This window comes from Algoriphagus sp. AGSA1 (genome assembly GCF_021390545.1).
In the GTDB taxonomy this organism is placed as follows: Bacteria; Bacteroidota; Bacteroidia; order Cytophagales; family Cyclobacteriaceae; genus Algoriphagus.
This window is the reverse complement of sequence record NZ_JAJUWR010000007.1, coordinates 170,623-211,486: the sequence shown is the minus strand read 5'-3', so window position 1 is coordinate 211,486 and position 40,864 is coordinate 170,623. Positions and strand designations below refer to the sequence as shown.

Sequence of the window (40,864 nt, the reverse complement as noted above, 5' to 3'; positions counted from 1 at the left end):
TGGGAGAATCCCGATTCCTATAAAATTAAACGGTATTCAAAAAAATAGAGGCCGAAATCAGGAAATCGGCCTCTATTGAATAAAAAAGGCTGTCTTCAATTATCAAACATCAATATGAGACAGCCTCTTTTTTTGCCAAAATTTCCCAATCAAAACGATCCGAGGGGGATACAGGGAATCAAGTTGTATCCAAACGAATGAATTACAAAACTCTTTGGGTTTGAGTACCCCTATTGTCCAAATGGGCGAAGAGGTCTGGCTCTTGTAAGTGTAGGCATTATTCAATTTTTTCAGGGAGAATAGTTCAGTTTTGTTTTTAAAACCGTATTTTAAATCTCTTAATTTTTTTGGAAATGAGATTTTCTGACTTCCCTTTTTTGCGCTATGTGGCATTTGTTTTAACAGGGATCCTTTTGGGGGAATATTCCTGGTGCCCGGGCTTGATTACACTTGCTATGGTTCTCGGTGTTGTCTGGCTGGGATATGTGATAGCCGTGTCAGTTCAAACGAAAAGTAAAACAACCTTTCAGGCAAGTCCTTTGGCATATTTGGCATTGGTCATCTTAGGTGCTCTTATTGTCCAAAATAAAAAGGTTCTTTCCGAGTTCAATCCAGACCTCGCCCATGCTGATGCCTATCTTGGAGAAGTCACGATGTTTGATCAGCAAAAGCCTAATTCCTTTGAAAATTTATTGGAAGTCAAATCCATAAAGATCAAAGGGACATGGAAGGACGCACAAGGGAAAATCCTGGTGTACCACCAAAGTGACAGATCCTTAAAGCCTGGTGAAATTCTTTATTCCAAAGGCAAACCTGAACAAATAGCAACTCCCAAAAATCCTTATGAATTTGATTATAAGCAGTACTTGTCCAGACAGGGGATTTATTATCGTCAGTTTTTGGGAAAAGATTTTCAGCTAATTGACTCTGTAAGAAACCCCAGGGCGGAATATTTTTTGACACACTTACGCCATAAGATTGGGGAAATGCTGAAGTCGAGGATTCCCGATCCGAATTCCGCCCAAATTGCCTTGGCTTTACTGTTAGGTCAAAAAAAAGAACTTGACCCCACGATTAGGGATGCTTATGCCCAGGCGGGAGTGATGCATGTATTGGCAGTCTCAGGCTTACATGTAGGGATCATCTATGCGCTTTTTGTCTTCGTTCTGAAGCCGATGAGAATGAAAAAGGAAAAGGCGAGGCTGTATCTCAGCGCCGTCATTGTGGTGATCTGGTTGTATGCTTTTCTCACAGGGCTTTCACCTTCTGTAGTCAGGGCTGCCACTATGTTTTCATTGCTAACGTTGGGTCAGATGAGGGAGCGTCCACCGGCTATTTATAATGTGCTTGCTTTCTCGGCCATCTTGATGATTACGGTCAATCCTGATGTGGTTTTTGAAGTAGGGTTTCAATTATCATATTTGGCGGTTTTCGGGATAGTCTTGATCCAGCCCTTGATTCTGGATTTATGGCTGCCGCAGTACAAGGTTTTGGAATATTTCTGGCAATTGATTTCAGTAAGTATAGCGGCCCAGTTGGCCACTTTTCCATTGTCGGTATATTATTTCCACGTGTTCCCTACCTACTTTTTATTGGGAAACGTCTTGATCATACCGCTGGCGTTTTTGATCATGAAGGTTGGGGTTCCCCTGATGGTTTTTGGATGGGTACCTATTGTTGGAGACGTGTTGGGTTATATTTTACATGCTATGATTTGGTTGCAGATTCGAATAGCAGATAGCATTCGATTCATTCCAGGAGGAAAACTGGAGCGGCTTACGATGGACTTTATTGAGATGCTCTTCGTTTGGGGCATACTGTTGGTGCTGGCTGCATGGCAATTCGGCCAGCGGAAGAAACTGGTCTGGCTTGCCTTATTTCTGACTTTTGTTTTGGTGGGATTTAACCTTTATGAAGAGTTTAGGTCCCCTGCTAGGGAGCTGATAGTCTATCAAGGGAAAAAGACCCAGTTGTTTGATTTTTATTCGGGCGGAATCGTAAGGTCATGGAATAGCGGCCTTGAGACTGGTGAAATAAGCTATTCAGTTGACCCAAATCGAGTGAAGAGTCACTGGCCACAGATTCCAGTTACGCTGAAGGCTTTTCAAAGTGATTCATCGAAGGTTGAGTTTGTAGAAGCTGATTTTAGTTTGCTGTCACTTGAGAATAGGCTAATTTGTGACTTGCCTCCGAAATCAATATACTACTGGTATGAAAACTCTTGGGAGAGTCTGCCAGTTTCCACTTCTTTGCGCTTAGATTCTTTGGCCTACAGAATTGTTTTTTGAGATTGGTTTTGCAAACACTGCTATAGAAGCTAACTTGATCCTAAACCCAAACCAGAAAGCAAATGAGCGCTGTACTAACTGAAATCAATGATAGGATAGGGTATATCACCTTGAACAGGCCTGAAAAGCGTAATGCGCTCAGTCCTGAGTTGATAGCAGGGCTTCAAAGGTCATTCGAAGGGATGAATGAGAATGATGAGGTGAAAATCATTGTGCTTAGAGCAAATGGCAAAGCTTTTTGTGCGGGTGCGGATTTGACATATCTACAACAGCTTCAGAATTTCTCTTACGGGGAAAACCTTGATGATAGCCGTAGGCTTATGTCTTTGTTCAATCTGATTTATTCCATGCCCAAAGTAGTAATAGCGCAGATTCAGGGACACGCTTTGGCAGGAGGTTGCGGCTTGGCAACTGTTTGTGATTTTGCTTTTGCGGTGCCGGATGCGCTTTTTGGATACACAGAGGTAAGGATTGGTTTTGTGCCGGCGCTGGTCTCCGTCTTTTTGCAGGAGCAAATCGGAGCGGCCAAAACACAGGAATTATTACTTTCGGGTGAGTTTATTTCAGCATCCAAAGCAGCTGAATTAGGCTTAATCACCGGAGTGGAGCCAGAAGAATTTTTGGAAAAATACGTCCGTGAATTTGCCGCGAAATTAATAAATCAAAATTCAGGCTTTTCCATGGGGAAAACGAAAACACTTTTGCGAGAGCTAAACCAGGAAAATAGGAAGAAAGCACTGCAGTTGGCTGCTGAGGTCAATGCAAGCGCAAGGGCTCATGATGACTGCAAAAAAGGGATTGCTTCATTCTTAAATAAAACTTCGCCAGATTGGTAAATGTTGACTAGAGCTACTGAAATCCTCCATCAAGTATTTGGATATGCGGATTTTCGCCCTGTCCAGAAAGAGATCATAGAAGCTGTGCTGGCCGGAAAGGATACACTGGCGCTGTTGCCTACAGGTGGAGGTAAGTCGCTCTGCTATCAGATTCCGGCGTTGACACAGGATGGGCTTTGCCTGGTGGTGAGCCCGCTGATCGCACTTATGAAAGATCAGGTTGATTCTCTTAGAGCCAAAGGAGTCAAGGCGGCGGCGATATACTCAGGTATGAGCTATAGGGAAATCGACCGCACCTTGGATAACTGCATTTACGGAGACTATAAATTCCTGTACGTTTCTCCAGAGCGTCTCAAAGCGGAGCTTTTTATTGAGCGGTTTCGACAGATGAAAGTTAATCTGATAGCAGTGGATGAAGCGCATTGTATCTCTCAATGGGGGTATGACTTCCGTCCACCCTATTTGGAGATTGCTTTGATAAGGCCATTTCATCCCAATATCCCTGTGCTTGCACTGACAGCTTCAGCTACTCCCCAAGTATGTGCAGATATCAAAGAGCGGCTAGAAATGAAAGAAACCGCTGAATTTCAGCAAAGTTTTGCCAGGAAAAATCTAAGCTTCAGTGTGCGGCTTGTGGAGAATAAACTCGAGAAGGGCCTAGAGGTACTCAGAAGAATAGACGGCTCTGCAATCTGGTACGTGAGAAATAGACAGGGAACACATCAAATAGCTAAAGCACTGTCCCAGCTTGGTGTTTCGGCTGCTGCCTACCACGCAGGATTGTCTATGCATGAACGGACTCAGAAGCAAGAGGCTTGGATGAAAAACGAAGTGCGTGTGATGGTGAGTACAAATGCCTTCGGGATGGGGATAGATAAACCGGACGTGCGTATGGTGATTCATAATGAACCTCCTGAAAACATCGAAAATTACTATCAGGAGGCCGGACGAGCAGGAAGGGATGGAGTAAAGTCCTATGGCGTACTTTTGGCTAACCGACAGGATTTCGAGACGGTGTTGAAACGTGCTGAACTCATCTATCCTCCTCTTGAATTTGTAAGGCGGGTCTATCAGTGTCTTGCAAATTATTTCCGTATCGCTGTAGGAAGTAATATGTTAAGCAGCTTTGATTTTGAGTGGAGTGATTTCGCCAACACCTATGAGTTGGGAGTATTGGAAACCTTTTATGCGCTTAAGCTACTGGAAGAAGAGGGCTTCATAGGATTGAGTGAGAGCTATTATTCTCCTTCTAAAATTCATTTTACGGTAGATCCTACACGCTTGTACGAGATCCAGATCGCTTATGCTAAACTTGATCCCGTGGTGAAAGTCGTCATGAGGACATATGGGGGGAACGTGTTCTCTGAATACATCAAAATTCAGGAAGGAAAACTATCCAGGTCTCTTAACATTAGTGAAAAGGAATTAATAAAAGCACTCAAACAGCTAGAACAGCTGGAAGTAATGGTCTATGATCAGCGCAAGGATAAGCCGCAGATTACTTTTCTTACTCCACGATACGATGCCGGTAAATTGCCCCTCAACTTTAAGAGAATAGAGTTGCGCCGAGCGCTGACCCTAGAAAAGGCAAAGGACATGGTCGCATACGGAAGCCAAGAAAAGCTCTGCCGTACCCAGTTTATCCAGGAGTATTTTGGCGAGAATACAGATGATGAGTGTGGGGTCTGTGATGTATGTATAGCCAATAGGAGGGCAAAGCATCCGGACAAGGCTGAAAATAGGATCAGAAGCAAGATCCTTGAAACATTAGGAAGTAGTGGAGAGTTAACAGAGCAGGAGCTGTTTGAGCGGATCCGCCTTCCATTAGCTGAAAAATACCTTCGTATATTACGTATTTTGCGAGATCAGGGATATATTACGCTTCTCGCTTCCGGCAGCTATGCACTTGTGACCAATGAATGATTTTCTAGACAATTTATTTAATAAGGTGTTCAGGACATCGGAAAAAAAACCGATGATCCATAAAGAGAATATCGTTTATAAGGACCAACAAATGGCAGAGGCTGCTGAATGGATAAATTCAAGAGAAGGACAGGCTATTATTGCTCAATTGTCCAGATCTTATCATTTCAAGACAGTCCAAATTGAAGAGCGTCCCCAGATTCATGTTTTAAACTCAAAATATGCCAGAGGATTTGCTGTTTCGTACGATGAACCTCTGGATGAGCAAACATTTTCACTTCTTTTCTTGGCATTGGCCCAGCGAGTCCTAGCTTTGGGATATAGAAAGGTGAGTTTGGACAGAAAGATGGAAGAAATCAATGAGCAGGTAAAAATTACCGACAAGTTTTATTTCAAACCACCTCTTACAAATCTTAAGGAGAAGGAATTGATCCCCCAGCTGTTTGGGAGGATCACAATCGAAAAGATAACCGTAAATAACCAGCCCAATTACCTCAAGGTATTAGCGACGTTTTACTCGGATAGGCTATACCATGATCCAGAACCTTTTGATCAATTTCTTGATCATTTATTTGAAGTAACCAATGATGGACAGAGTTAACTTAAGAGCGCAATTAGGAAGATACCGTACCCCTTACGAAGAAGAATCAGGTTTTATACAGGATTTTTTAGAGTTAACAGATGATCCACTTGCCTATGGGCGAGAGCGATTAGAAGGGCATTTTACGGCTTCTTCCTGGATAGTCAACCGTAAGCGAACACATACTTTGCTTACCCTTCATCGTAAGCTTGGGAGGTGGTTGCAGCTTGGGGGGCATGCGGATGGTAATGAGGATTTACTGGAAGTTGCCATGCAAGAAGCACAGGAAGAAAGCGGATTGAAAAGTTTGGCATTTGTGGATCAGGCTATTTTCGATTTGGATAAGCATATTATTCCCGAACGGTCGCATGTTCCTGAGCATTTTCATTTTGATGTGCGTTATCTTTTGGAGGCTGATCTGGAAGAGCCACTGATCAAAAGTGACGAAAGTATCTCTCTGGCATGGGTGGCGTTTGATTCTGTTCAGGATGTGATCGGCTATAACCCTTCCATTTTGAGGATGCTGGAGAAAACCAGTAAATCAGAAATCATTCTTTGATGTTGACTTTTGATCCGGCTGAGTTAACACAGGAAATCCCATTCTCACTTCCTATTCAGGTGAGGTTTTCTGATATAGACGGATATCTGCATGTGAATAATGGGGTTTACTTCAATTATTTTGAACACGCCAGGGCCGTCTATCTTGATCAGGTCTGTAATTGGGATGTGATGGAAACAGGATGTGTGGTAGGAAGAATAGAAATAGATTATTTACGTCCTATATACCTGGAAAATCAGATAGAAGCATTGGTTCGCTGCACGAGAGTAGGGAATACTTCCTTTGACCTTGAGCAATTTTTAGTAGGGGAGGCCAAAAACGGAGAGCAGGCCATTTTTGCCAGGTGCAAATGCATCATGGTGACAGTGGACATGAATACCATGAAAACTATTCCTGTTCCGGAAATCTATAGGACGAAACTTCAGCCAATGTCCTGATCAAAGGATCCCATTGCTTATCTTTACGCAAAATTTAAGCCGTGAAAAAACTTTGGATACTTACCCTGCTACTGGCGGGACTGATGGGCTGTAGCCCTAGTGAAGATGAATTGTTTCAGGAGGGGATCAATCAAATGAATGCCCAGAACTGGAAGGGAGCAATCACCCTTTTTGACCGAGCTCTGGAGATCAATCCCCAAAATGCCCCAGCATTAAATGCCAAAGGCGCAGCACTGTTTCAACAGGAAAAATTTGAAGAGACTGTCCCTGTATTTTCAGCTGCCATCGAAGCGGATTCTGCAAATTATAAAGCTTGGTTTAACCGTGGGAACGCACATTTAAAACTGGAGAACTTCAAAGATGCTGTGTCTGATTACAATATGGCCAGCAGACTGGATCCAGCTCAAACCGATATCTACTACAACAGGGGCTTGGCTCTGTTAGGAATGGAGGAATATGAGGATTCCTTATTGGATTTTGATATGGCTCTTCAGGTAGAGCCTAATCAGGCGCTTGTTCATTTCAATAGGGGAAAGGCACTGCTCGGTAACAACGACCCCGGAAATGCCATGAAAGCCTTGAATGATGCAATTAACCTGGATGGAAAGAATGGTGCCGCCTATTACTTATTAGGGGTGACAAGGATGTCCGCACTTGGAGAATCAGAAAAAGAGGAGGGCTGTGCAGATCTGAAAATGGCACTGCAACTGGGCTATACAGAAGCTAAAAGCTGGATTGACGAATTCTGTAACTAGAATGGCAACAATCGGGCAGGACATAGTGCAGGCAAAAACTATCCTGGAAGCAGGAGAGCTGGTGGCTATTCCCACAGAAACGGTCTATGGACTGGCGGGAAATGCACTGAATCCAAGAGCAGTAGCCTCAATTTTTGAGACGAAAAACCGTCCGAGTTTCGATCCGCTGATAATCCATGTCCCATCCCTAGAGGTGGCTGAAGATTATGTAAGTGAGATTCCTGCGGCACTTAGAAAATTGGCAGAGGAATTTTGGCCTGGGCCGCTTACACTTTTGTTGCCGAGAAATAAAATCATCCCTGACATTGTCACCTCCGGACTAGACCGTGTGGCAGTCCGTGTTCCTAATCATCCCTTGACCTTAAATTTACTGGGGCAGTTAGGGTTTCCTCTGGCTGCACCGAGTGCTAATCCTTTTGGATACATCAGCCCTACATCACCGCAACATGTGGATGCCCAGCTGGGAGGCAAGATCCCATACATACTGGATGGTGGGCTGTGCAAAGTAGGCCTTGAAAGTACTATAGTTGGAATGGAAGGAAATGAGGTTATTGTGTATAGGCTTGGGGGATTAGAGGTTTCAGAAATTGAAAAAGTAGTAGGGGAAGTCTCTGTGAAAAGCCATAGCTCTTCCAATCCACAGGCCCCCGGGCTATTGGAAAGTCACTATGCCCCGACCAAGCCATTCATTATCGGTAATTTGGATGATTTGATAAAAGAGTGGCATGGAAAAGATATGATATGTGCGGTTTTGTCTTTGAAGAAGAGGTTTTCATCTATCCCTGATGAGTATCAAATTGCTTTAAGTCCCAAAGCTGATTTGAAGGAAGCGGCGACACATCTTTTCTCTGCTATGAGAATGCTGGATTCCTCAAATGCCCAATTGATTTTGGCGGAATTGATGCCAGATGAAGGTCTTGGAAAAGCAATCAATGATCGCTTAAAGCGAGCCGCCACTAAGGGTTAATTTCTTTGTCCTTCACTTCTTCGCAAATTGATCACGGGGTAAAGTCGATTTTTGCCAATATCTTTAATAAATTCACACTTGATTTTTATCTGTTTAATCAATCAAAGCTATTAACCTTATTATGAACTCTAGAATCAAAAATGTAGATAATCTTAGTTTTGAAGGGAAGAAAGCACTCGTGAGGGTGGATTTCAATGTCCCTTTGGACGACAAGTTTAACGTAACTGACGATACGAGAATCCAGGCGGCACTTCCCACGATCAATAAAATATTGAAAGATGGGGGGGCTGTGATTTTGATGTCCCACTTGGGCAGACCTAAGTCTGGTCCTGAAGACAGGTTTTCGTTGAAAAATATTGTGGTCGATCTTGAAAAAGCGCTGGGAAGACCAGTGAAATTTGCCAAGGACTGCGTAGGAAAAGAACCGGAGATGCTTGCTGAAGGATTAAAGCCAGGAGAAGTGTTGCTCCTTGAAAACCTAAGATTCCATAAAGAAGAAGAAAAAGGAGATAAGGAATTTGCAGAGAAGCTTTCCAGGCTAGGCGATGTCTATGTGAACGATGCTTTCGGCACAGCGCATAGAGCACATGCTTCTACAGCAGTAATCGCTGAATTTTTCAATGATAAGGTCTGCGGATACTTGATGCTTTCTGAGTTGAAAAATGCAGATAAGGTCTTAGGCAACCCTGAGAGACCTTATACAGCTATTATGGGTGGGGCAAAGATCGCCGACAAGATTATGATCATTGAGCAATTGCTCAACAAGGTGGATAACCTGATCATAGGCGGAGGTATGTCTTATACTTTTGCAAAGGCGCAAGGGGGAACTATAGGGGATTCATTGCTGGAAGAAGATAAAATGGACTTTGTGCTTGAGCTCATGGAAACTGCGAAAGCGAAAGGGGTGAACCTTATTCTTCCCGTGGATACAGTGATCTCTAAAGCATTTGCTAATGATGCTGAGCAAGGCATGGCGAATAAGGGAGAGATTCCTGACGGTTGGATGGGCTTGGATATTGGCCCTAAAACACGCGAACTGTTCTCTGATGTGATCGCAAATTCCAAAACCATTCTTTGGAATGGTCCAATGGGGGTTTTTGAAATGGAATCATTCGACAAAGGTACTAAAGCGATCGCTGAAGCAGTGGTGGCCGCCACTAAGGCTGGAGCTTATTCACTCATCGGTGGAGGAGATTCCGCAGCGGCAGTGAATAAATTCGGTTACGGGGATGACGTCTCCTTCGTGTCCACCGGTGGAGGAGCTTTGCTAGAGCATATGGAAGGTAAAGTGCTGCCTGGTGTAGCCGCGCTAGAGCCATAAAAAGAAGTGAAAGTTTATAAAAAAGGCTAGTAGAACAGGTTTCTGCTAGCCTTTTTGTTTTGTGATTAAAAGAATTCAGGTGTGGTGATAAATAGGTTCTGCGATACTGTAAATCGTGTACAAGCGAGGCTATTTAGTGCTGACAGGGAAATAAACACGGATTTCCGTACCTTTACCAGGGCTGCTTGATGCAGATATATGGCCTTTATGGTTTTTCATTATTTTTTTACAGAGGGCCAAACCGACTCCAGAGCCACTATACTCAGAGTGCGCGTGTAGTCTTGTAAAGATATTGAAGATAGATTCTGCATATTTTTGTTCAAATCCTATTCCGTTGTCTCTCACAAGGATAAGATGGTATAGCTGATCGTCTGCTGTTGGGTAAGCGACCGCTTCAGGGTGGTAAGTAACGCTTATTTCCTTTTGGCCGTCTTGTTTGCCATATTTTATAGCGTTAGCTATCAGGTTGGAGAATAATTGCTTTAGAAAAAACGGCATACCAACTATTTCAGGCAAATCGGAAATGGTAATTTCTGTGGATGGATGATCGTCACCAGAAATTTCCTCAGCTACTTGTTTAACCAGTTCTGTAAGCCTTACATTTTCGAATGACTCTTCAGAATATTTCAGACGGGTATATTTTAGAATATCCTGTAGCAAAGTCCGCATCTTTTCAGCTGACAGATTTAATCGTTTGAGGGAGTGCTGGATGTTTGAGGGTAGTTCTTCTTCAGAAAGCAGGTGCGAAGATATCAGCTGCATTTTCCGTAATGGCTCCTGTAGGTCGTGCGAACTGATCCAGTTCATGTTTTCCAGTTCTGCATTTGCTTCCTTCAGCATTTCGCTGAGTTTCCGGTATTTCTGTTCCTCCTGTGTTATTTTGATCAAATTGATCTGTCTTTGCAACCCATTGGCGTAGGCCGCCGCTGCATCTAATTCAGGCTGAAGCCAAGGTTTGCTCGTGCAGTCAACGATCTCTTTCCAAAGTTTAAAGGAATTTCGTGGGGATAGCCCTTTCTTGTTCAGAATGATGGATTTGGAAGGGTCTCCTGCCCAGTTTACTTCAGTTTTCGTTTCCGGTCTATACCACATGACGCAGTTTTTGCTCTCGATGTCAAGGGAGTGATAGATAGTTCCGGCAGTATTTTCACATAGCTTGCGATGATCCGGTAAGAGATCTACAAGCTTATTAGTGTGGAAACTTGAATTTGTGTTGGTCTCATTAAAGTAGCTGGCTAAGAAGTGTACTTCATCCGTTGATGGAGTGGTTCCGTGAGAATACACCTCTCCATTGAAATAAATGGAAACCCCTGTGGCATTGCAAAGTTTTAAAAGGTCAGACTGAGCGATGAGGTTCTGAAATGATTTGGGATCTCCGGAGAGTTCAAATGTGTCAATTCTATCAAAGGCTGCATTTACTTTTCTGCTGATTTCATATTCTTCATTTGCCTGTCTTACATCTATTTGCGAAGTAATAAAATGCCCCTGTAATTGGGCCGCCAACCGTATTTCAGGAGTGATGTTTTTAGGAGAGTAGTGATGGCAGGCAATTAATCCCCAAAGCTTTTGTTTGTAGATAAGAGATATCGTCAGTGTAGCTCCTACTCCCATATTGTGCAAGTACTGTACATGTATAGGAGAGGTGCTACGGAGGATGGATAGGCTCAAGTCCAGATTTTTATCTTCCTTGTCATCAATAGTGAAAATAGGTACCGGTGTATAGTCTATATCGGTAATAATTCTCAGTAGATTTTTCAAATATAGATCTCTTGCCTGAGGTGGGATATCTGTATGTGGATAGTGTAGTCCCAAAAATGGCTCTAGATCTTCCCGGCAGCTTTCAGCATACACTTCCCCGTTGTAATTAGCGTCAAACCTGTAAATCATTACCCGGTCATAGCCTGTAATCTCACGGGTGCCGCGGGCCACCAGACTACAGAGATCCTGCAGACTTTGGGTTGTATGCATGTAAGATAGGAACTGGGAAGTATGGTCATATACTTCATTTGCTTTCTGAGAAAATATACTAACCGGCTCCCCTTCCAATATGTATATGGAACCACTTTTATGTACTGTGCAAAGGAAGTCACGGCCCATTAACTGGATTTTCAGAAGCAATGATGAAAGCATTCTGTCCTGAGCAATATAATCCATGAGTGAGTCCTTTGAGAGGTCACCGAAAACCTCTCCAAAGTCCCTGCCTAGAAGCTGGGTATAAGATACTCCTAGGAATTGCTCAGTATTGGCACTGCAGTAATCTATGAGGAAAGAATCTGATATGATCCCTATCAGAAAACCATGTGGTTGTATGCTTCCCGGAATATGTATAGGTTCTTGCTCACAGTTAGTTAGCGTAACAATTTCCTTGTTGACAATGTCCTTTACTTTCATACGAACTAAGCTTCAGTCTTTAGCCTAAAATGATTGCCAATGGCTTTAAAGGCATATTTAGCTCCTTCGATAATCTCGTCACCTGCAAGGTTCTTTTTTTCGAAATCCCCTAAAATTGTCATAAACTTCTTCCAAAAAAGCCCGGTGTCCTCCCCGTACCCAGCAAAATAGGCAGCGCCATTGTCGGGGGTATAACCAAGTGTTCGCTGAACATGTTTGGATATGATTCTGCCTCCCAATGTAGATCCTTCGATAACGTAGAGTATCCCCAAGGCATAGCCAGTAGAGATGTCTTCATTCAATTCTATAAATACCTCATTGGCCCGGTTTTTCTTATATTCCAGCTCTATGAAATCTTTCTCTATCCATTTCGTTTTTTTGCGATCTTGCAGAAGTATCCCCCGTTCCTGGAGAATTGGAAAAAGTTTGTTTTCAATTTCGCACACTACATCATGCATACGATCGAGATATCGTAAGTATTCATGCGAGCTGATCGTGTTCTCTAAAATGGACTTGGAGACAGGGAGGTTTTCCAGTTCCTGGTGAAGCGTGGAAGTAGCTTCTTTGAGCCTAAGTGAGAAAATAGAGAGGGCTTCTGCACTTCTCATGCAAACATGACGTTAGTTGAAGTTGTAGAGATAAGTGTTGTGATCAGCTATAAAATCACTCCAGTTGATCTGTAGTGTGTGCTGGATGGATCTACGGAGCTGTTTGAAGCTTTCAGCTTTAGGAAGGTAATAGTTTGCTCCCAATTCTAGTGTTTTCCTGATAACGCTCTCATCCTGGGTAGTAGAAAACATAACAATCGGCAATGTGGCATGTTTTTCAGAGTTACGTACTTTCTGAAGAATCTCTATGCCACTCATGCCCGGCATATTGATGTCTAGAAAGAGTAAGTAAGGATGAGGGGGAGGGTTTTCAAGTGCGTGCAACAGTTGTTTACCATCCATATGGGTCACTACAGTATAGTCCTCAGTGATCATATTGACTACGGTTTTGAAAAACTCCAAGTCATCGATGTCGTCATCAGTATAAAAGATCGTCAGTTTATCGTTCATTAGGCAAATTAGACAGCACGGAAAGAACTGGTGCTGATTGTGCAAATATATTGGAAAAATACAAGGTTATATATGGGATTGTGATTGATGGCAAACTGTGTTAATGGAAGGGAGGAATAAGTAAAGTAGCGCTTATATTATGCCTGTAAGTTTATTAAGATTTAAACGCTTGGATGCGTGATAAAGTATTGTTCGTAAAAGGTTTAAGTCCCTTGTCTTTCTGCGTAGCCAAATACTTTTTGGAGTAAAAGCGTACTTCTGGCAGAGGCAGACTCCCTGATTTTCAATTCCTCAATGGCTATTTCGTGGAAAAGTCCATCGATTGCTTTTTTGGTTACGTACGTTGATAGATCGGCCTCTATAGGTGTGGTAAGTGGCACCTTGTTGTATCTGCCGATTACGTCGCTCCAGTATTTGGTCGCTCCTACCTTTTCCAGGCTAGACTGGATTACAGGCTTGAATTTAGATTCTAGGGTATTGGTGGTTTTGCTTTCAAAATACAGGGTGGCCGCATTCTTTTCTCCAAGCAATATATTTCTGACATCTGTGATGGTCATCTGCTTGATCGCATCTACAAATATAGGCTTCGCTTCTTTGGCAGCGTCTTCGGCAGCCCGGTTTATGCTTAGGATTACCTGATCACAGAGATTCCCCAATCCTAATGAGCGTAGTGTGTTTTCCACTTTTTTTGCTTCTTCAGGGAAAAGGATTTTCACTGCAACGTTTCCGAAATACCCATTTTCCTTGGCAAGTTCCCCGGAAGCATAGCTAGTGCCGTATTCCAGTGCTTGCTTGAGACCTGAATTGATCTCTGACTCAGTGGGTATGCCCATGTCCAAAGATTTGCTCAAATGATTAAGGGTGTCACAACTTCCCAAGAAAAGCATAAAAGCAAGGATCAGTACTATAGGAGGGTTTTTGAATGTGGTGTTTTCTGAACTCATAATTATAGGCATCGTTGAGACTATCCTTAAGCAACAATAGTTCCTCAATTAAGTTTAGTTTATGGAAGATGCTAAAAATGGGGAAGAGTTTATTAGATTGTCTTATTCGTGCTATGTGTGTGTTGTGAGTAAAGCACTGTGGTATTCCTAATATTCCTATGAAGAATCCATAAGACATACCCACAGAGACTGTCTGCGGACATAGACTCCCCATCTGTATCGGGAAACAAAGATGATTTTTTGGGAATTTTGAAAATCCAAAGAGGAATACCTATGTTTTTGGTTTTCTTTTTATCAATGAATTGCATGTTTTTTTGAAATACGCTAATTTTTTATTAAAATAGCTAACAATGTGTTAATGTAAATGAACCTTAGACTCAATTCGGAATTCGGTACCCTCAAAGCTGTGCTGATGCACAGGCCTGGTAAGGAAATAGATAGGCTAACCCCTTACAACAAAGAATATCTCTTGTTTGATGATGTCCCATATCTGGAGGCCTTGCAACGGGAGCATGATGCTTTTTCCAATCTTATCAAAGAATCCACAGGTGCCCAGGTATATCAGCTCCGTGAGATGTTGATTAGGGTTCTATATGATCAGCAGATCTTGTTGGGGCTGATGCGTGAATCCTTGGCAAGGTCAGGGATGGTTCATCTGGCAGAAGATATTTTGGAACGTTACTCTACCGCGGAGTGTGCAGGGATTTTGACTGCGGGATTGAAAGTCCATGAACTTAGGAGAAAATTGCCTAAACTGAATGCAGGGGAATTGATGGAGTTTGCTTTTGTGATTTCCCCATGCCCAAACCTTTACTTTCAGCGAGATCCTATGGCGCTGACTCCGGGAGGGATTATTTTCTCCAGTATGCGTATGGAGGGCAGACAGCGTGAGGCGGATCTGCTTCGGACTATTTTTGAAAATTATCCTGATTTCAAGGGGCGGATCAATAAACTCTACCCGGTGGAAGGGCATGATACTCCTCCAAGTATAGAAGGTGGCGATGTGATTATCTTGTCACAGAAGGCCATAGCCATAGGTAATTCCGAGCGTACACACGAAAAAGCCATATATCATGCCGCAAAGGCGCTGCTGGCAGAAGGGACTGTGGAGCGGGTATATGAAGTCCATCTTCCGCAGAAACGGCAGTATATGCACCTGGATACTGTGTTTACTGTTCTTGACGAAAACCTCGTACTCACTTATCCGGATGCCATGAATTCCGTATTGCAGACCTCTCTATATACACTAAAGGAAAACAACGGAGACAAGATCCACATCAAGCGTGAGGTACTTAAGGAATCTCTACTTACTGTGCTTGAAAGAGAAATCCCCCATTTGGAGATTTTGCATACTGCCGATGGCAATCCTGATTATGCGATGCGGGAGCAGTGGTTTGATGGGGCTAATGTCTTTGCTATAGGGCCTCGCAGAGTGATATCTTATAACAGGAACATCCATACTAACCGGGCGCTGAGAAATATGGGGGTGGAGGTATTGGAGATACCTTCCTCGGAGCTTTCACGTGGACTGGGCGGGCCAAGATGCATGACTATGCCGATCAGCAGGGCGAGAGTTTAAAGGAAGTGTGGAATAAATGTTTTGAAGTCTAAAAGTCTAAGACTTCAAAACTCACCTTTCTGAATAGACCTAGTTGTCAAAAAACGATCTTCTTCTGGATACTTTTAGATCCTGGAGGATGGAGGATTTCACACGTATGTCAATATTGTAGGAGGTGAAAGCTCCAAAAGGCACCCAGTTTACGTTCATCTGCCAGCAGTGGAGGTCTCTGGCAATACCGATCATGGTTTGCGTGAGTTTTTGCGTCTGGGCATCAAACCCCGTGGAGAAGTTTAGCTTCCACTTCTCCGAAAGGGAAAAGTCCCCGTTCATGTTTATGGTCTGTGTAATATTCTTCCTTCCTGAGGCTGGTTTGCTATAGGAGAGCACATAGCCAAAGGAAACGTTCCATGGGATGTTCCAATCTATGTATTGGCTAGGGTCTGTTGCAATCCTGTTGATTTCACTTTCCACAAATTCATTCATCACGCCGCCCTGTTCCATAAATTGTTGTGTGATTTCATCTCTCACCTCACCAGGATTTTGGGCACTGTTCGGGTTGATAGAAGCATTCATGTTAAGGGAAGCATTTCTTATGGTGCCGATTCCTTGTCCATTCTTCCAGGCAAATTGATTGATGGATCTGATCGTAGGCTCGCCCCTGGAGTCAGTAAATGTGCCCGTGGCATAAGGGTCGAGTGTGGAACTCATATTCACGGACAGTTTTCGGTTGAAAAAGCTTGTCCTGGCACTGATACGGATGGGGGATAAGTTGAAAGAATCCGCAGCAAAATTATAACTGGAGCTCAAGTCAATGTTTTCCAGTAATGGGATTTTCTTAGTGGGATTATCCCCTGTGGAATCTGCTTTATTTAGGACTTTGGCCTCCAAAACACTTCGGATGCTGAAATTCATAGACCTGCTTTCTCCTAATGGTGCTCCACTATAGGAGAAGCCTGTATGCCGAGAAAACAGCCGCATGTCTCCTTCTTCATTGGTCTGTACTTCCTGATAGTAGCCATAGGAAGGATCTGAGAAATCCGGCGTGAAACTGAAACTCAAGGATGGCTGGATGTGATGGCGTATTGCCTGGATTGTCCCTTTTTTGAAGTTGAAAAATCCATAAATATTGGTGTTTAATGCGAAGGCAGTAGAATAGAATGTTACCCTATTGAAGCCATCTTCCATGATCTTATCCACTCTTTCTTCCTCAGGATTGTAGAAGTAATTGATTCTCTTCAGATACCATAGTTCTGTCAGATTGGCTGAAGCAGTTCCGGTAAAATACTTGAACAAGGTGAAATTAGAACTAATAGGAACCCTGTTTCTTGCGCCGTTATTCGCATTTTCCAGTAAGTACTTGAAGTTAGATGGAGTGAACGGAACCAAATCCGGTGTTTCAGTATTGTCCACCAAGTTTGGATCTACGCCGAATTCCTGAGTGACCTTATTGGTGATGCTGTTTTGAAGTTCAAAATTGTATGAAATATTCAACGTCTTCAAGGGCTCAAACTTCATGTTTTTGAATGGGCTCTGCCTATTCATGGCCACACTCATAGTCGGAAGGTTTAATTGGACCTCTCCGGTCTGCACACTTTGGGAGTGGCGCATACTTGCACTCAGGGAGAAAGGTGTTCCGGTAAAAGTCTTGGTATAGTTGATATTAGAAGATAGATCAGCAGTCACGTTGTTCGTGAAGTTGTTGGGATTGACGATGTTATTGAAATAACTCGTGGATCCGGCATTCACTGAAGCTGAGAAATTACTGTTACCGCGGGACACAGGATTATGTGACCATTGGATTCGGAAAGTGTTGTAATCTACTGGGTTTAGTTCTGTTTCTGGAGATTGAAACTTTTGGAAGTCAATATTGAATGATCCTCCAAACCTGTAACGTTTTTTGTAAGCTGCCTGAGCTTTGAGGCCCCAGCCACCATTGGAGAAAATGTCCCCGGTCACCCTTGCGTGTACGTAATCGTTGATAGCGAAATAGTATCCGAGATCACGTAGGTAAAGCCCCCTTCTCTGTTCTTGACCGTAGGACGGGAAGATCAGTCCTGAAGCTTTTTCTTCGGGGGTATTGGGAATGATTCCGAACGGCAATCCCACAGGCGTAGGTATCCCATTGAAATATATGTTAAAAGGGCCAGAAACCACTTGGCCGCCCTCAACAGATTTGATTTTATTGGAGGAGATATGCCAATGCGGAGTAGTGAGTGTGCAGGTAGTGTAGTACCCGTGATCCATATAGATGCTGCCATCAGCTGTTTTCTTTATGGTTTCCCCCCTTAAAATACCGTCCTGCTGCTCAGTTACCACATCCTTTATTATGGCTTTCTGGGTTTTAAAGTTGTACCTCATTTCCTTCCGGATTTCATAGGTGGAATTTCCGTCCTTGAAAAAGGGATTTCCTGTAATGTTCCCCAGGCTATCCGTAACCCCTGAAGCATACAATTCCGAGTTTTTCCAGTCTATGATGATAAGATCTGCCTCCAGTCTCATGGCTCCATACTCAAACCAGGCTTGTTTATGGAGATAGATTTTGTTTTCTGTGAAATCCGAAACGATACTATCTTCACCATAATAAGTAATATCGGTGGTGATATCACTCCTGGGCACAATTTTTGTCGAATCCGAGGACACAAGCGTATCGATAGGATTGGGTATGGTATCCAGATCAATCAGGTTCCGAGGTGGTGGGGCCAAAGTATCAGGCAGGGTTATTGGTTTTTCTTCGATATTGCGGACTGGATTTTGTGCAGTTACCGCCAGCGGAATAACCACTAGCCCCAAAAAGCAAAATAAAAAGAGCCTGAATGCCTGCACTGTTGCTTACGCTTTATTTAATTTGAGTGAAATTTCGTGTAAAGTTAATTTTATTGCCCTCATGGAACGGTCCAAAAACAAAAAAATTCTTCTTAGTCTGATTTTATGTATCCCATTTCTATTTGGAGGTTTTATCACCAACGAGACAATGATGCCGAAGTTTCGGATGAAAAAGATAGTTCTTGACGCTGGACACGGGGGCAGAGACCCGGGGAATATTGGTGCTAGAGCAAAAGAAAAAGACATTAATCTTGCGGTTACTTTATTGGTGGGGAAATATATCAAAGAAAATCTGCCTGACGTCGAAGTAGTCTATACCCGTAAGGACGATAGCTTTCCTACCTTGAAAGAGCGTCCGATGATCGCAAATAGAAACAAAGCAGATCTATTTGTTTCCATCCATTCTAATTCTGCAGCTAATAAATCGGCTTATGGTACCGAGACATTTGTGATGGGGACCAAGCATTTCGAATCCAATTTTGATATCGTAAAGCGGGAAAACTCGGTGATTCTATTGGAGGATAATTATGCGGAAAACTACGAAGGATTTGACCCTTCTTCTCCGGAGTCCTACATGATGTTCAACTTGATGTCAAAGGTTCACTTCGAAAATTCGGTGTCTCTGGCGGATAACATAGAAAAACAATTTAAAGATAGGGTAGGCCGTAAAAGCCGGGGAGTAAAGCAGGGGCCTTTCTACGTGCTATGGACCCCATCCATGCCTTCTGTTTTGGTGGAGCTGGGTTTTTTGTCCAATACCACGGAGGAGAGATTCTTGATGAGTCAGGAAGGCAAGGAGTACATGGCTTCCGCCATCTTTAGATCAATCCGGGATTATAAAGAATCTATTGAAGCGAATTAATTTCTGTTTTTTTTATAATTGACGGCCCTTTTCTTCAACGAGGACAGGGCTTTTTTGTGCAGGTCTATGCGGTTGATTATAAGCATGCCTTTGGCAGGTTGTCAAATTAAAATAGGATTTTTCTGATACCCAGTGTTTTCAGGCTCATCAGGAAAAGCGTGTTGGGCTGGTCAAAATGTTCAAGTATCAACTGGGTAACAAGATTGCACATATATAATCCTACAATTCCAGGCACATGCCCCATTACGCCGTTTTCCGAGCAGTTTGGCACATCTTCAGCGTTTGGCGGCTCAGGAAATAGGTCACGCAGATGCTTGCTGTTTTTATAATTAAATACAGCTACCTGACCCTGATACCCTAAAATACTTCCATATACCAAGGGTTTGTCCATCTTCACACAGGTATCGTTGACTATATATCGTGTCAGGAAATTGTCACAGCCGTCCACGATGATGTCGTAATCAGCAAAAATATGCTCCGCATTTTCCTCTGACAGCACTGCAGGGTAGGTTTTAATAAAAACATACGGATTCTGTTTTCCCAGTTTTTCCCGAGTTACCTCCACTTTGTGCATTCCTGCATCATCAGGTGTAAATAAAATTTGACGGTGGAGATTTGATATCTCAACTACATCAAAATCAACAATGCCTATGGTTCCCACACCCATTGAAGTTAAATACTGAAGTAGTGGCGCACCCAAGCCCCCGGCACCTATGACAAGCACTTTTGCTTCTTTCAGCATCGTCTGTCCAAGTAAGCCCACATCCTCCAGCATCACTTGTTTATTGTAGCGGTTAAATTCTTCTCTGCTAAGCATGGTTTTCGCTGAATTTTCTGTCCCAGTCTTTATGGACGGCCTCATAGCCCTTGCTTTTGATCAACTCAACTATTTCTTGGACTGGGCGCTCATCCGATATCTCAAACTGCTCCAGAGACTCAGGCTCTACCGAATAGCCACCTGGGTTTGTTTTTGATCCGGCGCTCATGGACGTGACCCCAAGCGGGATGATGTTGTTTCTGAAATGTTCCGATTCCCTGGTGGAAATTGACAGCTCCACATCTTCGTTGAACAGGCGGTAAGCGGTCAGCAGCTGGGCCAAATGTCTGTCCGTTACGATCACGTTGGGTTCTATGATTCCCTCAGCAGGACGCATCCGGGGAAATGAAATAGCGTATTTTGTTTTCCAGAATTTCTTCTCTAAATAATCTAAATGGGCTGCACAAAAAAAGGAATCAACCCGCCAATCTTCCAATCCAAGCAAAACGCCCAATCCAATTTTGTGGATTTCTGCCTCACCTATTCTGTCCGGTGTTTCCAAGCGGTAATCGAAATTCGATTTTTTTCCTTTGGTGTGGTAGGTCTTGTACACTTCTTTGTGATACGTTTCCTGATAGACCAACACGGAATGTACTCCCGCATCATGTGCCTGACGATATTCTTCCACACTTAGGGGCTGGAATTCTATCGAAATATTGGCAAAATAGGGCTTTATGATCTTTATCGCCTTTAGAAAATATTGGATATTCACCGTATGGTTTGCTTCGCCGGTGACCAATAAGATATGGTTAAATCCATCTTTTTTGATGGCTTCAATTTCTCTTATAATTTCCTCGTCAGAAAGGGTTTTTCGCCTCACTTTGTTGGTCAGACTGAATCCACAATAGGTGCAGATATTATTGCATTCGTTGCTCAGATACATAGGAGCAAAGAGCTGAATCGTTTTTCCATAACGCTTCTGTGTCAGCGCACTTGACTTTGCTGCCATCTGCTCCAAATAAGGTTCTGCAGCAGGAGAAATCAGAGCCTTGAAGTCTTCCAAGGACAGTCTAGAAGCCGACAATGCGTAAAGCACGTCTTTCTTAGTCTTGGAATAAATCGATTCCTTGACCTCATCCCACGAAAGTTTATTGAAAATTTCTACAAAGCTATCCATTCAAAAAAGACGTTAAGGGACTTGATCCAATCGCTGAAGACTGAATCTTGCCTAATTTTGATTCATACGCTAAACGGCCAGCTATTACCGTCATTTTGAAAGCGGAAGCCATGTCTGCGGGGTTACCTGCTACTGCAATTGCGGTGTTTACAAGAACGGCGTCCGCTCCCAGTTCCATCGCCTTTGCGGCATCTGACGGGGCTCCGATTCCTGCATCCACTATCACGGGAACCCGGCTTTGCTCGATTATAATTTCCAAAAAGTCGATTGTCCTCAATCCTTTGTTGGTGCCAATCGGCGAGCCCAAAGGCATTACTGCTGCTGTTCCTGCATCTTCCAGTAACTTGCACAAGACAGGATCTGCGTGAATGTAGGGAAGCACAATAAAGCCCTGTTTTGCCAATTCCTCCGTCGCTTTCAAGGTTTCTATCGGGTCGGGCAACAAATACTTCGGATCGGGGTGGATTTCCAGTTTCAACCAATTCGTCTCCAATGCCTCCCTTGCCAATTGAGCCGCAAAAACAGCTTCTTTGGCATTTCTTGCGCCCGAAGTGTTGGGCAATAAGTTTACTGACTTGGGCAGATGTCCCAAAATGGAATCGGTATCGGTTTCCAGATCAATTCGTTTCAATGCAACCGTCACCAATTCAGAACCTGAATTGATAATGGCATTTTGCATTTCGATGGGCGAACCAAACTTTCCCGTTCCCAAAAAAAGGCGTGAATTGAATTCCTTATCTCTGATTTTAAGCGGGTTCATAGAGCATCGTATTAATGTTGTCCACAATTTCTTTTTTATTGGTCGAGCTTGTTAAAACCCCGGATATAGCAATTCCACTGATTCCCGTCTGTAGAATGGTAGGAATGTCTTCTACCTGAATTCCACCTATTGCCACGATGGGAGTCTTTTTTTGATTCTCATCCAATTGGTCCATAAGAGTTCTGTAGCCTTCCAATCCTAGTATTGGACTCAGGTTTGATTTTGTAGTGGTGAATCTGAAAGGGCCTAACCCTATGTAATTACAGCTTTCTTCTATGCGATGCACCACATCTTCTAGCGTATTGGCCGTTCCCCCAATGATTTTGTCATCACCCAAGATCAAGCGTGCTTGTGTAATCGCCGTGTCTGTCAATCCCAGATGAACTCCATCGGCATTGATTTTTTTAGCTAGGTTCACGTTGTCATTTAGGATAAAGGTTGCGCTGTATTGGGCACATAAGGACTGTACTTCCAATGCTGTTTTTTCGACAATTTCATCCGGAAAATCCTTCATACGCAACTGAATCCATTTCCCACCTGCAGCCAATACTTCTTTGCAGTGCGTAAGGTGTTCTTCAGGTGTTTGACCTTGTGATATATATTGAAATCTATACATGATGATATCCCAATAGGGTGTGATTACTGTTCAAAACTTTTTCCAAATATGCTTTTCCCCTCCGACAGGATTCTGTCAGAGAATGCCCCAGAGCCAGATTAGAAGCTATAGCGGCAGACAATACGCAGCCTGTTCCGTGCTTGCTGTTTGTACTCTCCCGGGTTGGCAAAAACTCAGTGATCTGTTTGCCTTCATACAAATAATCCACGCCCTTTCTAGCTGTGCGATGTCCTCCTTTCAGAAAAACGGTGCAGTATTTTGCCAATTCACTAGCGGCTTTCTCTTCTGTATCATAGCCCGTTATCCATTTCACTTCTTCCAAATTGGGTGTAATCAAGTAGCATTTCTCCAAGCTTTTGTAAAAGTGTTCTCTTGATGAAAAATCGAACAACTCAAATCCTGCGGATGCCTTAAACACTGGGTCAACCAGGATTTTTACCAAGGGGTAATGCTGATTTACATAGCTTATGATCTTTTCTAAATAGTCTGCATTGGGTAAAATCCCTGTTTTAACCACGGCAACTGGATACTTTTTCAATAAGACCTCCAGTGCTGTCAACACATCGGATACTTTCTCCCAGCGCATAGCTAAAAAGCTGTCTTCCGTTTGTAGGGTAATTCCGGAGCAAATGGCAAGACCATAGACTTTGTGCTGCTCAAACGTTTTGGTATCCGCTGTCAATCCGGCACCTCCGCTTGGGTCGAAACCTGCAATTGTCAATACATAAGGTCTATTGTTTTGCATTATGTGTTTTTCTGAAAGTCTGTAATAGTTCCCGCAGATATTCCCTGAAAAGGACACTGATTTCCGCTGATCTTTCTAATTGAGTAGCTCATCCCGGTTTGTTAAGATTAATTCTGAAAGCCTAAGTTAACCACGGTGGACGCTGAGCTTTGGGCAGAGAAAACGGTTCAAGATTAATTTGCGATAATATCCACCCTTGTAAGACTGAGCAGCCAATCTGCCGAAGGCATGAAAGACGGAGTCTTATTTCGCTGCAATACCTTTATTTATGTTTGAGATGCTCACACTCCTAAGCGTCTTTTCGAATGCCTCAACCTTATTTCTGCTTTGCCAGATTGTGCCGCAAAGTGCTACTCCATCAAATCCCTTTTCCAAGACAGAAGCTGCGTTTGCTTGCGTGACTCCTCCAATTCCGATCAACTTTGTTGGCCTCTGTTTTCCAAAGTCAGGTTTAGTGTCCTTATCAGGTTTGTAGCCGGGTTTGGAAATACTTTCAAAAACAGGCCCGAATAATGCATAGTGAAATACTTGATCCAAGCTTATGAAGGCTTCCGGTGAATGCACGGAGGTGGAATAAACCAACTCTGTATTTTCCATTCTCCGATAGTCGCTTGATGTCAATTTCACCCGGTCCGTTTCCTTGAAATGGATCCTGTGAATGCCAAATTCCCCCGCCAACTGATGGTGCCGGTGAAGCACTACTCGAGGACGGTATTCCTCTGATATCCCTGTTAGCAAAATTCTGAGCTCCTCTTCTCCTGCTTCGGGTTTGCGCAAATGAAACAACGGTAATCCTGCGGCAAATAATTGGTTAATTACAGCAGGTTCATTTTCGAGTATTTCAGGACTGGAGACGACCAGTAGCATCAGGAATAGATTTCTCTGCCTTTTTCCTTAAATTCTTCTGACTTCTCAAACATCCCCGCTTCCGCGTCATTTCGGATTTCCTGACTGATTTTCATAGAACAGAATTTCGGTCCGCACATAGAACAGAAGTGGGCAACTTTGGCGCCCTCCGCAGGAAGTGTCTCATCGTGAAATTCACGTGCCGTGTCCGGATCCAAGGATAAATTGAACTGGTCTTCCCACCTGAATTCGAAGCGGGCTTTACTCAAGGCATTATCCCTGTATTGTGCCCCAGGATGCCCTTTTGCCAAATCCGCGGCGTGCGCGGCCAGTTTATAGGTAATAACCCCAGTTTTCACATCTTCCCTGTTTGGCAAGCCTAAATGTTCTTTTGGTGTGACATAGCACAGCATCGCAGTACCAAACCAGCCAATCATCGCAGCACCGATTGCAGAAGTAATGTGGTCGTAACCCGGCGCAATATCCGTAGTCAACGGACCGAGGGTGTAGAAAGGAGCCTCGTGACATTCTTTCAATTGCTTGTCCATGTTCTCCTTGATCATATGCATAGGCACATGTCCCGGGCCTTCTACCATCACTTGCACATCATGCTTCCAGGCGATTTTTGTCAGCTCACCCAATGTTTCCAGCTCGGCAAATTGCGCCGCATCATTCGCATCGGCAATTGAGCCCGGACGCAGACCATCCCCAAGAGAGAAAGCCACATCGTATGCCTTCATGATTTCACAAATGTCTTCGAAGTGCGTATAAAGGAAATTCTCTTTATGATGGGAAAGACACCATTTTGCCATAATCGAACCACCACGGGAAACGATTCCCGTCATTCGCTTGGCCGTCAATGGAACGTAGCGCAAAAGAACGCCTGCATGGATCGTGAAATACGACACGCCTTGCTCTGCTTGCTCGATCAAGGTATCCCTGAATATATCCCAATTTAAATCCTCTGCTTTTCCGTTTACTTTTTCAAGTGCTTGATAAATCGGAACTGTTCCTATCGGAACGGGGGAATTGCGGATAATCCATTCTCTAGTCTCGTGAATATTATCGCCGGTGGACAAATCCATAATGGTATCTGCCCCCCATCTGCAGGCCCACACTGCTTTTTCCACTTCTTCTTCAATGGATGAAGTCACAGCGCTGTTACCGATGTTAGCATTGACCTTCACTAAGAAATTACGCCCGATAATCATCGGTTCGCTTTCCGGGTGGTTGATGTTGTTGGGGATAATGGCTCTTCCCGCTGCTATTTCATCACGTACAAATTCAGGGGTGATCAGATTTTTCGGTGTATTGGCATCAAAACTTTCACCTATATGCTGTGCGCACATGGTGTCGTATTCACCGTTCCATTGCGTCTTCAAATCTTCTATTCGTTGATTTTCGCGAATGGCGATATATTCCATTTCTGGCGTAATGATTCCTTTTTTTGCATAGTGCAGCTGTGAGACGTTTGCGCCTTTTTTCGCACGCAAAGGTTTTGCTATATGCTCAAAACGCAAATGATCTAAGGATTTGTCGTTTAATCTTTCCTGACCATAGTCCGAAGTGGAAGACTCCAGCCGCTCCACATCATTGCGGTCTAAAATCCATTGCTCCCGGATTCTAGGTAATCCTTTTTTAATGTCTATCTCAGCATTTTCATCTGTGTAGGGGCCGCTTGGGTCATAGACTGTGACCGGTGGGTTTTTCATCGTACCTCCGCTGAATAACTTTGTTGACGAAACTGAAATCTCACGCATCGCTACTTTGATATCGTGGATTTTTCCGGGTACATACACCTTTTTCGAGCCGCTGATTGGCCCTGTGGAAATTTTCCCTTGTTCGGGTGATTTATCTTTTTTGCTCATAACTTATCCTCCTTGGGTTGCTTTGATGATCAATAAATTGTCGTTTGCTTTTAAGTAGGTCATTGCCCACTCCGATTTGGGGACAATAGAATCGTTGATTGCTACAGCAATACCATTTTGCTTTTCCCCGATTTGGGAAAAGACAAAATCTAAAACCGAGGTTTCTTCCTTTACTTCCTGAATTTGATCGTTGTATGTTATCTCCATCCTGCAAAAATTATATACTTCAGGGGAGACACTGAGCGTGTATCACTTAGCTTTTTCCTTCGGCAGTACTAACTGCATCAGGTTCAAAGGGTATAATCTCAGTCCGTACGATTTTCCGTATGGACACCCCTAAAGTTCTGCCAATCTACAAATTAATTATTAGAGAGTGAAGAAAGAATGGATATTTTGTAAGTCTGTGATTCCGGGAACAGTAGAAAAACATAAAGTTCTTGGGGTGATTTTATGGTTTTAACAGCTGTAAAAGACCAAAAACAGTCGGTGTTTATATCTTTTGTACTTCAGCCCTTGATTTTCGGGAGAACAGTTATTCCGACTAGATGGCAAAGCAGCCGATATAGCTCTTGATCGGACTAGAAATTGATCGCATCTTCGTAAATCATCTCAAGATTCTAATTCATGAATGTTTTTTATCTTGAAGATTAAACTAAACTTACTCAGTACGAGTTTTTAAACTTTAAACCCAAATTTGACGAATGACACCGACTAATAAACTCCCCAATCCAAGTATGGACGATTTGCTTCAAGCACTACAGGCAAAATATGACCAAGTAAAACTAGGAGGAGGTATTAAAAGGATAGAAAAAGAGCACGAAAAAGGAAAACTAACAGCCCGGGAGAGAATTGACTATTTGTGCGATAAGGAAACTGAGTTCTTAGAGATAGGTGCGTTTGTGGCAGATGGCATGTATGAAGAGGAGGGGGGCTGCCCTTCAGCAGGAGTGGTGACAGGAATAGGCTACGTGAGCGGAAGGATGTGTGTGATCGTTGCCAATGATGCCACGGTGAAGGCCGGGGCCTGGTTCCCCATGACTGCCAAGAAAAACCTCCGTGCCCAGGAGATAGCCATGGAAAATCGTCTGCCAGTGATTTACCTAGTTGATAGTGCTGGGGTATTTCTTCCTAAGCAAAATGAAATTTTCCCGGATAAAGAGCACTTTGGAAGGCAATTTAGGAACAATGCAAAAATGTCTGCAATGGGAATTGTACAAGTTGCCGCGATTATGGGAAGCTGTGTGGCAGGAGGGGCTTATCTGCCCATCATGTCTGACGAGGCGATGATTGTGGATAAAACAGGATCTATTTTTCTAGCCGGGTCTTACTTGGTGAAGTCCGCTATCGGTGAGACAATAGATAATGAAACGCTGGGTGGTGCTACCACGCATTGCGAGATTTCCGGAGTGACGGATAATAAATACGATACAGATCAGGATTGCTTGGATGCAATCCGTCGGATTTTTGATAAACTAGGCCATAATCCGAAAGCAGGTTTTGATCGTGCCGAATTACAAAAGCCGGGCATGGAAGGAAGAGAGCTTATTGCCTCGTTTCCAGTCGATCGAGTGAAACCCTATGATATGCTTCAGATCGTGAAGGGATTGGTGGATGCAGGAGATTTTGATGAATACAAGGAGGAATATGGCAAAACGCTGATTTGTGGAACTGGCAGAATCGAAGGTTGGGCAGTGGGAATAGTGGCCAATCAGCGTAAAATCGTGAAAAATGCCCATGGAGAAATGCAGATGGGAGGAGTGATCTACTCAGATTCTGCCGACAAAGCCGCACGTTTTATTATGAATTGCAACCAGCGTAAAATCCCTTTGGTTTTCTTACAGGACGTAAGTGGATTTATGGTAGGGAGCAAAGCAGAGCATGGAGGCATCATTAAGGACGGAGCCAAAATGGTCAATGCGATGGCTAATTCCGTAGTGCCAAAATTCACCTTTATCTTAGGAAACAGCTACGGAGCGGGGAACTATGCCATGTGTGGAAAAGCCTATGATCCACGACTGATCTATTCTTGGCCTACGGCCCAGATGGCAGTGATGTCTGGAGCGGCTGCGGCAAATACCTTGCTTCAGATCAAAGTCTCTGGGTTGAAAAAACAAGGAAAGGTGATCTCCCCAGAGGATGAACAGAGATTGCTCGGTGAAATCACCTCCAAATACAATGAAGAGTTGAGCCCCTATTATGCGGCTTCCAGACTATGGGTGGACGGGGTGATCGACCCTAGAGAGACCAGGAAAGTGATCAGTATGGGGATAGAAGCCGCAAATCATGCCCCTATCACGGAAAGATTTAATGTAGGTGTGATACAAACTTAGGCTTATATTTTGTATCTTATTTAATAGTTTTAACACGCTATCTGTATCCGTTTGACTATGAGTGAATTGACACCTGGAGAATTAGATGCTTTGGTTTCCCTTTTGGATGATTCTGACCGCGAAGTGAGAATGCATGTACGGGACAGAATCATCTCGCTGGGGAATGAAATAATTCCTTTTCTGGAGAAAAAATGGGAGAATAGTTTCAATCCGGATATTCAGAAAGAGATAGAGGAACTGGTGCATGATCTTCAGTTTTCACTACTCAAAGAACGCCTGATAGACTGGAGAGATACGGATGATCGGGATCTGCTGACCGGGCTATGGATCATCAATACTTATCAATATCCTGATTTGGAGTTTGCCAAGCTAAATGCGGAAATGCACCAGATTTATTTTGAAGTGTGGACTGCCTTTAAAAATGATCTCTCTCCCTATGAGCAGGTGAGGGCGATCAACAATGTGTTGTTCCAAACTCTTCGCTTTTCTGCCAACACCAAAAATTTCCATTCTCCCGCGAATAGCATGCTGTCCTCCGTGCTCGATTCCAAACGTGGAAATCCGCTGACCTTATGTTCTATTTATTTGCTCGTAGCAAAAAAATTGGGATTGCCTATATATGGCGTCAATCTGCCAAACTTATTCGTGTTGACGTACAAGTCCGCTGATATTACTTTTTATATAAATGCTTTCAACAAAGGATTGATCTTTAGCCGTACTGATATTTTCAACTACCTTGAGCAGTTGAAAATTGAGCCCAAGGATGAGTATTTTGAACCCTGTGCCCATCTACAGATTATGCTGCGCATGTTCCGCAATCTGGAAAATTCGTTTGAGAAGCTGGGAGAGACGGATAAGGTAAGGGAAATCAAGGAATTGATAGCCCTACTCAATACTCAGTAGGTACGGACATTGCAGCCTACAGCTCTAGCTTGACCGGGACTCGGATCTTCACCCTTGAGGATGGAATCCAGGGCTTTGTCCAGGTAGTGGGAAGATACTACACTTTCTGCTTGTGGATTGTTGTCTATAGCACCTCGATACAGTACCGTCCCCGCAGGAGAAAGTACGATCACTTCAGGGATTTTGGTGATTTTATAAAATTTAGCCAAGGTTTGGTTTTCATCGATCAGGTATGGGGTGTTGATGTTGGAGTTGTCTATATAGCTGCGCAGTGTCTTTTTGTTTTCCTCATCTGCGCTGACTTCTGGATTTACTAAAATAAAGTTAAATCCTTGACCCTGATATTTGCTTCGCAAGGCTACCAGACGGAATTCGTACATTTTTGCAAATGGACATGCTAAACTATGGAATACCAGGATTAATCCTTTGCCTTTTACTTCGCTTTGGATATTGATGGTTTTGCCTGTAACTGCATCTGTCAGATTAATAGTTTCAAGGCTTTGGGCCCAAAGGGTATGGCTCGCAGTGAATAGCAGGAGAAATACTAAGCTGTATTTTTTCATTTACCAGATAGTGTATGTAAGTACAACGTCCGAAATGACCCGGACTTGTACTGTGTAATGATGATCGGTATAATCCGTACCTCGGACTCTGCCTTTTATGGTTCCTGTCTTAGGATCAAATGGTTCTAAGAGTATGTTTTCTCTAAATGATACTCCTCGCTTTCCTTGGCACTTAAATATTGATTCTTTGGCAGACCACGCCATGGTGTAGTGCAGTGGGTCTGTTTCCAGAAAACCCAGTTCGGATTTGTCTAAAAAGCGGAACCCGATTTTCAGAATTTTCTCCCGTATCAAGTCCATGTCAATCCCTACGGGGATATCCCTATGATAAATTGCCCCGGCAAATCCCACGGTATGAGAAAGCGAAATATAGCCATGTCCGTTCATGGCCTGGGATTTTCCATGCTCATCTTTGAAAAAGCCAGGGTAAGGTACATGAAGCACATCCAAAGCATCCCGGATTGCCATGCGTGCTGTTGCCCATTCCCTTTTTTTCTCAGGGTGGGAAATGTTGGCATAAGCGAGTTTTTCCCTAAAGCTGAGGAAATCCAACCCACTTTCATCCTGAGTTTCGATAATCTTTATGGCCAAAGCCGAGGAAGTATCTATTTTTTCTATTTTTGTCTGCATAGGCCAGAAGGGCACCCTTAGTCTCCGTCCAATATATGTCAAAAATAGAAGTTAATAAATTACAAACACTAACAGGGCACAATGACTGTATCTATGCGTTGACAGAAGGCTGCGACCCTAGGTTTTTTTATACTGGTTCTGGAGATGGTATGGTGGTAGAATGGGATTTGGATAAACCAAAAGATGGCAAACTCATCGCCAGACTTCCACATTCTGTCTATGCATTGGCTGTAGATTCCCTTAGGAACCTGCTTTTCATCGGTCATAACTTTGAAGGTGTCCATGTCATAGACCTGAGTGAAAGCAAAGAAGTCTGGTCCTTGAAGCTGACAGATCAGGCGATCTTTGACATAAAAGTTTTTGGGGATGAGGCGTATGTAGGAACAGGAGATGGTGTATTGATCGTAGTGGATATCAGCTCCAGAAATATAAAAAAGCATATCAAGCTAAGTGATAAAAGTATCCGGGTCATGTCTCTGGCAAAGGATAAACGGCATCTTGCGATAGGGATGAGCGATCATACTATCAAGATACTTGACTTATCAGATGGATTTCGTCCCATTGCCAATTTGACCGGTCACACCAATTCTGTATTTGCACTTTCGTATTCACCAGATGAGACAGCATTGGCCAGTGCTGGCCGGGATGCACAGTTGAAATTCTGGGCAACTGACACTTACACTCTACAAGAAAACATCGTGGCACATATGTATGCCATTAATTATTTATATTTCAAAGAGGATGGAAATCTTTTGGTCACCTGTTCTATGGATAAATCCATCAAGATATGGGACCCATCCAAAAGACAACTCCTCAAAGTCATCGACAAAGCTAGAAATGCAGGTCATGGTACTTCCATCAATAAGGTACTTTGGAGCACCTATCAAGGCAATGTAATCTCTGTGTCTGATGACCGTACTATTTCTATTTGGCAAATCGAAGCGAACTAACCCATGAAGATCACACCTGCAGCCATTCGGCAAAAAACCTTTGAAATTGGTTTCAGAGGATTTGAGAAAAAAGAAGTAACCGTCTTTTTGGATGAAATAAGTGAAGTAGTAGATGCACTTCATAAGGAAAATATGGAGCTTAAGACAAAGCTTCAGAATACGGAGGCAGAAGCTAAGCGACTTAAAGACGTGGAGGAATCCCTGTTCCGTACACTGAAAACCGCCGAGGATACCGGTGCTGCTATTATAGTGGAGGCAAACGAAGCTGCGGATCTGATCATCGCAGATGCCAATGAGACTGCCGCAAATGCCACCAAGCATATAGATCAATTGGTGTCAGATTCCCGACGGCAGGCTGAAGAGCAAGCTGCGGCTATAATCGGTGCCGCCGAAACTAAGGCTAAGGAAACCATTGTTGAGCTGAGGGAAAGTATGCAGGGTTTGGTGAGATCTTACGAAGGACTTGCTGAGCAAAGAGAAGCGATGGTGAAAAGTCTCAAAAGAATAGCTCAGGATACGCTAAACCAAATTGACCTTTCGGAAGCACACTATACTAGGATAGATGCCAAGGCGCATGCACGGGCAATAGATGAACTCAGTAGGTCACAGACCTTTACTTTCGCAAATCTGGAAAACCTTGGGTATGATTTCGATGAACATGCGTTGGAAGAGGAAATTGAAGAAGTCAAGGACGTTGCGGAAAAAGCCGTAGAAGAACATGAGGTGATCGAGGAACAAAACGCAGAACCTGATTTGGAATTGGAAGAGTATGAAGAAGGACGGGAAGAACTGGAAAGAGAGGATACAAAGATGCAGCTTGAAGACGAGGTGCTTGAGGAGGATATAGATGAACTGGACGAGGAGAAGGAGAAACGAAGAAGTATGGAAAGCGGACAACAGGGTACTTCGCCCCAATATCCGGCTCATCCCAAAAACGATTCAGGATCATTTTTTGACCAGCTTGATTAATGGGGAAAGTAAGTCTAGAAGGGATAGAGTTTCATGCCTACCACGGAGCCTATCCGGAGGAAACAGTACTTGGCAACCGCTTCACTTTAGATTTGGAACTGGAAACAGACTTTCGGCAGGCCATGCTACACGATGATCTGAGTGCGACTGTGGATTATTCTAAGCTTTACAGGATCATTAAGGCTAGAATGGATGTGAGAGTAAAATTACTTGAACACTTAGGGCATATGATTGTCACCGATATTCTGGAAACGTATCCCAAAACCAGTAAAATCAGATTAACCTTAAAGAAGCATCACCCTGCATTGGGAGGGCTGGTCAATCACTCCTCAGTCCAAATTCAATATCCTGAAGATTATGCGTAGTTGTTTAGTTGTTTTTTTGATGCTCATCTGTGTTAGTGCGGTTAAGGCGCAGGGTGAAGCATATCAGTTTTTCACTTCGAAAGGTAAAAAGGTAGAGATGAAGCAAGTGCTGAAAAAAGCTGGTGAAGCAGAAGCTGTTTTCTTTGGAGAACTTCACAACAACAGTCTGGGACATTGGCTGCAGCTACAGGTACTGAAGGGAATGTATGACGAATATCAGGATTTAGTTGTTGGGTCGGAGATTTTCGAGCGGGAAGATCAGTTGAACCTGGATGAGTGGTTTGCTGATCATATCAGTGAGAGCAGTTTTGAATCTGAAGCCAAGCTCTGGAAAAACTATGCAATAGACTACCGCCCTCTGTTGCGTTTTTCCAAAGAGAAGGGACTGAAATTTATCGCTACCAATGTTCCCCGGAAATATGCCTCTCTTGTCAGCAAGAGAGGGCTGGAAGCTTTGGACTCTCTTTCCCCTCAAGCTAAAACCTACATAGCCAAACTGCCGGTGGAGGTGGATATGAGCTTGCCGGGATATGCTGCTATGAAGGAAATGATGCATGGTGCTCCGGGCAATCCGGAGTTTATGATTCAGGCACAGGCCTTAAAAGACGCGACTATGGCAGAGTCACTTTTTGCCCCGATTTCTGCCGGGAAAAAGATATTTCATATCAACGGTGCTTATCATTCCAAAGATGGGGAAGGGATACTTTGGTATCTGAAAAAAGAATTTCCTGATCTGAAAATTCTGAATATCCATATGGTGACTCAGGATCAGGTGGACAAGCTGGAGGATGAAAATTCAAAGGCAGGTGAAATCATCCTTGTACTTCCTAGCGATAGCCACATTACCTACTGATTTTGTATAACAAAGCTGAAACATCGAAAATCCGTACAGAGTTTTGGATTGCTTTTGGGCAATACATGAAGCCGATCCCCAATGCGGAAGGGCGAAGGATCAATTGGCCAAATTACAAGACGGGAGTCCGGAATATTTATTTTCGGATGAAAGCAGAGCGGGATTTTGCTTCTATAGGAATAGAATTAGGCCATTCAGACGAAGAGTTACAGGAATTGTATTTTGATCAGTTTAGTCTGTTCAGAAAAATGCTGGAAGGCACGCTAGAGGAAGAGTGGGAGTGGAAATTGCTGGATCAGAATGAATTCGGGCAGCCAGTGTCCAGGATAGAAAAGGTGCTTCCAAATGTAAACGTGATGAATCCGGATGATTGGCCGGAAATCATCTCTTTCCTCAAGCCTAGGATCATCGCATTGGATGAGTTTTGGGGTATAGTGAAGCCAGGGTTTGAGAGTTAAAACTCTTTCTTCACATAAACCAATTCTTCAATCGTCCGCACCCCATCCTCCGTCAGTGCTAGCCAAAGCTTGATTTCATCTCCTTCCCGCTTCATGGTCAATCCGTGAAAATAGACTGCGTTCTCCCCAACTTCGACCAAACGGAAAGTTGTCCACTTATCCTTTTCTTCCCAAGGGGTAAGATCTGCACTGAAATGTTTGAGTTTGAGTGAAAAAGTTTCACCCTCTTGGATGATGTTCATGAATTCAGAAAAAACCAGTTTGCCTTCACTCCAAAACCGGAAGGTGCCTACCATATGATCATCCACCGCAGGCATCCACACTTCTTCACAATCACCACCAAAGCCAGTTCCCGTCCAAAATCCTTCCAGCCAATTCAATTCAGAAACCTTGCCTTTGCCGGGCTCTTGGTCTTTTTCGAGTTGTTTGACCTGGGCAAAAGCTGAGGAACCAATAAAGAGCAAAATTGACCACAGGAATGTTATCTTCATAGTAGCGGTTTTAGACCCGATGAATTTATTAAAAAACCAGGGGAAAATCTACAGTAACTGAAAGCTAATTAAGTTTGGCTTTTGGCGAAGCAGGACAACTCTTCAATTTGCGTACAGTGTAAAAACCTCCGTGGACTCTGTGGTTACTTCACTATCACAAATCGTGACGCTTCGGGATCTCGGGATTCACAAAAGTAAATCCTCTGGCTTCATCTCCTTCAAAAAAATCGATCTGCATTCCCATCAAAAACATGTAATGCTTTTTCTCAATGAGAACAGGTATTCCCGCTAATTCAAACTTCTGGTCCTCAGCTTTAGGTTTGTCAAAACCCAAAGCGTAAGACATACCACCACATCCGCCCCCCTTCACGCCTACACGAAGATGATAGTCGGCAGGAATATTTTTGGTAGCCATGATGTTTTTGATCTCAGTCTCGGCTTTTTCGGTAATCTTAATGGGGATAATCATGCAGTGAAAATGTTTTTGGCAGGGAATTGGTTCGCCAGTTTACAAATTTACATTCCTCGAGTTTTCTATCGGGGATTAATTGTGCAAATTCGAGTTTAATCCCTAAAAATGGAATACGCAGTCGATTTATTGAAAATTCTTTTGCCAGCAGGCATCGTCCTTTATGGTATGTATCTCGTAGTAGTTTCTTTTCTTTCCAAAGAAAGAGAGAAAACACTGGTGGAACTGAAAACCCAAAACTCCCAGACGATCCTTCCAATCCGATTGCAGGCTGCTGAAAGGCTCTGTCTTTTTCTGGAGCGGATTACTCCCAATAATTTGGTGCGCCGATCCAATCCTGGAGGATTGACTTCGGGAGAACTCCACTCCCTTCTGCTGGCTGAAGTCCGAGAGGAATTCAACCATAATTTCTCCCAGCAAGTATATTTCTCTGAGGAAACCTGGGAAGCAGTGAAAAGAGCCGTGGAAGAGGTGACCACCATCATCAACCAAAGCAGACACATTCTCAATGAAGAGGCTACTGGAGTGGATATGGCAAAAGCAATATTTGCCCAGGCACTGGACAGAAAGAACGATTTGATAGGATATGCGTTGAAACAAGTGAAATCCGAGATACAGATTTACTTTTGAAAATGAGCTCATTCAAGTCTAAAACCTATGCTACTATCGATAATGCCAAAACACTTTTTGGCAAGCAGGTAGATATGCTGATTAAGCAAAAGGATAAGGTCACAGAACTGATCGCAGGGGTAGGAAATAAGATTGCGAGAGCAGGGGACAATACAAGGGTGAAAAAGCTTATCGAACCCGTCTCTGTGTTTATCCGAATGATCAAGGCGCATTTCAATGGTACGCACAAACTCACTAACAGTACGTTGGGACTAGTTTTATTGGCTCTTGTTTACTTTGTGTCTCCCCTTGACATCATTCCTGATTTTCTTGGCGTAATTGGTTTTGCTGACGATTTGAGTGTTGTTTTGGCTGTGTATGCCAAAGTAAAGGACGAGATCGACGTTTTTTTAGATTGGGAAAGAACTCAAGTCTAAACGGGGCTGTTACTTGGCAAAATCTTTAGTAATGCAAGAACAACAAACTTTAGTAATATCTCCCGAACTCATTGCGTCCTCCCAAACATATCTGGAATACAGGGAAATGATAGATGGGCTTTTGGGACAAAATAAAACTACTGGGATCAATCACTCCGAAAGCTACCTCAACTATACAAGAATGAATGTACAGCGGATGAACCGCTGGGACAAGACGGTGAAAATTTCAGCGGAACTCGATAAGATCGTGTCCTCTATTTCTTCCCCTCAGATCTGGCTGGTCATCACGGAAGCTTGGTGTGGGGACGCTGCCCAGAGTATCCCGTTTATTGCAAAGCTGGCCAGCTTAAGCCCTCTTATTCAACTTAGATTTGTGCTGCGGGATGAAAATCCAGAACTGATGGACGCATACCTTACTGGGGGGGCGAGGTCGATTCCGATTTTAATTGGCCTGAATGGAGATCTCAGTAAAGAGCTTTTTGTATGGGGCCCAAGGCCGGAGTTTCTTCAGAACCGACTGAAAGCATATAAACTGGATCCTCAAAATATTACCCCGAAAGAATTTGCTGATGGCACACATCTGTGGTACGCCAGAGATAAAAACAAAGCGATTGCAGAGGAACTGACACCGCTAATTGCTTCAACTAAATGAAAATAGCTCTACTATCAGGCACTTCAGGGATGGTTGGAATGCAAATCCTCCATCATCTGCTACAGAATCCTGATTATGATTTTGTGCTTTCCCTAGGTCGAAGAAAACTCGCACTGAAGCATCCAAAATTGGTGCAAATAGAAGGGGATATGAAGAGTTTAAGCCAGTTGGATTGGGAGGGCAAAGTGAGATCCCAGAGCCTGGGAGGGGAGTACAATTCTCTAGTGGAGTGCTTAAATGAAAAGTCTGCTCAGGTACATGCGTTTTCTTCTCTCGGAACGACTATCAAGCAGGCAGGTTCAAAGGAGAACTTCTATGCCATAGATCATGATTTGGTTATAAAATTTGCTAGATGGGCAAAAGAGCTCGGAGCTTCCAAATTCCTCTATGTTTCCTCCTCTGGAGCCGATGCGGACTCAGCTATTTTTTATAGTCAGACCAAGGGTAAAACCGAAGATGATCTGAAATTGATTGGTTTTGATTATTTGGGGCTGTTCAGACCTTCCTTATTATTGGGAAATAGAAATGAATTCAGGTTTGGAGAACAAGTGGCGACTATCATGATGAAGCCACTTGTATGGCTTAAGTTGTTTAAAAACATCCGTCCGATCTATGACTATCAGGTAGCAAAAGCATTAGTAAAAACTGCCCTGGCTCAAAAATCTAAATCCGTTGAGATCATATCTTCTGGAGAAATGCAAGACCTAAGCAAATGATAGTAGTAATTCAAAGAGTCTCTGAAGCTTCCGTGAAAATAAGTGGGATAGTCAAAGCCGAAATAGGGATTGGCCTGATGATTTTGCTGGGTGTGGAAGATGCGGATACAGAGGAAGATATCTCCTGGCTGTCGAAGAAGATCGTGAATCTGAGGATTTTCCCTGACGAAAATATGGTAATGAATAAAAGTCTATTGGATATAGCCGGTGAGATATTGCTGATCTCACAGTTTACACTACATGCAAGTACGAAAAAGGGGAATAGGCCTTCTTACATCAAAGCGGCAAAACCGGAAATCGCAATTCCCATGTATGAGAAGATGATCATCTCTTTGGAATCAGAATTAGGCAAATCCATAGGTACAGGGGAATTCGGAGCGGATATGAAAGTTTCCCTAGTGAATGATGGGCCGGTGACTATCCTGATAGATAGTAAGAATAGGGTGTGAGGGGTATAAGTTTTCCGGTTTTCCAAGTTTACAATATGTATATCCGCTTTTCTGCCAGTAAAACAATAAATACATCATAGGATTCTGAAAACACTAGCTCAAGGCCTCTTCCGTCTTCGGTTTCCTGTCCTTCACTCAGTAAAGAAAATATCGTTACTGGCGTCAATGCGGATAATCACATTTTATAATCTGTCAATCTGAACATTTTGAAATCTCTTTTAACAATCTCTTCCGCACAAGTTCTCACAAAAGGAAAACAAGTTTTCGAATCACTTGATTTCAATTGGGAAGATGGTCAGCAGTGGTCGGTAATTGGCAATTCCGGAGCAGAGCTTACCGCATTAATAGAAACCATTCGAGGGAATGCAGTGGTGCCAAAAGGGGAGATAGCCCGTCCGTTTGCAAAGGATTATACTGAAGAAAAAACCCAAGCGGGCGAGATCAACTCCTTTCGGGATCTGATCGCATATGTGTCCCAGCGTTATGAAATCCGCAATAAATCCAATCAGCAGAACTTTTATTTCCAGCAGAGATTCAATTCCTCAGAATCAGATGAGACCGCCACGGTCCGGGAATATTTATCCAAAGTGAAAGCTAAAGTTACAGGGCCTTGGAGCTTGCATAAAGTGACAGGATTGCTCAAGTTGGAGCACTTGCTGGACAAATCAGTTCTCCTGCTTTCCAATGGAGAAACCCGCCGTTTGGCTTTGGGATTGGGGCTGATGCGTCAACCTAGAATTTACCTCATGGATCAACCGATGACGGGTTTGGATGTAAAAAGCAGGGCAGAGTTTGGAGAGGTTTTGAAAGTGATCATTTCTGAAGGAGTCCATGTGTTGCTGACTACCTCGGCGAGTGAAATCCCCGAGGGAATTACCCATGTAGCTAAATTGGGAAATGCTGGAATTGTGGAGACTTGGCTGGCATCTGATTTTCATCTTACTGGAAATCAAGAGCGCAGATTGGCCTATGATTGGAAGCTGCTGGATATACTTTTACCAAAGACCCATAAGGATAACACTGAGGTAGTCCGTCTGGAAAATATCAACATCAAATATGGAGAAAAGCAGATTCTAAAAGATCTTAATTGGACAGTGAGATCGGGTGATCGATGGCTTCTCAAAGGGGCTAATGGCTCTGGGAAATCCACTTTGATCAGTTTGCTTATCGGGGAAAACCCCCAAGCCTATTCCCAGAATTTCTGGCTTTTTGGGCATAAACGGGGAACAGGAGAGAGTATCTGGGATGTGAAACGTCCTACAGGTTTTGTGGCGCCCGAGCTCAGCCGGTTCTTTCCTGCTAATCAGACGTGTAGAAAAGTAATTCTATCGGGGCTTTTTGATACCATGGGTTTATTCAAAAAGGTCAGTCCTGAGCAAGAAGCTTTAGCCGGGAGATGGATGGCGTTATTTCATCTTGAAGCGGTAGAGAATATTCCAATTAACCGACTTTCGTTGGAAAACCAGCGCTGGACTCTGCTGGCCCGGGCACTGATAAAGCAACCCAAACTTCTGATCCTCGATGAGGCATCCCAAGGGATGGATGAGTTTCAGCGCAGACTTTTCAAAGACACCGTGCAGCAAATCTGCGATCGGAGTGCCATTACCTTGATCTATGTCAGCCACTATGCGGAGGATGTGCCTGAGGCGGTGGAGAAGGTGATAGAGTTGGATTAGTGGTATTTAAAATTAATAGCAGGATTAAAAAGAAAATTTAATGGATATGGATGGATATGATTTTTTCATTGGCTTATGCTTTATTCTTATATCAATTATTATTTTCATTATTCAGTTTAGGGATAATGCCTTTAGTAGGAAAGGTTTTACTGGTGGGGATGTTAAAATATTTTGTGCTGGAGTAGTAGCTTTATTGGGAGGGCTATATTTAATTATTGCAGCATTATAAGGATTGTTTCCATGTTTTTTTTGATAAAAAAATGGTTTTAAAGGAAGTCCGGTTGCTGGTTTTTTGATGTTGAAACTTTAACTTTTTACTAAGCGAAAGCTATGTGTCGAAAATACATCTATGGAGACCGATAGGAGATCAAAATATGTGCCCTGAAAGGGCTCAATATCCAGCGATGGGTGTAGCCCATCGACATTGGTTCGTCAACATTTGGTTCACAGCCCTGCAAGGGCGGAATCAAATCATTACCCCCATACATACCTCTCATCATATTCCACCTTATATTTTTTTAAAAAAGCCCTGTATTCATCTTGGAAGGATTTGCGTTTGTGATGTTCCCGCTGGTTTTGGATATAATGAATGACCGTATCAGTCTGACTTGGATTAACTGAAAATGCACCGTATCCATCTTGCCAATAAAAATTATTCAATTCATCCGCTCGTTTTTTCATCCATTTGGAAGAATCCGTTTTTAATTCCTCCAGCAATTTCGCCATGCTCATATTCTTATTCAGGAGGCAAAGAATATGTACATGGTCTAAATAGCCTCCAACCTGAATCGGTGGACAGTCTAAGGCTTTACAAACTCCACCGAGGTATTTGAAAAGATCGTCTTCATATTCTTCGGTAATAAATGGATGTCTGTTTTTAGTGCTATAAATAATGTGCACATAATTTTTCACGAGCGATTGTCCCATAGCTATTGCGCCCCTTCAGGGCTTTATAGTTGCAAACCACTTAATTCTTGCAACGGCCTGACGACCGTTACTTAGTTATTATGCCCCTTCAGGGCTGGTGAATATAATATTTTCTGATCGGGATTTGTAATGTTCAACAGGTTACCTTGTAGTGAATGGCTGTTATTGATAAACCAGTTTGATTTTTGAGAGTGCCTGAAAGGACACAAAAGACGTTGGAGATGTAGGTTTGCGAGGAAATAAACTAAGGGCGTGGAATGTTTGTCATGTTCAGCCCTGAAAGGGCTCAATACCCAGCGATGGGCGTAGCCCGTCGATATTGATTAATCCATCATCAAAAAGG

At 43.2% G+C, this 40,864-nt stretch carries 43 protein-coding genes and 1 riboswitch; of the genes, 25 read left to right on the top strand and 18 right to left on the bottom strand.

Going from position 1 to position 40,864, the window contains the following annotated elements; genetic code table 11:
• Positions 1–353: 353 nt before the first annotated feature.
• The 9 genes from LZF95_RS07480 (at position 354) to pgk (ending at position 9,666) form a co-directional block, all read left to right on the top strand.
• A complete protein-coding gene (locus LZF95_RS07480) occupies positions 354–2,288 on the top strand; it encodes a ComEC/Rec2 family competence protein (RefSeq protein WP_233754352.1) in 1,935 nt (644 codons plus the stop codon).
• Positions 2,289–2,350: 62 nt separating this feature from the next.
• On the top strand, positions 2,351–3,124 hold the full coding sequence (locus LZF95_RS07475; RefSeq protein WP_233754351.1) for an enoyl-CoA hydratase/isomerase family protein: 774 nt from the start codon (positions 2,351–2,353) through the stop codon (positions 3,122–3,124).
• Complete coding sequence (locus tag LZF95_RS07470) at positions 3,125–5,047, top strand: ATP-dependent DNA helicase RecQ (protein WP_233754350.1); 1,923 nt, start codon at positions 3,125–3,127, stop codon at positions 5,045–5,047. It abuts the gene before it with no gap.
• Positions 5,048–5,099: 52 nt separating this feature from the next.
• Positions 5,100–5,648, top strand: a complete 549-nt coding sequence (locus tag LZF95_RS07465) for a hypothetical protein (RefSeq protein ID WP_233754349.1) — start codon at positions 5,100–5,102, stop codon at positions 5,646–5,648.
• Positions 5,635–6,186, top strand: coding sequence for an NUDIX hydrolase (locus LZF95_RS07460; RefSeq protein WP_233754358.1), 552 nt, complete (start codon positions 5,635–5,637; stop codon positions 6,184–6,186). The genes LZF95_RS07465 and LZF95_RS07460 overlap by 14 nt, the downstream gene beginning before the upstream one ends.
• Positions 6,186–6,623, top strand: a complete 438-nt coding sequence (locus tag LZF95_RS07455; protein ID WP_233754348.1) for a thioesterase family protein — start codon at positions 6,186–6,188, stop codon at positions 6,621–6,623. The genes LZF95_RS07460 and LZF95_RS07455 overlap by 1 nt, the downstream gene beginning before the upstream one ends.
• 41 nt (positions 6,624–6,664) lie before the next feature.
• Positions 6,665–7,378: a tetratricopeptide repeat protein gene (locus LZF95_RS07450; protein ID WP_368670767.1), complete on the top strand. Its 714-nt coding sequence runs from the start codon at positions 6,665–6,667 to the stop codon at positions 7,376–7,378.
• A 1-nt stretch (position 7,379) separates the two neighbouring features.
• Entirely contained in the window at positions 7,380–8,345 is a 966-nt protein-coding gene (locus LZF95_RS07445; protein WP_233754347.1) for an L-threonylcarbamoyladenylate synthase, read from the top strand.
• A gap of 121 nt (positions 8,346–8,466) precedes the next feature.
• Positions 8,467–9,666 carry a phosphoglycerate kinase gene (pgk, locus tag LZF95_RS07440; protein ID WP_233754346.1) on the top strand — a complete coding sequence of 400 codons (1,200 nt, stop codon included), beginning with the start codon at positions 8,467–8,469 and terminating at the stop codon, positions 9,664–9,666.
• Positions 9,667–9,795: 129 nt separating this feature from the next.
• On the opposite strand, the gene LZF95_RS07435 is transcribed toward pgk, so the two are convergent.
• The 4 genes from LZF95_RS07435 to LZF95_RS07420 all read right to left on the bottom strand — a co-directional run bounded on the left by LZF95_RS07435 (position 9,796) and on the right by LZF95_RS07420 (position 14,059).
• Positions 9,796–12,057, bottom strand: a complete 2,262-nt coding sequence (locus LZF95_RS07435) for an ATP-binding protein (protein WP_233754345.1) — start codon at positions 12,055–12,057, stop codon at positions 9,796–9,798.
• Between the two features lie 5 nt (positions 12,058–12,062).
• Positions 12,063–12,665 (bottom strand): biliverdin-producing heme oxygenase, encoded by a 603-nt coding sequence (locus tag LZF95_RS07430; protein ID WP_233754344.1) that lies wholly within the window; start codon positions 12,663–12,665, stop codon positions 12,063–12,065.
• A gap of 12 nt (positions 12,666–12,677) precedes the next feature.
• Positions 12,678–13,115, bottom strand: a complete 438-nt coding sequence (locus tag LZF95_RS07425; RefSeq protein ID WP_233754343.1) for a response regulator — start codon at positions 13,113–13,115, stop codon at positions 12,678–12,680.
• Positions 13,116–13,318: 203 nt separating this feature from the next.
• Positions 13,319–14,059, bottom strand: coding sequence for a DUF4197 domain-containing protein (locus LZF95_RS07420; RefSeq protein WP_233754342.1), 741 nt, complete (start codon positions 14,057–14,059; stop codon positions 13,319–13,321).
• A gap of 364 nt (positions 14,060–14,423) precedes the next feature.
• On the opposite strand from LZF95_RS07420, the gene LZF95_RS07415 reads away from it, so the two are divergent.
• Complete coding sequence (locus LZF95_RS07415) at positions 14,424–15,638, top strand: arginine deiminase family protein (RefSeq protein WP_233754341.1); 1,215 nt, start codon at positions 14,424–14,426, stop codon at positions 15,636–15,638.
• A 69-nt stretch (positions 15,639–15,707) separates the two neighbouring features.
• Here LZF95_RS07415 and LZF95_RS07410 read toward each other — a convergent pair whose 3' ends face one another.
• Complete coding sequence (locus LZF95_RS07410) at positions 15,708–18,323, bottom strand: putative LPS assembly protein LptD (RefSeq protein WP_233754340.1); 2,616 nt, start codon at positions 18,321–18,323, stop codon at positions 15,708–15,710.
• Between the two features lie 181 nt (positions 18,324–18,504).
• Between LZF95_RS07410 and LZF95_RS07405 the strand changes: the two genes are divergently transcribed.
• The gene (locus LZF95_RS07405; RefSeq protein ID WP_233754339.1) at positions 18,505–19,305 is read left to right on the top strand and encodes an N-acetylmuramoyl-L-alanine amidase; all 801 of its coding nucleotides are present in this window, start codon (positions 18,505–18,507) and stop codon (positions 19,303–19,305) included.
• Between the two features lie 106 nt (positions 19,306–19,411).
• Here LZF95_RS07405 and LZF95_RS07400 read toward each other — a convergent pair whose 3' ends face one another.
• From LZF95_RS07400 to thiS, 8 genes are all read right to left on the bottom strand, one after another.
• Positions 19,412–20,122 carry a HesA/MoeB/ThiF family protein gene (locus LZF95_RS07400; protein ID WP_233754338.1) on the bottom strand — a complete coding sequence of 237 codons (711 nt, stop codon included), beginning with the start codon at positions 20,120–20,122 and terminating at the stop codon, positions 19,412–19,414.
• Entirely contained in the window at positions 20,115–21,239 is a 1,125-nt protein-coding gene (thiH, locus tag LZF95_RS07395; protein WP_233754337.1) for a 2-iminoacetate synthase ThiH, read from the bottom strand. The genes LZF95_RS07400 and thiH overlap by 8 nt, the downstream gene beginning before the upstream one ends.
• Positions 21,232–21,999, bottom strand: a complete 768-nt coding sequence (locus tag LZF95_RS07390) for a thiazole synthase (RefSeq protein ID WP_233754336.1) — start codon at positions 21,997–21,999, stop codon at positions 21,232–21,234. The genes thiH and LZF95_RS07390 overlap by 8 nt, the downstream gene beginning before the upstream one ends.
• Entirely contained in the window at positions 21,986–22,615 is a 630-nt protein-coding gene (locus LZF95_RS07385; protein ID WP_233754335.1) for a thiamine phosphate synthase, read from the bottom strand. The genes LZF95_RS07390 and LZF95_RS07385 overlap by 14 nt, the downstream gene beginning before the upstream one ends.
• A complete protein-coding gene (locus tag LZF95_RS07380) occupies positions 22,608–23,360 on the bottom strand; it encodes a hydroxymethylpyrimidine/phosphomethylpyrimidine kinase (RefSeq protein WP_233754334.1) in 753 nt (250 codons plus the stop codon). The genes LZF95_RS07385 and LZF95_RS07380 overlap by 8 nt, the downstream gene beginning before the upstream one ends.
• A gap of 243 nt (positions 23,361–23,603) precedes the next feature.
• Positions 23,604–24,227 carry a thiamine phosphate synthase gene (locus tag LZF95_RS07375; protein WP_233754333.1) on the bottom strand — a complete coding sequence of 208 codons (624 nt, stop codon included), beginning with the start codon at positions 24,225–24,227 and terminating at the stop codon, positions 23,604–23,606.
• On the bottom strand, positions 24,227–26,074 hold the full coding sequence (gene thiC / locus LZF95_RS07370; RefSeq protein ID WP_233754332.1) for a phosphomethylpyrimidine synthase ThiC: 1,848 nt from the start codon (positions 26,072–26,074) through the stop codon (positions 24,227–24,229). Before thiC ends, LZF95_RS07375 begins: the two co-directional genes overlap by 1 nt.
• A 3-nt stretch (positions 26,075–26,077) precedes the next feature.
• A complete protein-coding gene (thiS, locus tag LZF95_RS07365) occupies positions 26,078–26,281 on the bottom strand; it encodes a sulfur carrier protein ThiS (RefSeq protein WP_233754331.1) in 204 nt (67 codons plus the stop codon).
• Between the two features lie 37 nt (positions 26,282–26,318).
• A riboswitch (TPP riboswitch) is annotated at positions 26,319–26,422 on the bottom strand.
• Positions 26,423–26,808: 386 nt separating this feature from the next.
• Here thiS and LZF95_RS07360 point away from each other — a divergent pair.
• Together LZF95_RS07360 and LZF95_RS07355 are read left to right on the top strand one after the other, a co-directional pair.
• Entirely contained in the window at positions 26,809–28,404 is a 1,596-nt protein-coding gene (locus LZF95_RS07360) for an acyl-CoA carboxylase subunit beta (RefSeq protein WP_233754356.1), read from the top strand.
• Positions 28,405–28,461: 57 nt separating this feature from the next.
• Positions 28,462–29,307: a transglutaminase-like domain-containing protein gene (locus tag LZF95_RS07355; RefSeq protein ID WP_233754330.1), complete on the top strand. Its 846-nt coding sequence runs from the start codon at positions 28,462–28,464 to the stop codon at positions 29,305–29,307.
• Here the strand turns inward: LZF95_RS07355 and LZF95_RS07350 are convergent.
• Complete coding sequence (locus LZF95_RS07350) at positions 29,301–29,870, bottom strand: redoxin domain-containing protein (protein ID WP_233754329.1); 570 nt, start codon at positions 29,868–29,870, stop codon at positions 29,301–29,303. The two genes, LZF95_RS07355 and LZF95_RS07350, sit on opposite strands and share 7 nt — an antisense overlap.
• Positions 29,871–30,500 (bottom strand): 4'-phosphopantetheinyl transferase superfamily protein, encoded by a 630-nt coding sequence (locus tag LZF95_RS07345; protein WP_233754328.1) that lies wholly within the window; start codon positions 30,498–30,500, stop codon positions 29,871–29,873.
• Between the two features lie 35 nt (positions 30,501–30,535).
• On the opposite strand from LZF95_RS07345, the gene LZF95_RS07340 reads away from it, so the two are divergent.
• Genes LZF95_RS07340 through LZF95_RS07320 form a run of 5 tightly spaced genes read left to right on the top strand, consistent with a single transcriptional unit; the run spans position 30,536 to position 34,095 of the window.
• Entirely contained in the window at positions 30,536–31,450 is a 915-nt protein-coding gene (locus tag LZF95_RS07340; protein WP_233754327.1) for a WD40 repeat domain-containing protein, read from the top strand.
• Between the two features lie 3 nt (positions 31,451–31,453).
• A complete protein-coding gene (locus LZF95_RS07335; RefSeq protein WP_233754326.1) occupies positions 31,454–32,419 on the top strand; it encodes a DivIVA domain-containing protein in 966 nt (321 codons plus the stop codon).
• A complete protein-coding gene (gene folB, locus LZF95_RS07330; protein WP_233754325.1) occupies positions 32,419–32,784 on the top strand; it encodes a dihydroneopterin aldolase in 366 nt (121 codons plus the stop codon). Before LZF95_RS07335 ends, folB begins: the two co-directional genes overlap by 1 nt.
• Positions 32,777–33,637, top strand: coding sequence for a ChaN family lipoprotein (locus LZF95_RS07325; protein WP_233754324.1), 861 nt, complete (start codon positions 32,777–32,779; stop codon positions 33,635–33,637). The genes folB and LZF95_RS07325 overlap by 8 nt, the downstream gene beginning before the upstream one ends.
• A gap of 2 nt (positions 33,638–33,639) precedes the next feature.
• Positions 33,640–34,095: a DUF4268 domain-containing protein gene (locus tag LZF95_RS07320; RefSeq protein WP_233754323.1), complete on the top strand. Its 456-nt coding sequence runs from the start codon at positions 33,640–33,642 to the stop codon at positions 34,093–34,095.
• Here the strand turns inward: LZF95_RS07320 and LZF95_RS07315 are convergent.
• Together LZF95_RS07315 and LZF95_RS07310 are read right to left on the bottom strand one after the other, a co-directional pair.
• Complete coding sequence (locus LZF95_RS07315; protein WP_233754322.1) at positions 34,092–34,586, bottom strand: DUF6265 family protein; 495 nt, start codon at positions 34,584–34,586, stop codon at positions 34,092–34,094. The two genes, LZF95_RS07320 and LZF95_RS07315, sit on opposite strands and share 4 nt — an antisense overlap.
• Before the next feature lie 154 nt (positions 34,587–34,740).
• A complete protein-coding gene (locus LZF95_RS07310; RefSeq protein ID WP_233754321.1) occupies positions 34,741–35,055 on the bottom strand; it encodes an iron-sulfur cluster assembly accessory protein in 315 nt (104 codons plus the stop codon).
• 108 nt (positions 35,056–35,163) lie between these two features.
• Here LZF95_RS07310 and LZF95_RS07305 point away from each other — a divergent pair, with 108 nt between their 5' ends.
• The 7 genes from LZF95_RS07305 (at position 35,164) to LZF95_RS07275 (ending at position 39,823) form a co-directional block, all read left to right on the top strand.
• Positions 35,164–35,685: a hypothetical protein gene (locus tag LZF95_RS07305; RefSeq protein WP_233754320.1), complete on the top strand. Its 522-nt coding sequence runs from the start codon at positions 35,164–35,166 to the stop codon at positions 35,683–35,685.
• 2 nt (positions 35,686–35,687) lie between these two features.
• A complete protein-coding gene (locus LZF95_RS07300; protein WP_233754319.1) occupies positions 35,688–36,101 on the top strand; it encodes a YkvA family protein in 414 nt (137 codons plus the stop codon).
• A gap of 31 nt (positions 36,102–36,132) precedes the next feature.
• Entirely contained in the window at positions 36,133–36,753 is a 621-nt protein-coding gene (locus LZF95_RS07295; protein ID WP_233754318.1) for a thioredoxin family protein, read from the top strand.
• Positions 36,750–37,469 carry an NAD-dependent epimerase/dehydratase family protein gene (locus tag LZF95_RS07290; protein ID WP_233754317.1) on the top strand — a complete coding sequence of 240 codons (720 nt, stop codon included), beginning with the start codon at positions 36,750–36,752 and terminating at the stop codon, positions 37,467–37,469. Before LZF95_RS07295 ends, LZF95_RS07290 begins: the two co-directional genes overlap by 4 nt.
• Complete coding sequence (dtd, locus tag LZF95_RS07285) at positions 37,466–37,918, top strand: D-aminoacyl-tRNA deacylase (protein ID WP_233754316.1); 453 nt, start codon at positions 37,466–37,468, stop codon at positions 37,916–37,918. Before LZF95_RS07290 ends, dtd begins: the two co-directional genes overlap by 4 nt.
• Positions 37,919–38,124: 206 nt before the next feature.
• On the top strand, positions 38,125–39,594 hold the full coding sequence (locus tag LZF95_RS07280; RefSeq protein WP_245405093.1) for an ATP-binding cassette domain-containing protein: 1,470 nt from the start codon (positions 38,125–38,127) through the stop codon (positions 39,592–39,594).
• A gap of 46 nt (positions 39,595–39,640) precedes the next feature.
• On the top strand, positions 39,641–39,823 hold the full coding sequence (locus LZF95_RS07275) for a hypothetical protein (RefSeq protein WP_233754315.1): 183 nt from the start codon (positions 39,641–39,643) through the stop codon (positions 39,821–39,823).
• 245 nt (positions 39,824–40,068) lie between these two features.
• Here LZF95_RS07275 and tnpA read toward each other — a convergent pair whose 3' ends face one another.
• Positions 40,069–40,521, bottom strand: a complete 453-nt coding sequence (gene tnpA, locus LZF95_RS07270; RefSeq protein ID WP_233754314.1) for an IS200/IS605 family transposase — start codon at positions 40,519–40,521, stop codon at positions 40,069–40,071.
• Between the last annotated feature and the right edge of the window lie 343 nt (positions 40,522–40,864).

What these genes read in the sequence shown, in the direction of transcription:
- LZF95_RS07445 (WP_233754347.1), top strand. Translation starts at nt 7,380, where the DNA reads ATGGCAACAATCGGGCAGGACATAGTGCAGGCAAAAACTATCCTGGAA.
- LZF95_RS07290 (WP_233754317.1), top strand. Translation starts at nt 36,750, where the DNA reads ATGAAAATAGCTCTACTATCAGGCACTTCAGGGATGGTTGGAATGCAA.
- thiS (WP_233754331.1), bottom strand. Translation starts at nt 26,281, where the DNA reads ATGGAGATAACATACAACGATCAAATTCAGGAAGTAAAGGAAGAAACC.
- LZF95_RS07460 (WP_233754358.1), top strand. Translation starts at nt 5,635, where the DNA reads ATGGACAGAGTTAACTTAAGAGCGCAATTAGGAAGATACCGTACCCCT.
- LZF95_RS07430 (WP_233754344.1), bottom strand. Translation starts at nt 12,665, where the DNA reads ATGAGAAGTGCAGAAGCCCTCTCTATTTTCTCACTTAGGCTCAAAGAA.
- LZF95_RS07360 (WP_233754356.1), top strand. Translation starts at nt 26,809, where the DNA reads ATGGACGATTTGCTTCAAGCACTACAGGCAAAATATGACCAAGTAAAA.
- LZF95_RS07400 (WP_233754338.1), bottom strand. Translation starts at nt 20,122, where the DNA reads ATGCTTAGCAGAGAAGAATTTAACCGCTACAATAAACAAGTGATGCTG.
- LZF95_RS07420 (WP_233754342.1), bottom strand. Translation starts at nt 14,059, where the DNA reads ATGAGTTCAGAAAACACCACATTCAAAAACCCTCCTATAGTACTGATC.
- LZF95_RS07385 (WP_233754335.1), bottom strand. Translation starts at nt 22,615, where the DNA reads ATGTATAGATTTCAATATATATCACAAGGTCAAACACCTGAAGAACAC.
- LZF95_RS07465 (WP_233754349.1), top strand. Translation starts at nt 5,100, where the DNA reads ATGATCCATAAAGAGAATATCGTTTATAAGGACCAACAAATGGCAGAG.
- LZF95_RS07300 (WP_233754319.1), top strand. Translation starts at nt 35,688, where the DNA reads ATGAGCTCATTCAAGTCTAAAACCTATGCTACTATCGATAATGCCAAA.
- LZF95_RS07470 (WP_233754350.1), top strand. Translation starts at nt 3,125, where the DNA reads ATGTTGACTAGAGCTACTGAAATCCTCCATCAAGTATTTGGATATGCG.
- LZF95_RS07340 (WP_233754327.1), top strand. Translation starts at nt 30,536, where the DNA reads ATGTCAAAAATAGAAGTTAATAAATTACAAACACTAACAGGGCACAAT.
- dtd (WP_233754316.1), top strand. Translation starts at nt 37,466, where the DNA reads ATGATAGTAGTAATTCAAAGAGTCTCTGAAGCTTCCGTGAAAATAAGT.
- LZF95_RS07355 (WP_233754330.1), top strand. Translation starts at nt 28,462, where the DNA reads ATGAGTGAATTGACACCTGGAGAATTAGATGCTTTGGTTTCCCTTTTG.
- LZF95_RS07335 (WP_233754326.1), top strand. Translation starts at nt 31,454, where the DNA reads ATGAAGATCACACCTGCAGCCATTCGGCAAAAAACCTTTGAAATTGGT.
- pgk (WP_233754346.1), top strand. Translation starts at nt 8,467, where the DNA reads ATGAACTCTAGAATCAAAAATGTAGATAATCTTAGTTTTGAAGGGAAG.
- LZF95_RS07475 (WP_233754351.1), top strand. Translation starts at nt 2,351, where the DNA reads ATGAGCGCTGTACTAACTGAAATCAATGATAGGATAGGGTATATCACC.
- LZF95_RS07345 (WP_233754328.1), bottom strand. Translation starts at nt 30,500, where the DNA reads ATGCAGACAAAAATAGAAAAAATAGATACTTCCTCGGCTTTGGCCATA.
- LZF95_RS07275 (WP_233754315.1), top strand. Translation starts at nt 39,641, where the DNA reads ATGGATGGATATGATTTTTTCATTGGCTTATGCTTTATTCTTATATCA.
- thiH (WP_233754337.1), bottom strand. Translation starts at nt 21,239, where the DNA reads ATGGATAGCTTTGTAGAAATTTTCAATAAACTTTCGTGGGATGAGGTC.
- LZF95_RS07315 (WP_233754322.1), bottom strand. Translation starts at nt 34,586, where the DNA reads ATGAAGATAACATTCCTGTGGTCAATTTTGCTCTTTATTGGTTCCTCA.
- LZF95_RS07310 (WP_233754321.1), bottom strand. Translation starts at nt 35,055, where the DNA reads ATGATTATCCCCATTAAGATTACCGAAAAAGCCGAGACTGAGATCAAA.
- LZF95_RS07295 (WP_233754318.1), top strand. Translation starts at nt 36,133, where the DNA reads ATGCAAGAACAACAAACTTTAGTAATATCTCCCGAACTCATTGCGTCC.
- LZF95_RS07325 (WP_233754324.1), top strand. Translation starts at nt 32,777, where the DNA reads ATGCGTAGTTGTTTAGTTGTTTTTTTGATGCTCATCTGTGTTAGTGCG.
- LZF95_RS07455 (WP_233754348.1), top strand. Translation starts at nt 6,186, where the DNA reads ATGTTGACTTTTGATCCGGCTGAGTTAACACAGGAAATCCCATTCTCA.
- LZF95_RS07350 (WP_233754329.1), bottom strand. Translation starts at nt 29,870, where the DNA reads ATGAAAAAATACAGCTTAGTATTTCTCCTGCTATTCACTGCGAGCCAT.
- LZF95_RS07435 (WP_233754345.1), bottom strand. Translation starts at nt 12,057, where the DNA reads ATGAAAGTAAAGGACATTGTCAACAAGGAAATTGTTACGCTAACTAAC.
- LZF95_RS07480 (WP_233754352.1), top strand. Translation starts at nt 354, where the DNA reads ATGAGATTTTCTGACTTCCCTTTTTTGCGCTATGTGGCATTTGTTTTA.
- LZF95_RS07305 (WP_233754320.1), top strand. Translation starts at nt 35,164, where the DNA reads ATGGAATACGCAGTCGATTTATTGAAAATTCTTTTGCCAGCAGGCATC.
- folB (WP_233754325.1), top strand. Translation starts at nt 32,419, where the DNA reads ATGGGGAAAGTAAGTCTAGAAGGGATAGAGTTTCATGCCTACCACGGA.
- LZF95_RS07425 (WP_233754343.1), bottom strand. Translation starts at nt 13,115, where the DNA reads ATGAACGATAAACTGACGATCTTTTATACTGATGACGACATCGATGAC.
- LZF95_RS07415 (WP_233754341.1), top strand. Translation starts at nt 14,424, where the DNA reads ATGAACCTTAGACTCAATTCGGAATTCGGTACCCTCAAAGCTGTGCTG.
- LZF95_RS07405 (WP_233754339.1), top strand. Translation starts at nt 18,505, where the DNA reads ATGGAACGGTCCAAAAACAAAAAAATTCTTCTTAGTCTGATTTTATGT.
- LZF95_RS07380 (WP_233754334.1), bottom strand. Translation starts at nt 23,360, where the DNA reads ATGCAAAACAATAGACCTTATGTATTGACAATTGCAGGTTTCGACCCA.
- LZF95_RS07375 (WP_233754333.1), bottom strand. Translation starts at nt 24,227, where the DNA reads ATGCTACTGGTCGTCTCCAGTCCTGAAATACTCGAAAATGAACCTGCT.
- LZF95_RS07390 (WP_233754336.1), bottom strand. Translation starts at nt 21,999, where the DNA reads ATGAACCCGCTTAAAATCAGAGATAAGGAATTCAATTCACGCCTTTTT.
- tnpA (WP_233754314.1), bottom strand. Translation starts at nt 40,521, where the DNA reads ATGGGACAATCGCTCGTGAAAAATTATGTGCACATTATTTATAGCACT.
- thiC (WP_233754332.1), bottom strand. Translation starts at nt 26,074, where the DNA reads ATGAGCAAAAAAGATAAATCACCCGAACAAGGGAAAATTTCCACAGGG.